Genomic DNA, 57,238 nt, shown 5'->3' with positions numbered 1-57,238 from the left:
CTGTGCCTGCTGGCCTATGCGGTCAGCCTGAGCACGACGTTCTCGGCAATGCTGGACTTCTTCGATCGACTGCTTGCGCCGACCGCACGGTTCGGGTTGGATCCCGGCCGGATCAGCCTGGCGCTGGCGCTGACCGTGCGGTTCATCCCGCAGATCCGGGATACCTATCAGCAGGTCCGCGAGGCACAACAGGCCCGCGGCCTGCAGAGCCGTCCGCTGGCAACCGTGGTGCCGCTGCTTGTCCGTACGCTGCAGTCGGCGGAACAGATCGCCGACGCGATCGACGCCCGCTGCTACGACAGCCGCGGCCGATGAACACTTCCCACCCACCGCCGGTGCCCCTACCGCACCCGGCCGACAATGCGAGGGACCCGACGATGTCGACCACTGACCTGCAGCCCGAGCGCGCCACGACGACCCGGAGCACGGTCCTGGTGGCCGTCTTCGCTGCCCTGATCGCGGCAATGGGCCTGGTGCCGCCGATCACCATCGGCGTGCTGCCGGTGCCGATCACGCTGCAGACCCTCGGCGTGATGCTCGCCGGTGCGATGCTCGGCTCGGTCCGCGGCATGCTCGCCGCGGTGATCGTCGTCGTGCTGTCCTTGGCCGGCCTGCCGGTGTTGGCCGGCGGCCGCGGCGGCCTCGGCGTGCTGGTCGGGCCCACCGGTGGCTACCTGATCGGCTGGATCCCCGGTGCCGGCCTGACCGGACTGCTGGTCCAGCGATGGGCGATCCGGATCGGCCGCCCCGCACTGCGCTTCACCGCCGTTCTTGCCGCGGCGATCATCGGCGGCATCGGTGCGATCTATCTGATCGGCGTGCCGTGGACCAGCGTCGTCACCGGCCTGCCGCTGACGACGTCGATCCTCGGGTCGCTGATCTTCGTACCCGGCGATCTGATCAAGGCAGTGCTGGCCGCCCTTGCCGCGGTCACCGTGCACCGCAGTTATCGCGGGCTGCTGCCGCAGGGCCGGCGCGCCGGTCGGCGCTGATCGCGCCGACCACTTCGGAGCGGCAGAATGGCCCGATGCGGGAGCTGACCGACACCGACGAGTTCGTCGAGCTGATCGACGGCGACCTGCTCTGTGCCCTTGTGGCGCAGGGCTTCACGGGCGCCAGCCGGGCCTGGGCGAGCGATGACGGACGAGCCATCGCCGCCTCCTGCCCGGACCTGGCCCGTCGGGACCGGTTGGCCGTCCACGGGTCGATCGCCGCTGCCGTCGGCCTGGTCGGTCTGGTCCTGGAGGAGGTCGGCCCGAGCTTTCGCCCGATCGGTGACCGGCGACTGATCCACAGCCTGGCCGACATGATCGAGTTGACATCCGGACAGAGCTTGCGGACCAGCAGCGAATTCGGCTGGATGGAGCGCCGAGAACCGCTGCCCGACAACACGACCGCCGCCCACTGGCTCCGGCAGTCGGAGGAGAACGAGATCGGCGACCTCCTCGCGCTCGCCGCACCGACCTCCGACGCCCAGCCCGGTGATCCCGGGGTCGACGGCTGGGCCGGGATCCGTGATGATCATGGTCGACTGGTCGCGGTCGCCGCCTTGGCCTGGTCCGCGCCGACGGTCGGATATCTGTGCGGCGTCGCCACCCACCCCGACGCCCGAGGACGCGGCCTTGCCCGTCAGGTCTGCACCCTGGTCGCCGGCGACGCGATCGTCACCCGCGGAGCGGTCGGCCTGATGGTGGACGACGACAACACCGCCGCGATCGGGCTCTACCGCAGCCTCGGCCTGAGCTACCGTCCGATCTCGGCCGCCTACGTTCACAACGGACTCTGACCCGCGGGCCCAGCAACGCGTCCACGCGACTCGTGGCGGCGGCTTCCATGTCGGACGGCCGAAGGAGGATCTGGCGGCCGCGATGAGCTTCCTGGTCAGCGTCGAGGACAAGGTGACCGAGACGGCGCGAGAAAAGTTCGAGTGGCTGCGCGATCAGGTCGAGCTCGAGCGGCTTCCGTCGATCCTCAACCTGCGACCATTGTGGCTGGAATGCCTCGGCTTCCGGATGTCGGTCAACGACGGCCGGACCCCGTTGTTGAACGAGGGCTGGATGCAGCCGGCCGGCCTCGAGTTCACCGAACGCCTGGCGGCGCAGGCACGCCGAAGCGTGTAACGACGCCGGATCGGACAGGGTGCGGGTGCAGCTGCGGGTCGGTGGCACCCCTAGTCGCGGGATTGCGGGAGCTTGACCGCACCCTTCTTGGTGACCGGGTTGGACGGTGGCGGGACCACGGGGCCGATGTCACCGTCCGGGGCCGTGTCCAGATCGACGATCACCGGGGCATGATCACTCGGGCCCTTTCCCTTGCGGGCTTGGCGATCCACCCAGGCTGCCCGGACCCGTTCACTGATCGGAGCGCCGGCCAGCACCAGATCGATCCGCATCCCGAGATCGCGATGGAACATCCCGGCCCGGTAGTCCCAGTAGCTGAAGACGCGTTCGGTGGGCCAGCGATCGCGGACCACATCGTGCAACCCGGTCGCCATCAGCGTGGCCAACGCCGCGCGCTCGGGCTCTGTCACGTGGGTCTGACCGATATAGGCGGCCGGGTCGTAGACGTCGGCGTCGGCGGGAGCGATGTTCATGTCGCCGCAGACCACCACCTCCGGCCCTTCGGCGGCGACCTGATCACGCAGCGCCGCCAGCCACGCCAACTTGTACCGATAGTGATCGGAATCGGGCTCGCGGCCGTTGGGCACGTACAACGAATGCACCCGGACCCCGTTGCAGGTGGCGGCCACTGCCCGCGCCTCGGGGTGCGGAAATCCGGGTGCACCGGGAATGCCGAGCTCGATGTCGGACAGCCCGACCTTGGAGAGCACCGCGACGCCGTTCCACTGCGCCTCGCCGTGCACCGCCGCCTGGTAGCCACGCTGCTCCAGCTCGGCCCCCAGCAGTCCGGTGAAGCCGAGATCGTCCAGTTTGAGTTCCTGCAGACACACCACGTCAGGCTGCCGCTGGTCCAACCAGGGCAGGAATCGCGGCATCCGTTGCTTGATCGAATTCACATTCCAGGTGGCGATCCTCACACCGTCACCGTACCGGCCTGCGGGAGGCCTGCATCGCTCGCGGTTAGAGTGCCACGACAAAGGTTCTGTGACAGACGTGTCGCGACGCTGACGATGGCGGGGAATGATGGCGGTGTGCAGATGAAGGCACGGCTGGTCGATGTGGCCAAAGAAGCGGGTGTCTCCCCCAAGACGGTCTCCAACTACCTCAACGGCTACCCGTTCATGTCGGAGAAGACGATCAGCAGGGTGCGTCGCGCGGTCGAGAAACTCGACTACACACCGAACCGGTCCGCCCAGACGTTGCGGACCGGCAAGATGGGCATCATCGGGCTCGCGGTTCCCAATCTCCGGGCGCCGTACTTCGCCGGACTGGCCGCCGAGATCACCGATGCCGCCGAGGAGCGCGGCTACACGCTGCTGATCGACCAGACCGGAGCCGATCTGGAACGCGAGCGGCGGGCCGTCCGCGGCGTCGGGCCACAGGCCCTCGACGGGCTGATCGTCTCCACCCTCAAACTGACCGCCGAGGACGTGGCCGCGGCTCAGGACGCGATGCCGGTGGTGGTGCTGGGCGAATGGGCGCGTCCGGCCGGAGTCCCCTACGTCGGGGTCGACAACGTCGCGGCCGCGATGGCGGCCACGGAGCATCTGCTGGCGATGGGCCGCCGCCGGATCGCGGCAATCGGCCGGATCGGTGACCAGCCGGCCGGCACCTGGGGTGTCCGGATCACCGGCTACCGGCAGGCCCTGTCGGCCGCAGGACTGGATGCCGACCCTCGGCTGGAACCGCAGATCCGGGACTTCCACTTCGACCAGGGTGCGGCGGCCATGCAGCAGTTGCTCGACCTGGACACACCGCCGGACGCGGTCTTCTGTTTCTCCGACATGTTGGCGATCGGAGCCTTGTCGGTGTTGCACCGGCGCGGCGTATCGGTTCCGGACGAGATGGCCGTGATCGGCTGGGACGACACGGTCGAGGCCCAGTACTGTTGGCCGCCGCTGACCAGCGTCCGAGCCGACACGACCGTGGTCGCCCGGACTGCCGTGGACTATCTGATCAAGCAGATCGATCGGTCACCGATAGAACGGACCGACTTCTACGTCGACTACCAGATCGTGCAGCGCCGCAGCACCCTCCCCAGCTGACGTCCACTGCTCGGAGCGCCCCTGTCGGTGCCGGCTGTCGTCCCCTACGATGCATTTCTACAACGTGGTAGATCCGCCGATCGGAGTTCTCTTTGACCGCCCCCACGCTCGCCCGCCCGCCTCGCCGCGGCACCCGCGGGCTCCGCATCCGGCGTACCGAATTCTGGGTGTATCTGTTCCTGCTGCCGACGATCGTGCTGTACGGACTGTTCACCGTGTACCCGATCATCGGCAGCTACTGGTACTCCTTCCTGGACTGGAACGGCTTCGATGCCGTCAAGGACTTCATCGGCCTGGCCAACTACGCCGAGGCGATCCACGATCCGCTGTTCTGGAACGCGTTCAAGGTGACGGTGCTGTTCACCGTCGTCGCGGTGCCGCTGAAGGTGATCGGCGCGTTCGCTCTGGCGATGGTCCTGAACTCGCCGCGGATGCCGTGGCGAGGGTTCTTCCGGACCGCCTTCTTCCTGCCGGTGGTGACCACCACCGCGATCGTCGGCATCGTGATGCAGTTCGTCTTCGACCCGGCCAGTGGTCCGGTCAACCTGGTGTTGATCAAGCTCGGCCTGGTTGACCAGGGGGTCAATTTCCTGGGCAGTTCGAAGACGGCACTGTGGACAGTGATCGCTGTCTTCACCTGGAAATGGCTCGGTCAAACCCTGATCTACTGGCTGGCCGCACTGCAGACCATTCCCCGTGAGTTGTACGAGGCGGCGGCGATCGACGGTGCGTCGTCGTCCAAGATCACCTGGCATGTCACGTTGCCGCTGCTGAAGCCGTTCACGATCATCATCACGCTGCTGACGATCGAGTCCACGTTGCACGTCTTCGACCTGATGCTGACGATGACCGGCGGCGGACCGTTCTACTCCACCCAAGTGTTGGAGATCTTCATCTACGAGCAGGCCTTCACCTCCACGGTCCCCCGGCTCGGCTATGCGTCCGCGGCGGCGGTGTTGTTCGGTCTGTTCGTCTTCCTGATCGGTCTGCTGCAGCTGATCGGCATCCGCGCCGCACAGAAGGCCCGCCAATGATGACCGCGATCCACGAGCGATCCGAACAGACACAGCGGGCGGCGCGCAAGAGCCGGTGGTTCCGCCGGATCCCGGTGTGGCTCGGGACCTTGGTGCTGCTGGGCCTCGCCGCGATCTGGATCTATCCGTTCCTGTGGATGCTGTCGGCAGCGTTGAAGGATCCGATCGAGGTGTTCAGCGCCGGGCTCGATCTGCTGCCCAAGGACTTCCGCTGGGACAACTTCCGCCGCGCCTGGGTCGACGCGCATTTCGGCCAGTATCTGCTGAACACCGTGCTGGTCACCATCGCGACGGTGATCATCGTCGTGGTACGGACCGCGATGGCCGGCTACGTACTGGCCCGCTACGCCTTCTACGGTCGCAAGGTGGTGCTCGCCATCCTGGTCGCGACCCTTTTCGTACCGGCCGGCTACACGATCATCCCGGTTGTCGATCTTGCTGCCCGACTGCATCTGCTGAACTCGATCGCCGGTATGGTGATCGCCCTGTCCGGCGGCGCGCACGTCGCCTCCATCCTGTTGTATCTGGGCTACTTCCACCGGCTACCGCGAGAGCTGGAGGAGGCCGCGATCATGGACGGCGCCGGCTTCCTGCGGACCTTCTTCTCGGTGATGCTGCCGCTGGCCGGACCGGTGACCGCGACCGTCACGCTGATGACCTTCATGGCCACCTGGAACGCCTTCTTCCTGCCGCTGGTCTTCACCTTCAGCCGACCGGATCTGCGGACCCTGTCGGTCGGCATGTTGGCCTTCGTCGGCGAGAACTCGACCGACTGGTCGGGGATGGCCGCAGCGGCGACCATCTCGCTGCTCCCGGTCGTCACCCTCTTCATCCTGTTGCAGCGCTATTTCGTCGAGGGAATCGCCGGAGCCGTGAAGTCATGATCATCAACGCTGCCCCGCACCCCTCACCAGGAGACCCGAGATGACCGGACCCACACCACACATCCTCGGCCGCCGTGCCCTGCTCGGCGGCGCCGCCGGGCTGGCAGCTGCCGGCCTGGTCGGCTGTTCCGACGGCGGGCCAACCGGACCGGGCACCCTCCCCGGCGGCGCCGGCAAGAACGGCGGCAAGGGTCAGAACGGCGGCAAGGGCGCGATCACCTGGTGGGATCACAACGTCAATCTGCAGAAGGCGAACGGCGCCGCCTACGACGCGTTCACCAAGGAGTCCGGCATCGGCGTTGACTACACCTACGTGCAGACCGCCAAGCTCGGGCAGACACTGCAGTTGGCCAAGCAGAGCAAGCAACTTCCCAACATCCACAGCACCGCCGGGCTCGAGCTGAGCATCCCCGCACTGATCGCCGACGGCTGGTTCCAGCCGATCGAATGGGAGCAGGACGTCCGGGACCGGTTCGGTGACGACGGGCTGGTCGACGGCCTGCATGTCTTCGACGACAAGATCTACAGCTTTCCGATCTTCGCCGACAAGCAGTATGTCGCCGCGCAGTGGTACAACAAGTCCTTCATCGACAAGGCCGGCATCGGACAGCCCCCGACCGACTACGACGAGTTCCGCGACGCCTGCCGCAAGGTGATGGCGGCCAACGAGGGCAGCTTCGGTTTCATCTTCGCGCTCGGCCACACCGGGCGGCTCAGCGAGCAGGTGAACGCAATGGCCCAGGCTGCAGGATTCGAGGGTCTGGACGGCACTTTGTTCCGCACCGGTGAGGTCGCCTACCACGACCAGGCCTACCTCGCGGTGATCGAATTCCTGCGATCGCTGCAGACCGACAAGCTGGTCTTTCCCGGTGCGTCCAGCCTGGATGATCAGACCGCCCGGGCCCGCTGGGCGGCCGGTGCCGCCGGCTATTACATGGACGGACCGTGGTGCTCGGGGACGGTGCAGACCGAGATGCCGCAGTTCCTGACATCGCTCGACGTCGGACCGATGCTGGTGCCCGACGCGTCCCACGAGCTGGTCGCCTACCGGGGCCGGCAGGGCGGCAACTACTACGTCAGCTCGGCCGCCGAGCAGGGTGACGCCTGCAGCCGGCTGCTGTCCTACCTGCCCGGCGAGAAGTACAACATCGCGATCGCCGACGCGATGGCGCAGCCGCCCTACGATCTGACCGCGATCGAGAAGTCCAAGGCGATCGAGCCGTGGCGACGGCTGATCGCGTCCTACCAGGACTGTGTCTTTATCGCTCCGCAGGCCACTCTGCAGAACGCCGACGTGCAGCAGGTCGCCCGTCATTCCAAGGACATCAAGCCCGGTCTCGGCGAGATCGTGCAGGGCGTCTTCTCCGGTGACGTCACCGATGTCCGGGGCGCGCTGAAGAAGCTCAGCGACGCGACCGCCGCGGACCGTGAGCAGGCGATCGCCAAGGCGAAGGCGGCCGGCGCCTCGGTCTCGGCGGATTCCTATGCGTTCGGCTCCTGGAAGCCGCGCACCGACTTCACCAGCTCGATGTATTCCCGCTGATCAATTCCCCATGTCAGGCCAGTGCCGCACCCAGCAGTGAGCCGGCGATCCGGGAATGCAGGTCTCGCTCGACGGTGGCGTGTCGATCGTCACCGGCGATCGAGCCGATCTCGTCGGGATCGGCGTCCCGGTCGAACATCTCGGTGAACTCCTGGCCCTGATGCTGGATGGAGACCAGCTTGTGGCGCCGGTCGGAGACGACGCTCATCCGCTCCCCCTCACTGAGCACGAACGGGTGTCCTCGATCGGGTGCGGTGAGTGCTACGCCGTCCACCTCGGGACGGTCTCCGCCCGCGGCACCGACGAAGGTCGGATAGAGATCGATCAGACTGACCAGGTCATCGCTGCGGGTGCCGGCGGCCCGGCCGCCGGGCCGGCGCATGATCAGCGGCACCTTGAGGACATCGTCGTAGAAGCAGTGCCCCTTGCCCCACATCCCATGATTGCCGAGCATCTCGCCGTGGTCCGGGGTGAAGATGATCATCACGTTGTCGCCGAACCTGTCGGCCAGGCTCTGCCGGATGGCGCCGATCTGATCATCGATCAATGCGACGTTGGCGAAGTAGTGCTGCCGCAATCGCCGCCAGTAGTCGTCGGTGTACCGATCGTTGCGACCGCTCTCGATCCATTGCGGCGGCGCCGCGTGCAGACTTCGGTAGTGGATCCGCTGCGGGTCCTCCAACTCACCGAAGGTCCGCGGCTCCCCCATCGCGTCCAGGTCTACCCGATCCAGATACTCCTGCGGCGGATCGAACGGGAAATGCGGGCCGCTGATCGAGATCCAGAAGAACTGCGGCGTCTGCTGGTCGGCTGCCGCGATCCGTTCGCAGGCCTTGCGGCCGACCCAGGCGTCGGGATGCCATTCGGCCGGCCCGGGAAAGGTGAAGACCTTGGCGGCTTCGGAATCCCAGACCGCATCCCGATAGGCCTGCAGATGGCCGGCCGCGTCGAGATCGGCTGCGTAGTCGTCGCGGAACCAGACCGACACCTGTTTGTCGTCCTGCAGGTCGAGGTCGTCGATGCCGAGGCTGAGGTAGTAGTCCCGGAAATCCTGGTACGGCTGCGTTTCGTCCGGTCGGGTCCGGCCGTAGGGCACCGGTGCGTAGTGGCATTTGCCGACATGGGTGACGTGGTAGCCCAACCCGCTCAACGTGTTGTAGAGGTTCGGATCGGACGGCGACAGCCGGACGTCGCGGAAGTTGCTGTAGGCCCGATGCCGGTGCGGATAGCAGCCCGTCATCATCGACGACCGGCTCGGCAGGCAGTACGGGCTGGCGGTGTAGGCCTGATCGAACACCGTCGATTCGGCAGCCAGCGCATCGAGGTGCGGTGTCGCCACGGCCCGCCCGCCGAAGCATCCGAGGGCGTCGGCCCGCAATTGATCCGTGGTGATCAATACCAGTGTCGGTCGATCCATGACACCCTTTCTACAACGATGTAGAGTCCGCTGTGAAGTGCCTCGTCAATGACTGGACAGGAGCCGCAGTGCCGCCCGCTTCCCAGACCCGTGCGCGACGCCCGAACGTCGTGTTGATCATGGCCGACGACATGGGTTTCTCCGATCTCGGCTGCTACGGATCGGAGATCCGCACCCCACATCTGGACCGACTCGCCGCCGACGGCGTCGCGATGTCGCAGTTCTACAACACCGCGCGGTGTTCGCCGGCCCGGGCCTCGCTGCTGACCGGACTGCACCCGCACCAGACCGGCATCGGCGTGCTCACCCACGACGACGGGCCACAGGGCTACCCGGGAACGATCAACCAGCGCTGCGTCACGATCGCTGAAATCCTGCGTGCGCAGGGCTACCGGACCGCGATGCGCGGCAAATGGCACCTCACCGGCAAGGTCCATGAGCCGCATGACGCCTGGCCGACCCGGCGCGGGTTCGACGACTTCTATGGCATCCTCGCCGGCGCCGGCAGCTACTACCAGCCCGTCACACTGACCCGTGGTGAAGAACCCGCAGAGATCGGCGAGGACTTCTACTTCACCAGCGTGCTCGGCGACGAGGCCGCCTCCTTCATCACCCAGCACGCGGCCCACGGCGACCGGGGAGCTGCCGGCGCCGTTGATCATGACGATCCGTTCTTCCTGTATCTGCCGTTCACCGCACCGCACTGGCCGCTGCATGCTCCGGAGGAGATCGTCGAGCACTACCGTGGCGCCTTCGACGACGGATGGGACGTCCTGCGTGAACGCCGCCGACAACGGCTGATCGACGCCGGCATCATCACCGACGCCTGGCCGCTGTCGGAGCGCGACGAGGAGGTGGTCGCCTGGGACGAGGTCGCTGATCAGGAATGGCAGACCCGCCGGATGGAGGTCTACGCCGCACAGGTGGAGTTACTCGATGCGGCCGTCGGGAGGGTTGTCGACGCGCTGACCGAGACCGGGCAACTGGACAACACCCTGATCATGTTCCTGTCCGACAACGGCGGCTGCGCCGAGGAGTTCGCCCCCGGCTGGGTCGACGAACTCCCGCACCCGCCGTTACACACCCCGTTGCGGACGGCGGACGGCGAGCGGGTCCGTCGGGGCAACGATCCGAGCGTCGAGCCGGGCGGGCCGGCCACCTTCGCCTCCTACGGCAAACCCTGGGCCAACCTGTCCAACACCCCGTTCCGGGAGTACAAGCACTGGGTGCACGAGGGTGGCATCGCGACGCCGTTCATCGCACACTGGCCGGCCGGTGGTCTGCGATCAGGCATCGACCACGACCCGCACCAGCTGCCCGACGTGCTGGCCACCGTCCTGGAAGCCACCGGTGTCGACTATCCCGCGGAGTATCCCGGCCGCGACCTGCTGCCGCCGGAGGGAACCTCGATGCTGGGTTCCTGGCGCGGGACGCCGACTCCGCAACGCCCGCTCTTCTTCGAGCACGAAGGCAATGCCGCCGTCCGCGCGGGTCGCTGGAAGCTGGTCCGCAAGCACGGTCTGGACTGGGAGCTCTACGATCTGGACCGGGACCGTACCGAGCTCGATGATCTTGCCGGACGGCATCCGGATCGGGTCGCGGTGATGGCCCGCTGTTGGCAGGACTGGGCCGACCGCTGCCAGGTGAAGCCTCGCGATCAGGTGCTGGCGGCGACCGGCGGCGACCGTCCGTTGCTGGTGGTCAAGGACTTCGTCTCGAGTCGGCGTCGATGACCGGTGCCGCGCCGGGACGTCCCAACGTGCTGGTGATCATGAGTGACGAGCAGTCCTGGAACACCATGGGCTGTACGCACAACCCCGCTGCCCGGACCCCGCATCTGGACTCGCTGGCCGGACGAGGTCGGGTGTTCGACGGGATGTACACCCCGTTTCCGTTGTGCTGTCCGTCCCGGACCAGCCTGATGACCGGGCTGATGCCGCGCCATCATCACGTCCTCGGCAACTGGCGCGGGATCCGTCCCGACCTCGCCGACCGCGGGCTCGGCCGTTGGTTCGCCGACGCCGGGTACCACACGTTCTACGTCGGCAAGTGGCATCTGCCGGGCAGCACTCCGGCACGAATGGGATTTGCTGCCCAGGCGGCGATCCCGGCCGTGTTGGACGGCAAGGATCGTGGGCGCTACATCCCCGCCTACCGGGACTACGCCCGGGCCAACGGCTTCCGGCTGCTGCCCGACCACATCGAGAACGTGACGGCCGAGGACGTCGCCGGGCTGCGGGATCCGGCCGGTCCGCATCGGACGACGGCGTCCATCCCGTTGGAGCACTACCTCGAGCCGTGGCAGACCCGACAGTTCGCCGACGTGCTCCACGGCTCCCCCACCGACCGGCCGTGGTTCGGCTACTGCTCGTTCAATGCGCCGCACTTCCCGATGGTGGTGCCGCGGCCGTACGACACGATCATCGACCGGTCGGCGATCGAGCTACCGGCCAGCTGGCAGCGGGGCTTCGACGATCTGCCCAAGGAGGTACGTCGCTCACATTTCGCCCGGCGTTTCGTCGATCTGGACGAGGACGGCTGGCGGGAGGTGATCGCCCACTATTACGGCATGATCAGCATGGTCGACGACCAGGTCGGGGTGATCGTCGAGCTGCTCCGACGGCGCGGCGAGTTGGAAAACACGATCATCGTCTTCACCTCCGACCACGGCGATATGATGGGCGCCCATCGGCTGATGGAGAAGGGACACCTGCTGCACTACGAGGAGTCGGTGCACATCCCGTTGATCATCACCCATCCTGATGGCCTGAGCGGTCGGGACTCCGCGCTGCATACCATGCCGGACCTCTCGCCGACCCTGCTCGATCTGGCCGGGATCGCTACCCCGGCTGGCATCGACGGCATCAGTTTCGCCGACGAAGGGTCCGGTCGGGACGCCGTGATCACCGAATCCGTGCTCTGGGACCGAAACTCCGAGGACGCCCACGGCGAGCATCGCGACCCGGCAGGATTCCGACTCGGCCCGGACACCATCAATCTCTCGATCCGGGACCATGATCATCGCTACATCTACCGCAGCGACGACGTCGACGAGCTCTACGACCACCGCAGCGATCCGGCCGAGCTGAACAACATCGCCGGGCAGTGCCCGGAGCTGGTCGCCATCGACCGGGAACGGCTCGCAGCGGAGGTCGGCGACGTCTTTCCTCAGGTGGCCGAGCAACTGCGCACAGCGTCCGGACACCCCCTCTCCCGGAAGGCACCGTCATGATCTTCGAGCAACGCCGCCACTCCTTGCCGATGTTGGCGTTGATCATCGTCCTGCTCGCCGTCGGAACGGCCGCCGTCGGCATGCCCCGGACGGCCAGTGCCGGCCCGACGGTGCCGCAGCCGGTGTACAACCCGACCAGCTTCGAGGCAGCCGATCCCGGCGTCGCGACCGACGGCGATCAGTTCAAGATCCTCAGCACCGGCGGTCTGGCCCGGACCGCGTCCGCTCCGACGCCGCAGGGCCGCTGGCGCACCGGTGGCAATGCCCTGACCCGGTGGCCGGCGTGGGCGTCCGGGACCGGCGCGGTCTGGGCGCCGGACCTCGTGCAGACCGAAGGCGCCTGGGTGCTCTACTACGCCCTGATCGCCCGAGACTTCGGTGGCCAGCGCTGCATCGGGACCGCGATCGCCGAGACGATCGACGGTCCGTTCACACCGGCGGACCGGCCGCTGATCTGTCCGGTACTCGACGGTGAGGATCCGGCAGCCGACCGCCCGGTCGCCGGCTCCGGTGTGATCGATCCGTCCCCCTTCGTCGACACCGACGGGACGCGCTATCTGCTCTACAAGACCCAGAAGGCCCCGGGCACCATCCGGATGGTGCAACTGTCCGAGGACGGTCGACACGTCGCGGGCTCGGCCAGCGCAGAGTTGATCAGACATGACGACAGCATCGAAAACCCGGTGCTGGTGAAGCGGGGCGATCAGTATCTGCTGTTCGCGTCAGCCAACTGGTACGACCAATGTCGCTATGCCACGGTCTGGCGCCGTTCCTCCGACCCGTGGTCCTTCGCCGACAAGGCCGAGCAGGTGCTGCTCGATCAGGCGAACACCGGACTGTGCGGGCCGGGCGGTGCCGACGTGACCGCCAGCAACGGATCGGGCGAGGACGCAGACGTCGACCGGTTGATCCTGCACGGCTGGGTCTGTGGCGGCGCCACCACGCCCTGTGCCGGTGCTGGTCAGGTCACCGATCCGACCAAACGGCGGGTCGTCTATGCCGCGGTCCTCACCTGGGGCGACGACGGCGCGACGCCGGCGGTCCCGCGATTCCTTCGCCCGCTCCGGACCTGAGCATTCGCGGTCGGCCCACCGATCACCGATCGAGCGGTTCGGGCAACGTCAGCGCCGAGTGCGCCGGCCTGATCGTCGAATGAGGCATGCTGGTGATGGTTCGGAGCCGGGCGTTGCGTTGCTCCAATGCCTGCTGGGTGGTTGGGAAGAGCGTTGCCTCACCGGTGTCGACCAGTGCCTGGTTCATGGCTACGAACTCTCTGGTACCGGTCTCGTAGCGGGCGAACGCGGCGGTGTGATCGGAGTTCGTCGCCAGCGCATGGGCGAGCATGTAGGCGCCGACCAAGGCCAGGCTGGAGCCTTGGCCGGTCAGGAACGAGGGAGCGAACGCCGCGTCGCCGACGAGGGACACCCGACCGTGCGACCAGTTCGGCATCCGGATCTGTCCGACGCTGTCGGCGAACAGGTCGTCGGCCTCGTTCATGGCCGTGATGATGCGAGGTACCTCCCAGCCCGCATCGGCGAAGATGCCCGCCGCCAGTTCTCGCTGTGCTGCCGGATCCTTCCACCTTCCCCGTGGCTGCTGCGGTTGATGGAAATTGAGGAAGGCGTGCACGGCGTCGCTGTGCCCGCCGGTGGCGTACAGGGCAGCGGCCCTGCCGGGCGTGTTCCACATCATCAGCTCGTGGGAGAGCTGAAGGATGTTCGGCATGGTGAACACGACGAAGCGGTAACCGAGATAGCGATCGAACCGCTCCTCCGGACCGAACACCGACGACCTGGTACGGGAGTGCATGCCGTCCGCGCCGACAACCAGATCGAAGATTCGACGGGAGCCGCTGCGAAACGTGATCCGGACCTCATCGTCAGACTGGTCGAGGGTGTCGATGGAGTCCTCGAAGAGGAATTCCACCTCGTCACGGACTGTCGAGTAGAGGGCATCGGTCAGGTCGCCGCGCCGCACTTCGAGATCTTGACCCGCCGCGCTGCCGGCCACGGCCGCGGGGTTGGCCACAACCACCTCGCTGCCATCGGCTTGCAGGAACGTGAACTGCCGTGAGGCGATGTCGACGTCCTGGAGTCGCGGCAGGATTCCCATCCGTCTGACCACCTCGATCGCAGTCCCGCGAACGTCGATCGGATAGCCGCCGGCGCGCGGCGCGTCGGCCTTCTCGACCACCGTGACCCTGAATCCGTACCGGTGTAGCCAGTAGGCCAGGGCAGGTCCGGCGATACTGGCGCCGGAGATCAGCACCGTACGGTTTGCGTTGTTCTGCACAGATGTCATGCCTGGGTTCCCTTCTTCATGTGACGAACTGCGAGCAGCGAGAGCACGGCGATCGCGCCGGCGATGGCGAATCCCGTGACGAAAGCCGATTCGGCCGGCACTCCCGAAGTCGGATCACCTCCGGCGGAGAGGATCGAGCCGGCGACCTGACCGCCGACGACGGCACCGACCAACCGGATCATCACCAACAGACTGGTGGCGATGCCGGTGTCCTTGGCCTCGACCGCGGTGGCGGTGTTGGCGAGCAGGGCCGTGGTGGCCAGCCCGCCGACGAAGGCAGCCAGGGCCCGCAGCACGGCAAGCTGCCAGACCGAGTCGTGCAGCAGCGCCAGAGCGACCAGGACGGCCGCGGTGGCGATCACGGCAACGGTCAGTACCGGGCGCGGCCCGAATCGTCGGACGGCCACGCCACCGACCGAGCCGGCCAGGACGCCGGCAATGGACGCGGGCAACATCAGCAGTCCGATCTCACTGGTCCCGAGCCCGAAGCCGTAGCCGGTTGCGGAGACTTCGAACATCTTGGGGACCAGTGTCTGCAGCATCGCCGAGATCGCGGCGACGCCGACAGTGAGCACAGCCGCACTCCAGATGGCCGGCGCGGCCAACATCCGCAGCTCGACCATGGGCGCGACCGCCCGACGTTCGACCACCACCCAAGCGACAGCGAGGCCGGCCACGATCAGCACGGAGGCACCGACGGCGAGCAGCGGAACGCCGCCGCCGATCAGCAACAGCAGGGCGAGCATCAGTGCCAGCAGGGTGGCACTCAACAGCGCTACTCCGAGCCAGTCGATCGGGGTGTCCTGCTCGCTCGGTGGATCGTTCGGCATCAGTCGGAGGACCACCGCCGTCGCGGCGACGATCACGATCGTGGGTGCGGCGAAGATCCAATGCCAGGAGAGGCCTTCGGCCAACGGCCCGGCGATCAGCGTGCCGATCACTCCTCCGGCGGTGAACAGCGCGCTGACCACCCCGATCGCCACCTGCGTCTGTCCCGGCGGGAAATTCTTGCGGACCAGGATGAATGACAGCGGCAAGGCTCCGACCATCGCGCCCTGCAGTGTTTGACCCGCCAACAGCACCGGCAGGTTCGGGGCCAAGCTGGAGACCACGCCACCGGCCGAGACCAGCGCCATCAGCACCAGCAGCACCCGTTTGCCGCCGTACCGATCACCGAGTTTGCCCGCAATCGGGGCGACGATCGCGCCGGTGATCAGCAGGGTGCTGACGATCAGCGCCGCGCCGGCCGAATCGACCCCCAGCTCTCGCTCCAGCAGCGGGCGGGCCGGGTCGACGACCGTTTGCAGGGTGCCGAGCGCGAGCGCCAGCAGGCCGAGCGCACCGATCGCGGGCCGTGCGATGCGAACGGGGGAAACCAGGGTCTCGGACATAGCGGCCTTCTCCATGATTTGGTCGCGATCAGCGCGCAAGCGTTGCGCAGCACGCATCGCTCACGCGACGCCGCGTCGGGGGATGAGGAGTGATCACTTCTACACTACACCGTGCAGTGTAGTCACTGATAGGCTCTGCCCATGCCCACCGAGAAGACCTTGCGTACGGGATCGGCTGAGAAGCGGTCGGCCATCCTTTCTGCCGCCCGTGGGATGTTCGTGGCCGACGGCTTCGACCGGTCGAGTGTCGATGCGATCGCGGCGCGGGCCGGGGTGTCGAAGCGGACGCTGTACGACTACTTCGGTGACAAGGAAACCCTGCTCCAGGCCGTGTTCGAGGGGGTCGGCCAGTCCTTACTCGGCACGATCCGCAGCACCCTCACCGACACCATGGACGATGTCACCGACGCTGCCGGCCTGGAGCCTGCACTGATCACGTTCTCGATGCGGATCGCCACGGACTGGCTCGACTCGGCGGAGTACTCCACGCTGCAGCGACTGGCCCGGACCGGGTCCGACCGGCTACCGCCCCCGGAGGACCGCCCTTTGACAGATGCGCCCGAGGAAGCTATCGCGGACCGTTTCGCCGCTCTCGACCGGGCCGGCCTGCTGGATGTGCCGGATCCACGTCTGGCTGCCGATCACTTCATCGCCCTGACGTTCCGGGTCACCATCGATCGACTCGGCTCAGCCAACGCCGCGGAGGACAGCCGCGTCCGGCCACTGATCGTGGAAGGCGTGCGGGCCTTCCTGCGCGCCTATCGGGCAGCCTGACCGGGCCGCTCGTGCACCGCGATCTGATCGACTGCCGCCTCGAAGAAGCACGCCGGCTGATGCCCTCGGCTCAGCGGGAGGACTTGAGTGCGGCGTAGAGTTCGTCGGCGATCTTGTCGCCGCCGTCGGCCCTCCAGTTCTTGACCGCCGGCGCCCACGCCGAGACCGGTTTTCGGCCCTGGACGATCTCACCGGTCAGGTCGCTGAGCTTGGTGGCAAGCTGCGGGCCCTTGCGGTTCTCGGTCTCGGAATACATCCCGTCGACCGGATTGGCCAGCGAATCGGGGCAGATCTGTTTCATCGCGTCGAAGCACGCTGCGGAACTTCCCTCGCGCCCGGGCAGGAAGATCGTCCAGGGTCCGTCCGCCTGGTAACCCAGACAGAGTTGGGTCTCGCTGAAGCCCTTGTCGGTCAGCACCGGATTGCCGTCGACCTCTTCGTAGTCCACACCCTTGATGCCGAATCTGTTGAACAGGTATTCACGGGTTCCGAAGGGTGCCGCCAGATAGTTCAAGTAGGAGAGCAGCGTTTCGACCCGGTCTTCGGCCTTCTTGTTGATCGCCGTCACCGAGAGCGCCGGAGCCCCCAGCCAGGTGTGACCCGGTCCCGAGCCGTCGTGCGCCGGCGGCGCCATCACCGCCAGCTCGCCCTGTTTGTCCATGCCCTGCAGGAATCCCGGCCACCCGCTGAAGGTGCCCGGCACCAACGGCCCGGTCCCGTTGCCGAACCGGGTCTTGCGATCCTGGTTCTGTCCGGTGAACGCATCGGGGTGGATGTAGCCCGATTTCCAGAGCTTCGCCAGCAGGGCCAAGGCATCCTCCTGCGCCGGATCCTCACGGCTGCTGATCAGCTTGCCGTCCTGTTCGGTCCAGCCGTTGGCGATGCCGAACATGTTCTGGACGAAGAGCTCCGGCACATCCGCCAGCGCGAAGCGATTCTTCCGTTTGTCGGTGAGCTCCTTGCAGAGCTCGACGAACTCGTCGGCACTCTGCACCTCCCCCGACAGTCCCTGCTCGTCGAGGATGTCCTGGCGGGCATACAACACCATCGTGCTGATCGCTCCGCGTGGGATCGGGATGCCGTAGATCTTGCCGTCGAAGATCGCCGAGTTCCAGGCGGTGTCGTCGAGGTTGGCCAGGAAGGGGTATTTCTTGATCTTGTCGCCGGCCAGGTGTGGGGTGAGGTCGACGGCCTTGGCTGCGAGCATCTGTGGCTTCTGCGGGATGCCGCCGATCATGAACAGGTCGCCGAGTTGGTCGCCGGCGACGGCGGTGGCGAACTTCTTGTTGTAGTCCACCGACGGGCTGAGGTCGACCTCCAGCGGTGATCCGATCCGTTTGTTGAGCTGCTGCCAGAACTTGTTCTGGGACAGCTTGGGTGGGATCGGGGTGTTGGTGTACGACGTCGCACGGATCGGTTGCCCGTCGCCGGGCGGAGCGTCGATCGCCTGGACCGGCTCGGCGGGGTATTTGTTGAAGGCGTCGGGGATGTTGTATTCGGCCCCGGACATGTCGGGTTTGACACCCTGGTAGGGGATGTAGGCCGGCCGGACCTTCGACTTCGCAGCCGCGTCGTTGGCCCCGGTGACCCCGCCGCGTCCTTCGTTGGAGCAACCGGCCAGGGCGCCGGACAGACCGACCGCCGCACCGGCAGCGAACAACGTCCTCCGCGATAGCGTCCGGGCACTGGGCTTCGTCATTGGTGTCCTATCTCGTGCTGGTACGGGGGTTGGGTCAGCCTTTGACGGCGCCGGTGAGGACGCCTTTGGCGAAGTGGCGTTGGATGAAGGGGTAGACGCAGAGGATGGGGATGATGGAGATCATCAGGATGGCCATTTGGATGGTGGTTTGGGGTGGGAGGGCTTCGTTGCCCAGGCCGAGGTCTTGGCCGCCGAGTTCGACTCCGTTGACGACGTAGGTGCGGAGGACGAGTTGGAGGGGCCATTTGCTGGCGTCGTTGATGTAGAGCAGGGCGTTGAAGAAGCTGTTCCAGTAGCCGACGCCGTAGAACAGGCCGATGACGGCGATCACGGCTTTGGACAACGGGATGCCGATGTGGCGGAACATTTTCCATTCCGAGGCGCCGTCGATCCGGGCCGAGTCGAGGATCTCGGCGGGCAGGCCGGTGAAGAAGGACCGGACCACGATCACGTTGAACGCGCTGACACAGGTCGGCACGATCACTGACCACAGACTGTCCAGCAGGCCGAATTGTTGGACCACCAGGTAGGTCGGGATCAGGCCGGGGTTGAACAACAGGCTGATCAGGACCAGCATCAACAACGCTTTGTTGCCGATGGTGCCGCGTCGGCTCAACGCCCAGCCCAGGGTGCAGGTCAACACCAGGGAGATGGCGGTGCCGACCGCGGTGATGAAGCCGGAGACCAGCAGGGCTTGGGTGACGGTGCCACCGGCGAAGATCGATTCGTAGGCGGTGAGGTCGATGCCGCCGGTGGGAAACATCACGAACCCGCCGGCCCGGTTGACCTCTTCGGGAGTGGCCAGGCTGGTCGAGATCACCCCGATGAACGGCAACACGACCAGGGCACAGATGATGGTCAGGAAGACGCCCTTGACCACGCGTTCGGGCCAGCCCGGGGTCGGCATCCCATCGATCACCGCCGGCCGTCTCCGCCTACGCTGGTCGGGCCGCGACGATCGGTCCGGCCGCGATGATCGTCCCGGCCGGGTCGATTGGTCCGGTCCGATGGTGGGTGTGGTGGTCATCCGCGGTAGATCCCTTCCTCGCCGAGCCGGTGGGCCAGTTTGTTGGCCGCCAGCACCAGGGCCAGACCGATCACGCCCTTGACCAGCCCGACCGCTGCCGACACACCCCAGGCCCCGCCCAGGATGCCGTTGTTGTAGACGTAGGTGTCCAACACCTCACTGGCATCGGTCCCGACCGCGGGCTGTTGCAGGATGATCTGTTCGAACCCGACCGACAACGAGTCACCCAACTTCAAGATCAGCAACAAGATGATGATCGGTTTCAACCCCGGCAACGTGACATGCACGATCTGCTGCCACCGCGACGACCCGTCCACCGCCGACGCCTCATACAACGACCGATCGATCTGGGACAACACCGCCAGGAACAAGATCGTGGCCCACCCGGTGTCCTTCCACATCACCTGCGAGGTCAACAACGCCCGGAACGCCTCGGCATTACCGATCACATGGACCGCGTCCAACCCGTGCCCACGTAGCCAGTTGTTGATCATCCCGGTCCCGCCCAACACCTGCTGGAAGATCGCTACCACGATCACCCAGGACATGAAATGCGGCAGATACAGGATCGACTGCACCAACTGCCGCACCTTGTTCGACAACAACGTGTGCAACACGATCGCGACCACGATCGGCGCCGGGAACACGATCACCGTCTGGATCACCGTCAAGACCAGAGTGTTCTTCACCGCGTTCACAAACTCCGGATCACCGTTCACGATGACACCGAAATTCTCCACACCGTTCCACAGGCTCTTACCGATCCCCAGATACGGCTGGAAATCCTGGAACGCGATCACATTCCCGTACAACGGGTAATACTGAAACGCCAAAATGATCAACATCCCCGGCACCGCCAACACCAACACCGGATAATCCCGCCACAACCGCGCCCCGAACGGCACCCGACGCCGCCCCGGCACGCTCGGCTGCGGCGCGGGCTCGGTGGTGTCGACATCAACGGGCGGCGTTGCCCTCTCCTGGATCGTCACTGTGCACCCATCACCGCTTGACCAGATCCAGGACGCCGATCATGATCTTGTTTCCGTCGGAGCGGACGTTGGCCATTGTCGTCACCAGTTGCCGGGGACCGGCGAGTTCGATCGATCCCCAGAATCCGTTCCCTGGTAGGAATGCCTCGGGATCACCGAACTCGCGGGCCTCGCGATCACCGAGCCGGATACGCTGCCGTGACGCCTGGTTGTAGGCCAGCACCGACTCACCCGACGGGAAGCGAGCCAGGTAGGGACCGGCCCCGAGGAAGAGATTGTCCTGGCGATCGGCCGGTCCGTTCTCGTCCATGGCCAGCTTGTCCGGCCAGTTCCGGCTGGTGTGGGCCAAGGAGATCATGTAGTTGCCATCGGCCAGATGGGATTCCATCGCCAATGCGATGTGGCCACCCGGTCGGATCTGCAGGGCGCTGGGCATCTGGTCGGTGAACATCTTGACACCTGCGTCGGTGGTGCGGGTGTATTGCTGGGCGACCCGATCGGCGGCGTACGGATAGTCGCGCACGTCCGGCGTCCAGGTCCGGCCGCGGTCGCGCGAGCGGATGATCGCCACCCCGGTCGATCCCTTGGTGTTCTCGACGGCAACCTTGGGGGCGCTGTGGGTGAAGTACACCTGCACCTCGCCGGTGTCGGTCTGGTGCACGAAGGGTTCCCAGTTCGCGCCGATGTAGATCTGCTGCTCGGGCCCCCAGCTGCGACCGTTGTCGGTGCTGCGGCGCAGCACCAGACCGTCGAGCTCCATGTGACTGCTGAAGCGCAGGTTGGCCCGGAACGAGCAGACCGCGAGGATGTCGCCGTTGTCCAGCACACATCCGTCCGCGGTGGCGAAGCACAGGTCGTCAGCACCATCCAGGATCTTGCGGGTCTCGAACAGCAGTTGCGGTTTCTCCCAGTGCCGAAGGTCCGAGCTGGTCGTCCAGTAGACGTTCCAGGAGTGCTGGGTGGTCTGATAGAAGAGGATGTACCGGCCGTCGGGCAGCTTCTTGATCCGCGGGTAATGCGCGGTCTGGGTATTCAGGAAGTCGGCGTCGAGTTCGACGTAGTTGCGGGAGTCCAGTTCGAGCGACGGTGTACGCCGAGCAGACGGTCCGACCGCGCGCGACGGAGCCGGTTTGCCGACCGCGAGAGCCCCACCGGCCGCTACCGCCGCCGAGCCGGCGAGCAGCCGACGACGCGCGATCCGGTGTTCGAGTGACGTCATTTCTGGCTCCCTTGTCAGAAGTGTTCGGGGTTCGGCAGTTAGGTTGGTACAGCGCTGTACTTGTTGTCAAGCACCCGCCGCAGGATGCCGTTGCGGCAACTGCTCCGGACCCCTCGGCGTTCGGATACGATCGGCCGCACATCGGACGCCAGGGAGGCCAGATGAGCACACCGCGGTTGACCGACGTCGCGGTCCGCGCGGGAGTGTCGATGAAGACGGTCTCGAACGTCGTCAACGGGACGGGGTCGGCGTCGGAGGCGACGCGCGCCCGGGTGCGGGCAGCCATCGAGGAACTCGGCTACCGGCCGAATGTCACTGCCCGCCGGCTGGCGACCGGGCAGACCGGGACCATCTCGGTGGCCGTCTCATCGGTCACCGTTGCCTATTTCGCCGAGCTCTCCAACCGTCTCGACCAGGCTGCCCGCAAGCAGAATCTCCGGGTGGTGATCGAGCAGACCCACGGTGCGCGCACCAACGAACTGGCGATCCTCCAAGAGCGCGAACGAGGTCTGGTCGACGGCGTCATCTTCCACCCGGTGTCCTTGACGCCAGAGGACCTCGCCGGTCAACGACCCGGATTTCCTCTGGTGCTGCTCGGTGAAGGACCGGCGCCGGCCACGGTCGATCACGTCATGATCGACAACGTCGCAGCCGCCACGGAGATCACCCGTCATCTGATCGAGCGCGGCTGCCGGCGGATCGCATTCCTCGGAGCGGAACGCTCGGGACTGACCCACACCACCGGCCAACGCTTCGACGGCTACCGCACGGCATTGCGTACCGCCGGGCTCCGACCGGACCCACGGCTGCGGCTGACCGTCGACCACTACTCCGCCGACAACGGCTTCCGCGTTGTCACCGCGGCGCTCGAGGCCGGTATCGGTTTCGACGCGATCGTCTGCCGCGACGACGCGCTGGCCGCCGGCGCGCTGCACGCCCTGCACACTCGAGGACTTGCGGTCCCGGCCGACGTCGCGGTCGCCGGCTGGGACAACTTGATCATCTCACGGCATCTGTGGCCGCCGCTGACCAGCGTCGAACCGGACAAGACGGCGATCGCGGAGACTGCACTCCGGCTGCTCCATGATCGGATCGGCGGCTACGAAGGTCCGGGTCGCCACGAGATCGTCGCCGCCCAACTCCTCGAACGGGACAGCACCGACCGCTGATCATCAGCGGTCGCAGCCGCCCTCCTTGTCCGGCCGGGAGGACGGGCGGGCGATGTCCTCGGTCCCCTTGTAGGCATAGGGATCCTCACCGGCGACCATGACGATGTCGCGGTAGTCGGCAATCGCCATGTGTTCACCCTGCTTCGGCGGATGCCACGGCAGCAGCGACTCCGCGCTCATGTAGTGATTGGCCAGCGCCCGACGGTAACCGTGCTGCCCGGAGTTCTGCAGCGAGCGGTGCAACAGGTAGCCGTTGAAGATCACCGCGGTGCCGGCCGGGATCTCCACCGGCACCGCATCGTCATCGGTGTAGGGGAAGTCGAAGGCCTCGGTGCTGCAGTCGAAGCGCGGATCGTCCTGCTCCCGCTCGGGATAGATCACACCGCGCCGGTGCGATCCGGGCAGCACCCACAGGCAACCGTTCTGCACCGTCGCGTCATCCAGCGCGATCCAGACCGCGGTCAGCGAACGATCCCGGGTCGGGATGAAGAACTCGTCCTGATGCCAGGCCTGCCCCGGCTTGCCCTCGGACTTGATGAACAGCATCGACTGCATCGCCTTGACGTTCGGTCCGATCACCCCGGTCAGCGCATCGACGATCCGCGGCGCCGCCAGAGCGTCGGCACAGGCTGCCGAGACCTTGTGCGGGTAGTGGATGCACAGATACTGCCGAAGTACCGCCTCGTCGTCGGACAGTGCACCGCGGACAGCCTCCTGACGCTGCAGGATCGCCTGCGCGTCGGGACCACGGAAGGTGATCTCACCAAGATCACCACGGCACAGCCGCAGCGCGTCGGCGTTCACCTCGTCGACCTGCTCGGGACTCAGGGCATCGGCCAGCAACGCGAACCCGTCGCGCTGGAAGGCCGCGACGAAATCGGCATCGGCGGAGTCGAACAGGCGGAGCCCTTCGGCGGCGGTGGTGGTCATGGCAGTCCCTTCGGGTCATCGGCAATACATGCCCAAAACTCGCAGATCTCCCCGCACCGAGCAATGGCAGATCCTGGCGCATTAATATCCATTCATGACATCGCTGTCGGTGAGACCGAGCAGTCAGGTGCTGCTGGCCGACTATCCACCGGGTGCCGTCTTCGGACCCCGCGTGCTGCACAGCTGGGAGTTCGTCTGGTTGTTGGAAGGTTCGGCGACCTGGGACTGGCAGCGGGCGGGTGGCAGCGACCAGATGGTGCTCCGTCCGGGGATGCTCGCGCTGGCGACGGTCGGGATGCGGGATCGGCTGCGTTGGGACCCCGACCGGGCCTCCCGACATGCCTATGTGCACTTCGACCTCGACCTCGCCGGCGACGGCGACGCGTCCGGCTGGATGGCCGGGACTGGCTGGCCGGCGGTTCGGGACTTCGCCGAGGTGCCGCTGCTGGCGAGTCTGTGCGACTACCTGATCGAGCTCGCTGAACGCGACGACCCGGCCGCCATCGAGCGCGCCGTCGAGGTGCTGACGCTGCTGCTGAAGGTCTTCCTGGACGGGCCGGTCCGCGGCGCCGAGTCCGACCTGGGCCGACACCTGAGTGCCGCTGTTGATCATGTCCGGCGGGTGTGGCTGGACGGCGTACGGATCGTGACCGTCGATGATCTGTCGACCGCCACCGGGCTGTCGGCCGGCCATCTGCACCGGTTGTTCCGTGATCGATACGGCTGTGGACCGGCGCGAGCATTGGAACTGATCCGGCTGGCCCGGGCCGCGGTCGCACTCCAGCGCAGCAATCAGTCACTGGCCGAGATCGCCACCGGTTCGGGCTACACCAACGCCTACCACTTCTCCCGGCGGTTCACCGGGGTCTACGGCTTGCGACCCGGCGCCTTTCGCAAGCAGGGTGAGGAGATCGACCCGTACCAGCCGGTGCGCGACGCGGGACTGCTGCCGATCGCGCATCGACTGGCGGGGCCGATCCGGTGACGATCAGACCGTGATCCGGTCGGTCCAGCGTTGGTCGGGATCGGGGCGCGGCACCGAATCCAACAGCAGCTGGGTGTAGGGATGGGACGGCTCGTGCATCACCGTCGCGACCGGACCGCGTTCGACGATCTCACCCTTGGTGATCACCATCACGTCGCCGCCCAGGTAGTAGACCGTCGACAGGTCGTGGGTGATGAACAGCGTGGTCATCTGATACTGCTGCTTGAAGTCCAGCAGGATGTCCAGGAACAACTTGCGAACCTGGGCATCCAGCATCGACACCGGCTCGTCGGCGATGATGAACGCCGGTCGCAGCATGTGCACCCTGGCCAACATCACCCGCTGTCGCTGCCCTCCGGACAACTGGTGCGGATAGCGTCCCAGCACTCTGCCGGGATCCAGCCGGACCGCCGACAGCGACTCCTCGAAGAGTTCGTCGGCCGCCGCCCGGGTCTTGGCCAGCCCGAACGCCTTGGCCGCCTTCCACAGCACCCGGTCGACCCGGTAGATCGGATTGAAGATCGCGTACGGGTCCTGGAAGACCGGCTGCACATTGCGCCGGTACTCGTCACGCTCGGTGCGGGACAACGAGAAGATGTCCCTTCCGTTGAAGGTGATCCGTCCGCCGGTCGGCTTCTGCAAGCCCAGGATGTTGCGGGCGATCGTGCTCTTCCCGCTGCCGCTCTGGCCGACCAGGCTGACCACCCGCGGCGGATCCGAGGTCAGCGAGAAGCTCGCATCGTCCACCGCGGTCATGAAGCCGTCGGCTGTCCCCCGGGCATGGAATCGCTGCTCCACATGTTCCAACTCGATCCGCTGTTCGGTTCCGGCTCGACTGGTCTCGGTCATGATGCCTCCTTGCCGATGCTCGGGATCGAGTCGATCAGGCTCCGGGTGTACTCGTGCTGCGGATCCTTGAAGATCTGCCGGACGTCACCGACCTCGACCAGCTTGCCCTCATACATCACCGCGACCCGATCGACCAGCTGGGCATGAACGCCCATGTCGTGGGAGATCACGATCAAGGTCACCCCGAAGTCGCGACGAAGATCGGCCAGACTCTGCAGGATCACCCGCTGAATGGTGACGTCCAGTGCGGTCGTCGGTTCATCGGCCACGATCACATCGGGTTCGAGGGCGATGCAGATCGCCATCAGGATGCGTTGCTTCATGCCGCCGGACAACTCGTGCGGATACATCCGCGCCACCCGCGGTTCGAGCCCGACCTGTTCCAGCAGTCGCGGCACCAGCTGGTCGATCTCCGACCGCCGGGCCGGTGCGTGCTCGATGATCACGTCGGCGAACTGGTCCTTGATCCGCATCACCGGATTCAGCGAGTTCATCGAGCCCTGCGGCAGATAGGACAGATTGCTCCACCGCAACGTCCGCAGCTGTTGGCCCTGGACCTTCAACAGGTCGACCGGCGCCTTGTCCTTCGGACGGAAGGTGATGCTGCCGCCGAGCACCCGGCCCGGCGGCTTCAACAGCCGCAGCAACGCCACCGCCATCGTGCTCTTGCCGCTACCGGACTCGCCGGCGATGCCGAGGATCTCCCCTCGACGCACCGCCAGGTCGGCCTTGTCGACGGCGGTCACCATCCCCTCACTGGTCGCGTATCCGACCTCGAGACCGGACAGTTCCAAGACGTTGTCGTCCGTTTCACTCACCGGTGACTCCCCTCAGCCGCGGGTTGTAGACCTCTTCCAACCCGATGTTGATCATGTTCAGCGATGCGAACAGCAGCGTCAGCAGGCCGATCGGCACCACGAACATCGGCCAGGCGCCCAAGGTCAGGGCACCGGTGGTGATCGCGGCGTAGATGATGTGACCGAGGTCGATCACGCCACCCGGGCCGAGTCCGATCACCTCCAGCCCGACCAGGCCGAAGATCGCTCCGAGCGCCGATGAGGCGAAGCCGACACCGATGAACGGCGCCAGGTTGGGCAGCAGTTCGGTGACGATGATCTCCATGTCCCGTGCCTTGCTGACCTTGGCCAGCTCGACGTAGGGCCGGGTCCGCAGACTGAGCACCTGGGACCGGATGATCTTGGCCGCGAACGGCCAACTGAAGATCGACAGCATCAGGCCGACCTGGAACAGCGTCACCTCACGGGCATAGGCACTGAACGCGATCAGCAGCGGGAAGGTCGGGATCACCAGCAGGATGCCGGTGAAGGTCGACAGCACGGCGTCGACCCAGCCGCCCTTGTAACCGGCGACGAACGCGACGATCACGCCGGCGACGGTGGATACGACACCGGCGACCGCACCGATCCGCAACGAGACCGACATCGCGCCGAACGTCATCGCGAGCACGTCCCGGCCGAGCTGATCGGTGCCGAGCGGATGTGCTCCGGACGGGACCTGCCACTTCGGATAGGCGGCGACGGCGACCGGATCGGACCCGCCGCCGATCACCGCATTGATCAACGGGCTGAGCAGGGCCAGGATCACCAACACCACCAGGATGATCAGGCCGCCGGCCAGCTTCGGACTGCTACGGACCGTACGGACCGGCGCGGCCAGCACGCGGGTCACGCTTGTTGAGATTGCCATGGATCCTCCTCAGCGCCAGTACTTGACGCGTGGGTCGAGCAACGGCAGCAGCAGATCGAGCACCAGGTTGACCGTCAACACCGAGACAATGGCCATGTCGGTGACCCCGAGGATGGTGTTGAAGTCCAGCTGGGTGATCGCGGTCACCAGAGTGCTGCCGAGTCCGGGATAGTTGAACAACTGTTCGACCAGCACGTTGCCGTTGAAGATGAAGCCGAGTGAGATCCCGAAGCCGGTCACCTGCGGCAGGTAGATGTTGCGCAGCGCGTAGCGGCTCAGGATCCGGCCGGGCTTCAATCCCTTGGCCTCGGCGTAGGTCAAGTAGTCCTCACCGAGCACCGGGATCATCAGCATCCGGGTGGACAGCAGCCAGTTGAAGATGCCGATGATCACGATCGACAACGCCGGCAGAAATCCGTGCTGCAGCAGACTGAGCAGGAACGATGGCGAGAACCCGATCGGGATGTTGGAGTCGTAGGCCGATCTCGCGGGTAACAGCCCCAGCGTGTAGGCGAAGACGTAGACCAGGATCAGGGCCACGAAGTAGAACGGAACGTGGCCCAGGATGATCGCCAGGTTGGTGGAGATCTCGGCACCCAGCTTGCCGCGCCGCCAACCGGCGAGCGCACCCGCTGCGAGACCGAGCACCCAGGCGATCACCGCGGAGATCCCGAGCAGTCCGATCGTCCAGGGCAGCGACTGCATGATCACGTCTTGCGCCGGGGTCGGATAGTTGATCAAGGACGGACCGAGATCGTGCTCGAAGATCAACTTCTTCATGTGGTGCAGATACTGGGTGAAGACGTTGCCCTCGAGGCCGAACTCCTTGCGGTAGCGGGCAATCACCTCCGCGCTGGCCTGCTGGTTGTAGACGTAGTTCTGCTGCAGGGTCTGGATGAACGTCTGGATCGGGTCGCCCGGGATCATCCGGAAGAAGAAGAACGCGATCGTCAGCGCTCCCCACAACTCGATCAGGTAGAGGCCGAACCGGCGCAGCGCGTAGGCCGCCAACGGATGGCGTGCCAGCACCGACCGGATCGAGACGATCGGACCCGACGGGGGTTCTGTCGGCCGCTCGTCCCGATCCTGCTGGGACGAGGCGGTCGACGTGGTCACCGTCACGAGGGTGCCTTCTGACCGGTCGGCTCGAGCTTGCCGATCACGAACATGAAGTGGCCCCACCAGTTCAGCGGCACCTGATAGAGGTTGTCGTCGGTCGGCCAGCCCTTCCAGAACGTGGTGTTGAAGTACTGCGGGTAGCCGGTCTGGATGATCGGGATCACCGGCAGCCGCTTGTAGTACTGCTCCAGCGCCTGCTCCAGCAGCGGCTTGGCCTCCGGACTGGTCGGGTCGAGATTGGACAGCTGCTTGGACAGCTTGTCCAGCACCGGGTCCTTGAGACGGGTCTTGTTCTTGTCCACGGCGTTCTTGCCGATCGGCACCGCCCGGTCGCTCTCCATGTTGCGGTAGAGCTGCTCGGGATCCCAGGACACGTCGCAGACCCAGTTGACGGCGACGTCGTACTCACCGCGCTGGAACTTTTCGTCGTGCACCGAGCCGCTGAGACTCCGCATGGTCGCCGAGATGCCGTGCTTGACCAGCTCGTCCTTGACCAACTTGCCCATCACGTACTCGGGGCCGTCGACCGCGACGGGGGTGATCATCTCGATCGTCGCCGGCTTGCCCTTGTACATCCGCTTGCCGTTGGCACCCTTGGGTGCGATCTCGTCGAGCAACCGGACGGCATCCTCGGGACTGTAGGTGAGCTTGTACTTCTCCGCCAGCGCGGGGACGCTCCACTTGTCGTTGGTCTTGAAGTTCGCCCACGGGTACTGCGCCGCGGGTACCTTCACCGGCCACACGTTGTTGCCGATCTTGGGTCGGTCGATCAGATAGCTGATCACCCAGTGCATCTTCGGCTCGGAGATGATCCCTCGTTCGGGAGCGTTGTTCAGCCAGAACGCGCGCGGGCACGGATCGTTGAACTTGGTGGTGACCAGCGCCGGATAGCCCTTGGACCGCAGCTGCTTGGCGTGCTCCTCGTCGATCGAGCCGGCGTCGAACTGCACCTGTTCGAAGGCCAGTGCCGCCGAGTCGGCCTGCTTGGCCGTGCTCTGGTAGACGACGTACTTCGGCTTGGGATCCAGTTTGCCCTTGTTCCAATAGTCCGGGTTCTTCTCCCAGACGAACATCTTCTGGCTCTGGATCGCCTTCTTCAGCGTGTACGGCCCGGTCCGCACCGGCGGGTTGTCCCGGAACTTGGTCGGATCCTGACCCTCCCAGACGTGCTTGGGCCGGATGTCGAAGCCGCTCAGGATGACCGCGATGAAGCCGTAGTGGAACCGCGGGTTGGGCTTGGTCAGATCGATGACTGCGGTGTGCTCGTCGGGCGTCTCCACCTTCTTGACGAACTCGGTCAGGTCACCGCCGCCGCCCAGCAGGTCCTTGCGCTTGCGCAGCAGATCCACGGTGAACTTGAAGTCCTCCGACGTCAGCGGCTTGCCGTCGTTCCACTTCGCCGCCGGGTTGAAGTTGAATGTGAGGGCGGTGTAGTCGTCGTTGTACTTGTAGTCGGTACACAGCCACGGGATCAGCTCGCCGGTCGCCAGGTTCAGGTAGAACATGTACTCCTTGACGAACATGTCGAACCCGGAGGCGCCGGGTGCCCCGTTGGGCACCATACTGTTCCAGTTGTTGAAGACGGTGAAGTCGGCCTGTGCGACGACCAGCGTCTCCTCCCGCGGTGTCGGGATGTTGGCCTTGCCGATCTTGACCTCGGCGGTCTGCTTCGGCTTGCCGGCGCCCTGCTTCTGATCGGTGTAGGAACCTCCACCGCCGGTACAGGCGCTCAGGACGCCGCCCGCTGTCAGGGCCGAGCCGGCCGCGAGCAGACCGCGTCTGCTCAGTTGATACTTCAAGATGTCCTGGACATCTTCAAAACGAGGGCGTGATTCAGTCACGGCGATCCCCTTCCCAGCGCTGTCGTGCTTCGTTGTCGCGACCCCAGAGGGACTGTGGGATTAATCAACCGGTTGAACTTGATCCCGTCAAGTCCCCATCTCGATGTCGCGGGAACGTTTCCGCAGCGTTATCGGATTGCCGGGCGGGTACCGCACCCCGATCCCAAGTGGCTCTTGTGTGCCGTCCGAACGGTGCCGGGCGCAGGACGATCAGCCCGGCGCAACCCTTCCCGCCTCGAAGGTCGGCAACAGGTCGGCGAACTCCTCCAGGAACCGGTCGATCATCGCGATCTCCTGGGCGTCCAGCCGATGCGCCGGCTGCCGGCAGACCGGACTGGCCAGGATGCCTCGGCGGTAGGAGATCAACTTCTCCGCAGCGTTGATGGTCTCGGTGTGCAACATCCAGTACGACGTGTACGGCAGCAGTCGAGCGTGCAACGCGTCCCCACCGGCGGTGTCGCCGCGGGCGAACCGGTCCCAGATCTCGACATAGATCTCGGTGAACGAACAGCCGGGTTGGGTGCCGACCGCACCGCGGCGGACGGCGTCGGGCAACTGCACGCCCGCATACCCCTCCAGTCCGGCGAGGGGTGGTCGCTGCGCCGCCAAATCCTCGATGAAGGGCCCGGGCGGGCTGCACTCGACCTTGACCAGGGCCAGATTGGCATGCTCCCGGGCGATCTCGGCCAACGACGCGGCGGACAGCGTGGTGCCGGTCTCCCCCGGCGCGTACTGCACGACGACCGGAGTCGTCGGGACCGCCGCCAGCACGGCACGGATGTGGGTCTCGATGGCGTCCAGTGACGGATCCAGCAGGTACGGCGGCAGCAGGTTGATCGCGTCCGCACCGTCGGCGACGGCCTGCTGGGCTCGCTCGACGGCGAGCTTGGTGGCGTGATCCTGGACCGCGATGATCACCGCGACGCCGCGGACCCGATGGACCCGTTCGATCAGCAGGTCACTGAGCCGGCGTCGCTCGGCTTCGGCGAGCTTGTAGAACTCGCCGGCGAAGCCGGGAAACATCACGCTGCTGACGCCGGTACCGAGGACGTAGTCGACCACCCGCTCGAAGCTGGCCAGGTCGACCTCGCCGTCGTCGGTGAAGGGTGTCTGCAGCACCGGAGACACACCGCGCAACAGCGACGTGACCTCGCGCTGGTCGAGAGTCACCTCGATCGTCCGGTCTCGGTCGGGTCGGGCGGTGGCGGTCACGTCGGGTTCCCTTCGTTGATCAAGATGTCGGCGTCCTGCAGGCCCAGCAGACCGGCCAGGGTCGCGCCGAAGACCTGGTCCCGTTCGGCTTCGGTGATCGGCCAGTCCAGGATCCGTTGTACTTCACCGGCAGCCGTGGTGTAGGGCAGATCGGTGGCGAAGACGAGTCGGCCGGGGCCGATCTCCGGGTCGGTCGCGAAATCGGCAAGTACGGTGTCCCACGGTGCGTAACTGGTGTCTCCGTACAGGTTGGCGGCGTCACGCAACGCCGGCGCCGCGTCGATCCAGAAGTCCGTCGCTCCGCTGCGGCCCATGATCACCGCCAGCTCGGGATGCCGTCGGGCGAGCAGTGCGGTCGGCAGCGGCAGATGCCCCGGCGGAGAGCCGGTGCGGACGTAGACCGGCCAGGACGCCTCCGCGGCGAAGATCAACAACGGTTCGATCATCCCGTCCAGCAGGTCGAAACCCTGCAGCGACGAGTCGACGCACAGGGCCCGGGCGCCGTTGTCCCGGGCCCGCGCGAGCTCGTCGACTGCCGCACGACCTGCCCACGGCGTCGCCACCGCGTACGGGATCAGTCGGCCGCCGGAGCGTTTCGCCGCTGCGGCAACGGCGTCGTTGCCTTCCCTGTTGTGGAAGGCGATCTGTGCCTCGCTGGGAGCGATCATGGCCCGGTCGATCCGATGGCTGTCCATCACGGTCAGCAGCTGTTCGACGGTCAGCGCGGTCTCGCGCTGGGCCCCGATCCGGACATGGGCATCGATCCTCATGCCTGTCCCCTCGGGTCCTGCAGGCCGAGGGCGCCGAGTGCATCGGCGTGCACGATGCCGTCGATCACCTCGTCGGGGATCCGCGGCATCGCGGTGCCGGCGATGATGTCGTTGGCCCGGTGCAGACCGTCGATCGCCTCCTGGGTGGTGGCGATCGGGAAGTCCGAACCGAGCAGCAACTTGCCGGCCGCACCCCATTCGAGGGCGAACAGCAGCGACTCGTACATTACCCACGGGCGCAGGTAGATCGAGGACACGTCGGCATAGACGTGCGGATGTTTGCGGATGGTCACCACGGTCTCCCGGGCGAACGGGTGACCCATGTGCGCCATCACGATCCGCAACTCCGGGCAGGCGATCGCGATCTCGTCGGTGACCAGCGGATGGGTGTAGCGCAACGGGGCATGTCGGATCGGCGAGGCACCCTGGTGGAACAGGATCGGCAGCCCTTCGGCCTCGCAGTAGCGATAGAACGCCATCGCGTCATCGCTCAGCGGCTCGAATTCCTGATAGTTGGCACCGAGCTTGACACCGACCAGCCCGGCGGCGCGGGCCCGTTCCACCTCCTCCCAGAGACCGGGGCGGGAAGGATTGACCGACATGAACCCGATCCGTGACCGGGGCCTGGCCGCAACGTAGGCAGCAGTCGCCGTATTGGTGTCCTCGGGGCGATAGTCCAGGCCGGTGGAGGCGAGTGGATTGTCGGCGGCGATGTTGAAGACGATCGCGACGTCGGCGGCATCGGCGGCGCGATCGAAGTCCTCCCAACTGTTGGTCGTGATCACCGGCCGGTCGTTGCGCCAGGACGGGTACGACGTCAGCTCGTCGTCCGGGACCGGCTGCACGTGGGTCGGGGTGTGGCAGTGCACATCGACGATCATGATCAGCTCATCCTCTCCAGGAGTCGACGTGGGTTGTCGATCAACATCGCCTGCCGCTGATCGTCGGTGATCCCCCAGCCGTCGATCTCGCGGATCCGCGCGACGGCATAGTCCTGACTGGCCTTGTCCGACAACCCGGCATCGGTGCCGAACAGCACCTTGCCCGCCGGCGCCTCGGCGGCGATCCGGCGAGCGGCGTACGGCGGTGTGCCGCAGATGCAGATGTAGAGATTGTCGGTGTCCTGGGTGAAGGCCAACGCTTCCCGCCACAGATCGTGCAGTCCCGCGTGACCCAGCACCACCGGCACGTCGGGGTGCCGGCGTGCCAGGGCGGCGATCTGACCGGCTGTCGAATACGGCGGCGTCCCGTCGTGGCAGAGCAGTACGCCGTGATGCTCCGCGACGATCTCCATCAGCGGGTCCAGGGCCAACTCATGCATGCTGAAGCCCTGCAGCCACGGGTGCAGCTTCAGGCCACGGAGCCCGAGGTCGGCAAAACTCCGTCGGGTCTGTTGCACCGCTTCCGGTCGGCGCGGGTTGTAGGAGCCGAATCCGATCAACCGGTCGGGATAGGCCGCGACGAAAGCGGCCAGTTCCTCGTTCGCCTCCGGAGTGGAGTTGAACAGTCCGTCGTGGCTGAGCACCACCGCACGCTCGATACCGGCTCCGTCCATGAAGTCGACGAATTCGTCGGCGCCGAAGCTTGCGCCACCGAGCCAGGTGGCGGTCCGCCAGGCCGGTGTATGGGTATGGAAGTCGATCATGGTCAGGGCGTGCCCTCCTCGGCTGTGATGTCGGCTGCGGCGGTGCCGACGATCCGATCACTGAGCTTGATCACGATCTGCTCCAACAGTCGCCGGCCGGTCGCGTCGTCGGCCAGTTCCGGCCGGTCGGTGTAGCCGTTGACCGCGGTCCAGGCCGCTGCACTGTGCAGATCGACATCGGATGGCGCCTCGATCGGCACGGGCTCGGCACGCTGCTTCCGGTCACGGACCAGGTCCGGCCGCACCGCAAGCACCAGCGAGGTCTCGAACCAGCCGGCGTGCCCGGGCACCGGTCCGGGCGCGTCGGGGACGGCCTCGACCAGTCGCCAGTAGTCCAGGACCGCAATGCTGACGTCGCCGCCGGCGGCCGCGGCACCGGCTGCGGCGTGGCAGACGCCGATGTTGCCTCCGTGCCCGTTGATGATCATCAACCGCCGGCCTCCGGCTGCGACGATGCTGTCGATCAGATCGGTCAGCACAGTGATCATGGTCGTCGGACGCAGCGACAGCGTGCCGCCGAACCGGCGATGATGATCGGAGGCTCCGACCGGAAGCGGCGGCGCGATCACCAGCTGCCTGGTGCTGCGCCGGACGGCACGTTCGGCGGCCGATTCGGTCACCGCCTCCGACAGCAGGATGTCGGTGCCGGTCGGCAGATGCGGTCCGTGCTGCTCGGTGGCGCCGACCGCCAGCAGCACCAGTGCCTCGGGCAACACCTCGGTCAACTCGGCGCGGGTGGCCCGGTTCCAGTGCAGGACGGTCATGATCGCTCCTTCGCCGCGGTCGCGATCGCCGCACTCCAGCGCAGCGCTGCGCGCCCGGCAGCCAGGTCGGGCTCGGCCCGGCCGCCGCAGATCAGATCGGCGAACCGCTCGAGTTGCAGATCGAAGCAGCGGCTGCTCCGGTCACCGGCGAAGGTGATCGGTTCGCTTCCGGCACGCGTCGTCAGCGAGATCGCGAAGGTCTGCCCGTCCAGCACCGCTGTGCCGCGGTCCCCCGTCAGCGTCAGCTCCACCCGCGGCAGGCCGTCGGTCAACCACCCGAACTCGACCAGGGCGAGATGCTCACCGAATCCGAGTCTGGCGCCGATCAGGTTGTCGGCGGGCAGGTCCTGGCGGGTCCGCAATGACCAGGCGTCGCGCACCGTCGGCTCGGCGTCCAGCAGGTAGGCCAGCCAGTCCAGGACATGCGCACCCTCGTGGATCACCGGCGGGCCGGCGGCCAACGTCCGCTCGATCAGGTCGGCGTGGCCGGCATCGTCGGTCCTGACCTCGTCGTAGATGTGGGCCCGCACCAGCAACGGGCCGCCGAGCTCACCGTCGGTGATCATCTCGCGGAGCCGGCGGATCGCCGGATCGTGCCGGTAGGTCAGCCCGACCTGGATCCGGCCCATCTCGTCGGCCGACAACCGGTCGTAGCTTCCGGCCGCCGTCGGATCGGTGGCGATCGGCTTCTCGGCCAGCACGAAGCGTCCGGCCCGGGCGGCCGCGACTACCAAACCCGGGGTCACCCAGGGCGGCGTCGCGAGCACGACGCCGCGAATGCTGTCCTCGCCGAGCAGCTCCTCGAGCGTCTGCCGCCGGGCAACCCGGTCCGGAAGAGCAACAGCAGCGCGCCGTACGGGATCGGGTTCGGCAACGGCGACCAGCCGCAACCGCTTCGAACGCAGCAGAGCCTGGAGATGGGCGCCGGCACCGATCGCACCGAGACCGACGAGGCCTACTTCGTCCATGAACGACCAATCCACGTCAAGATCAAAGAGAGGTTATTCGGTATATCGAAAACAATTCCCTCGTTTCGAATACATTAGCCCGAGCCGTCGGTCTCCGGCAAGGAGCCTGCCGCCGGAGATCGCTCAGGACGGCGGTCGACCGAGCTGGGCCGAGATGTGATCGGCCACCGCACTCAATCCGTCGGCCACCTCACCGATCACAGCACTGCGCAGCTCGCGGGTGAATCCGGTCACGCCGACCGCGCCGGCAACATGATCATCGGAGTCGAAGAAGGCGACGGCGACACAAGACACCTCGGCCATCTCTTCCTCGCGCTCGAAGGCGTACCCCTTCCGCCGCACTGTCGCGAGCTGCTTGCGGAAGGCGTCCTCGCCGGGCAACGCACCCGGACCGCTGCCGACAGCGAGCCGCTGCAGCAGAGGACGCAACTCTTCATCGTCGAGGTAGGCACTGATGGCCTTGCCGAGCGCTGTCAGATTGAACGGCGCGACTTTGCCCGGATAGGTGTCGAACTGGATGAAGCCGGGCGGCGCCGCCTTCGCCACATAGACCACCGACGATCCGTTCAGGACGCCGATGTGCACCGGCATCCCGACCCGATGGGCGAGATCGCGCAGCTCACTCTGCGCGACCGAGGCAAGATCAACTTTGCGCAGCAGCCGGGACGCCAGGTCGTACAGTCCCATCGTCGCCCGCCAGAAATGACTACGGCCGACGATCCGCCGGCTCGCATACCCGCGCTGCTCCAGCGTGTGCACGATCGCCGAGCAGGTCGCCAGCGGGATCCCGGTCGCCTTCGCCAACGCGGTCAGCGTCAGACCTTCGTCGGTTGTCACCAACGTCTCGAGCACGGTCAGCGTTCGCGCAACGGACTGCGACGGCACCTTGTCACCGGACATAGCCGCAGGATACGGGACACCGGACCGCCCGCCGGCCGGCTCGACGACCCGGCGCTCAGGCACGAGATCCCAGTGCCGCAGCCAGATCGGCTCGCAGGGCGACCCCGAGGCCGGGAGCGTCACCGATCCGGGCGCGAAGCCCGGTGAGATCAAGGCCTCCTCCGAACACTTCGCGCTGGTCGAGCACATCCTGTTGGTAGTAATGCGCGCCGATGATGTCGGACGGGATGTCGGTCCGCAGCCCGGGCGCGGCAACGGCGACCTGGGTCTGCGCCGCTGCGCCGACGCCGAGCTCACCGTTGGAACCGATGATCACCCCGATCCCGGCCGCTGCCGCAAGCGTGGCCATCTGCAGGGCCCGGCCGGGGCCGCCGCTCTTGCCGATGTAGAGGCTGATCACGTCCGCGGCACCCGCCGCAATCACGGCCATCAGGTCCGCGGTGCCGAAGACGCTCTCGTCGGCAATGATCGGCAGCCCGAGCGAGCGCATCGCCGCCATCCCGGCGAGGTCGGTCGGCTGCACCGGCTGTTCCAGGAATGCCGGATCGTACTCGGCCATCCGCTGCACCGCGCGCCGTGCCGTGTCCCGGTCGTAGCCACCATTGGCGTCGAGTCCGATGAAGGCGTCCGGACCGGCCAGGTCGCGGGCCTGCCGCAATCGGTCGACGTCGCCGTCGAGGTCCATTCCGATCTTGATCTTGAAGGCCTCGAAGCCCGCGTCCCGGGCTCGCCGATAGCCGGTCTCGAGCCGGTCTCCGTTACCACTGAGTGAGCATTTGACCCTGATCTCGTCTCGCAGTGGGCCGCCGAGAGCGACAGCCAACGGAACGCCGAGTCCGCGCGCGTAGGCGTCCCACAGCGCGGTGGCGATGCCGGCCTTGGTGAACGGGTTGCCGGCCAAGACCCGATCCATCCGCTCCTCCAATGCCACCACCGGCACCAGCGGCGCACCGATCAGCGCCGGCCGCAGCGCAGCGTCGATCACCCGCTCGGCGGTGAAGGAGTCCTCGCCGCTCCAGGTCAGGGTCGCACTGACCTCGCCGATCCCCTCGACGCCGTCCGAGGTGACGATCCGAATCAGCAGGAAGTTCGACACGTCATGCGTGCCGCGCGCCCCCGAGACCACCAGCTCGGGGCGGACGGTGGGATTGATCTTGACGGTGTTGATCTCCGCGATCGTCGCGCGACGGAGTCCGCCCGCAGTGCCGGTGACCGACGACATCTGGTTCCCTTCGCTGGGCCCGAAGCTTCATCTTTCGTTATGTCGAAGCGTTGTACGCCCACACCGTACCCAGAGTCGAGAGACCCTTGACACCCTCGACTGCTCAAATCTAATATTCGAATACCTGGATGTAGTTTCGAAATACAGAAGGATGGCTTCGATGACGTCGCCAACATCCGTTCCTGCGTTCTCCCGTCGTAGCTTCCTTGCCGGCTCGGCCGCCGGCGCCGGACTGCTCGGTCTGTCACTCACCGGCTGCTCACCCAAGTCGGGCGGCACCACCAGTTCAGACCTGACCTTCTGGAAGCCGCCCGTCGGCGAGCTGAAATGGGACACCGCGTTCTACAAGAAGCTGCTGAAGAAGTCGGTCGGCGACAAGGGCAAGTCCGAGTTGCTGGTCATCCCGTGGGAGAACGCCGAGACCAAGTACACCGCCGCGTTCGCGTCCAAGAAGCCACCGGACGTGACGTATCAGATCGTGCCGTGGATGAACAAGTTCCGTGGCACGAATGCGCTGCTCGACCTGCGGGAACTGCTGCCCGACGTGATCAAGAACGTCAACGGCGTCGCACCGGAGACGGTACGTTCGGTCGCCGCCGGGCCGAAGGGTGAGGTGTACGGCATACCGTTCGGGGTGGGGCATTTCGTGCTCGCCTTGAACGAGGACGTCTGGGACGCCGCCGGCCAGCCGGACCTGCCGACGACGTATGAGGAGATGATCCCGTTCGCCAAGGCCCTGACGATCGACAAGTCCGGCAAGAAGCTCGGCGAGTCCGGCTTCGACGCCAAGAACGTCGCCAGCTACGGCTACCAGGTGACCAAGGATTCCAACTATCTGTGGAACTACCTGTGGAACTACGGCGCGGACCTGCTGAACAAGGACAACACCGATATCGGCTTCGACAACGCCGAGGGCCGCGCCGGGCTGTCAGTGCTGAAGAAGATCGTCGACTCCGGTGCCGTCGTGCCGCTGACCAAGTACAGCGACGACAGCAAGTGGGCCGAGTTGATCTTCAAGGGCAATGTGGCGATGGCCTGGATTCCGAGTGTCAGTGACGATTTCGCCAAACGCTACCCGAAGGCCCGGCTCAAGGTGTTGGACATCCCCAAAGGCCCGGCCGGACAGTTCACCGTCGGCGGCGCAGGCTTCTGGTCGATCGCTACCAAGAGCGACAACACTGACGGTGCGGCCAAGCTGATCACCGATCTGACCTCGGAGGCCAACTCCAAGGCCGCGCTCACCGCGATCATGACCTATCCGGTCAAGGACCAGGGTCCGGAGTTCTTCGACGGGATCACCAACAAGCTGCAGCGGGACGTGATGATCGCCGGCATGCAACAGACCAAGTACGCCCGACTGGACAAGATGGCGCCGTTCAATCCCGGCGATGTTCTGCTCGCCAAGATCATGGACTACCTGATCGGCCGTGCCGACCTGGACAAGATGATCAAGGACAGCTCGGACCAGGTCAAGACGATGGCCGCGGCGGCCAAGTGAACGGGCCGGCACCCGAGTGACCGCGCTGACCACCCCCGAGCGGACGGCCCCCGCGATGCCCGCCGGCGTCCGTGGCAGGCCTGCGCGGCGACGTCGCGAGGCGATCGATGTCGTCACCGGACTGACCTTCCTGGCACCGAAGCTGATCTTCTTCGGGCTGTTCGTCGCCGTCCCGTTCATCTACACGTTCGTCCTGGTCTTCCAGCGCGGCGACGTGTTGATGGGCTTCCATTGGGTCGGGCTGGACAACATCGTCGCCGTCGCGTCGGACACGCTGTTCCGTCAGACCTTGCTGAACACCTTCTTCTTCATGGTCGTCTACCTGCCGCTCAGCCTGATCGTGCCCCTCGGTGTCGGGCGATTGTTCGCCAGCACGCTGCGTGGTGTCCGGATCTATCGAGCCTTGATCTACATGCCGTCGCTGCTGTCGATCGTCGCAGTCGGTCTGATCTGGCGGCTGATGCTCGACCCCGATTCCGGACCGATCAACATCGCACTGCGGGCCCTGGGCATCGACACCTTCAACCCGTTCGCCGACGGCACCACGGCGATGATCGCGATCGCACTGATCACCGTCTGGGGCGGCCTGGGCTTCGGCGGCATCATCTACATGGCGGGGCTGAATGACATCCCCGGCGAGCTGCTGGAGTCGGCGAGGATCGACGGCGCCGGAGCCTGGCGGATCTTCTGGCACGTCCAACTACCACTGCTGCGTCCACTGATCCAGTTTCTGGCGATCATCAACACGATCGGCGCCGTCCAGGTCTTCGACATCATCTTCGTTCTCACCAAGGGTGGTCCGGGGACCTCCACCTCGACGGCAATGTGGTACATCTACACGATCGCGTTCAACGGCGGCTCGGTCGGCTACGCAGCGGCGATGAGCGTCGTCCTGTTGCTGATCACCGCGACCCTGTCGGTGATCTACATCCGGCTGACCAGGACATCGGACCGATGAGCACCGAGATCGGCGTCCCCGACGGCTTCGACGTGACGGCGACGGTTCGCGCACGACGGCCGCGCCTGGGCCGACTGCGCTGGTGGCAGCAGGGAATCCTGCAACTGATCGCGATCATCGTGATGTTGGTCTGCGTGGTGCCGATCGCGTTGATCATCATCGCCTCGTTCCACGACGTCCGCACCTTCTCCGACCTGACCTTCGGGATCCGCGGCTGGACGGTGCGGGCCTACCGCGACCTGTTCGCGCTCGGCACCGTGCCGCAGTGGTTGTTCAACACCCTGTTCGTCTGCGTCGTCTCCACGGCGTTGGTGCTGATCGTGGACATGCTGGCGGCGTACGCCTTCTCCAAGATCGACTTCCGTGGCCGGACCGGCCTCTTCCTGGTGCTGTTGAGCACCATGATGCTGCCCTTCTCGGTCACGCTGGTGCCGACCTACCTGCTGGCCAACAGCCTCGGGCTGATCGACACCTATGCCGGCCTGATCCTGCCCGGGTTGTCCGGCCCGATCGGGGTCTTCCTGCTCCGCCAGTTCATGCGAGGTATCCCCGACGAGATCCTGGAGGCGGCCCGGATCGACGGGACCAGCCACCCGACGATCTTCCTGCGGATCGTCACCCCACTGTGCCTGCAGCCGATGGCGATCCTGGCAATCCTCACCTTCGTCGCCAACTGGAACGGCTTCATCTGGCCGCTGCTGGTGATCCAATCCGACAGCCTGAAGACCCTCACCGTCGGACTCGCGACGACCAACACCGAGTTCGTCGACAGCATCAGTAACCTGACCGCAGCCACCGTGCTCAGCGTGGTGCCGATGGCGCTGCTGTTCTTCGCCTTCCAACGCTACTTCCTCTCCGGCCTGACCACCGGGGCGATGAAGGGATGATCACACCGATGAACGACGCCACCCGGCCACAGCGCTACCGGGTCGACGACCTGACCGGACTGCTGCCCCACGGCGGGATGCGGTCGGCCCTGCCCGGCGGCAACACCGTGGGTGGCTGGATCAGGGAGTCCACCGCCCGTGCCGACGGCTACCGACACGTCGACACACCGGCCACGATCGCCATGCTGCAGGAGATCGGCGCCAATCACTACTTCTTCGGCATCTGGGACTCCCCGACCGACTGGGACGATCTGCGACTGGAGTTCGCGCCGGCCGCCCAACAGGCCGGCATCCAGGTGCTGCCCTACATCGTGCCGCCGACCGAGACCTTCGACTGGGGTCGGGCGTCACGCCCGTACCTGTTGGATTTCGAGGCCTGGGCCCGCGAGTTCGCGACCCTGTCGCTGAGCTATCCGGCGCTCACCGGATGGGCGATCGACGACTTCGACGTCGGCGACAACGCGACCGTGTTCACCGCCGACTACCTGAGCCGGATCAGACAGGCGCAGCAGGCGATCAACCCACAGCTGGCCTTCTTCACCTGCGCCTACTACGAGTCGGCCACGTCGCCGGAGTTCCTGAGCCGGTACGCGCCCTTCATCGACGGCATCATCTATCCGTTCCTGGACGGTCCCAACGTCAACACCCTGGTCGCCGACTCGGCACCCGCCGACATCGCTGCGGTCACCTCCGCTGCCGCCGATCATGACCTCGCGGTGATCTTCCTGGTCTACGCCGGACGCTTCCTGGACGGCGTTTCCGCGCCGCATCAGGATTACGTCGGCACCGCCGTCCGCTACGCCCTGGAGGCGACGGCACGCGGAGAGATCCTCGGCGTCGTCGCGTACGGTCTCCAGGTCGACGGCGCGCCGACCATCGCCAATGAACGCCGTTCGATGTACGGCGACGGCCGCGGCAGCATCGCCTCCTCCCATCGTCCGATGCCGGCCGGCACCTGGGCCGAGCTGTCCTGCCGAGTCGAGGTCGACCCCAGCTCCGCCCGGCACGAACTGTCCTTCTGGTGGTCCAAGATCATCGAGCTCTGGCGCACCCCGGATCGCGGAGACTTCGTGCTGCAGGTGCTGCTCGACGGTGCCCTGGTCTGGCGCGCCGATCTGCACGACGCGACCTGGCTCGGACTGTGGGCGCAAGGCCACTCCGAACAGGGGCAGTTCGACGTGTCCGCGGCGCTGCTCGGCAAGTCCGGCGCCACGCTGTCCTTCCGGGTCACCGCGCTGCGGGACGTCAAGGACTCCAGCTTCGACCTCGGTCTGGACAACCTCGAAGCGATCGGTCTGACCATCCCGGATCCCGGGTTCGAGGATCGGACCGCCTGGCGCACTGCGTCCTCCGGCGGACCGATCGTCGCCCGGGTCGACGTCTTCGACGACGACCGACCGGCCCGGATCCTGGACGCCGTCACCGCCGAATACACCAAGCCCAACGACGTCTAGGCCCCTGGCCCCCTCACAAGGTCCCTGGCCCCTCACAAGATCCCTGAGCTTGTCGAAGGGTCATCTCCCGATCCTTCGGCAGGCTCAGGACCCTTCGGCGACGCGGTGTGCTCGGCTGTTGCGGCGACGGACCGAGCGAGGCGGGGCGGTGTCCAGGTGGGCGCTGAGCCGGCCGAGCAGGGTCTCGAGGTCATCGAGGTCGTCTGAGCCGAGTTGGTCGAAGATCAGATGCCGGAGCAGGCGCCGGTGATGTGGTGCCAGCTCGGCCACCCGCTCCCGGCCGGCATCGGTCAGCGTCACCTCTCGGGCTCGCTCGTCGGCGGCCGAGGTCCGGCGACGGACCAGACCGAGCTTCTCGAGCTTGTCCACCCGATGAGTCATCCCGCTGCGCGAGGCGGCTTGACCGTCGGCCAGATCGGTCATCGTCATCGTCCCCGCGTCTGCGCTGTTCAACCGGTTCAGGATCAGGAACTCTGCAATGGTGACACCGGCGATGTCGCGGAGCTGTTCGTCCAGCAGATCGCCCGCCGTGCCGACGACGCGGATCAGCTGATGCCAAACGGCCAGTTCCCGGGGCGTGACTTCGCGACCCAATTTCGCACGATCGGGAATAGCCATCCCCTCATCCTAGTTGTTGCGGTATCGAAGCAATTCGTCGTCAACCAGGAGGTACCCATGAAGGCCATCCAGTTCGACAGCTATGGCAACCCGGACGTACTGCAGGTCACCGAGGTCGACACACCACGGCCGGCCGCCGGCGAGATCGTGATCGACGTCGCCGCCGCCGGCGTGAATCCTATCGACTGGAAGATCCGGCGCGGCCTGATGGCCGAGCAGATCCCGCTGCAGTTCCCGGCCGGACTCGGCTTCGACGCTGCCGGGACCGTGACCGCGATCGGCGAGGGCGTGACCGACCTCGCGGTCGGCGACCAGGTGTACGGGACCGGCCGTTCCACCTATGCCGAGCAGGCAGTGCTGTCGGCCTGGGCGCCGATTCCGTCCGGCATCTCGGTCGAGTCCGCGGCGGGCTGGGGATCTGCAGTCGAGACCGCGGTCCGGATTCTTGATCAACTCGGCATCGGGTCCGGCCAGACCGTGCTGGTGAGCGGGGCCGCCGGCGGAGTGGGTACCGCGACCGTTCGACTCGCCGTTGCCCGTGGCGCGACCGTGATCGGAACCGCGGGCCCGGCCAATCAGGACTATCTGACCGACCTCGGGGCCATCCCGGTCGTCTACGGGGACGGCCTGGTCGACCGGGTCGCCGCGGTCGCTCCGAACGGCGTCGACGCCGCGCTCGACATCTCCGGTGCCGGCGTCCTGCCGGAGCTGATCAAGCTCACCGGCGATCCGGCGAAGGTGTTGTCGATCGCCGACTTCACCGCACCCGGACTCGGGGCCCAGGTGTCCAGCTCGAGCTCGGATGCACCGGCGGCCTTCGCCGAGGCTGCCCGCACACCCGACTTCGACATCCCGGTGGATCGGCGCTACCCGCTGGCCGAGGCGGCCGCGGCCCAGGAATACAGCGAAGCCGGCCACGTCCGGGGCAAGATCATCCTCACCGTCGAGTAATCGCCCCCCGAGTCGACTCGCCCGACCCGGCACCTTCGGCCGCAGCCACCCTCGGCTGCGGCCGAAGATGCTTCCGGTCGACACATCGGGCGGCCTTGACTAAATAACACTCTTGGTTTTAATTTTGATCCCCCATCAGTCGACAAAGGGGTTCAACGATGAAGAACGGTGCCAAGGCAGCCCTGGTGGCCGCGACGGCCGGATTGGTCGCACTGCTACCCGCCTGCGCCGGCATCACCGGCGGCGGGACACGATCCGACGGCGCGGCAGCCGGCGGCGGGGCCACCTCCACAGCAGATCCGAAGGCCAAGGTCACGATCACCGTCGGAGACAAGCCGACACCGGACAAGAAGGCCGACCTGAAGAACTTCACCAAACGCGTCGCCGAGTTCGAGAAGGCCAACCCCAACATCACCGTCAAGTCCACGCCGGAGTTCTGGCAGGCGCAGACCTGGCAGGCGAGGCTGGCCTCGGGGACCCTGCCCACGGTGATGAACGTCTCTCTGACCGAGAGCCGGACGCTGATCGAGAATCACCAACTCCCCGACATCACGCCGTACCTGAAGCAGACCGGGATGTACGACGAGTTGAACAAGGAGGCGTTGAAGAACGTCCAGGATGATCAAGGTCGGGTCTACACCGTCCCGATCGGACTGTTCTCGGTCGGCATCGCCTACAACCGGAAGCTCTTCGCCGCCGCCGGCCTCGACCCGGACAAGCCGCCGACCACCTGGGACGAGGTCCGCCAGGACGCCAAGGCGATCAGCGACAAGACCGGTAAGGCCGGCTATGCCCAGCTGACCACCAACAACACCGGCGGCTGGATGCTCACCACGATGGCCTACAGCCGGGGCGGCACCGCCGAGAACGCCGACGGCACCAAGACCACCATCAACGACGCCCCGGCCCGGGAATCCCTGCAACTGCTGCACGACATGCGCTGGACCGACAAGTCGATGGGCAGCCAGTTCCTCTACGACCAGGATCAGATCCGTCAGGACTTCGCCGCCGGCAAGATCGGGATGATGCTGCAGGCCCCGGACGTCTACGACCAGGCCACCCACCTGTACGGCATGAAGCCGGCGGACTTCGGTGAGGGCGCCCTCCCCCAAGCCGGCGGGCAGCACGGCACCCTGACCGGTGGCTCGATCAAATTCATCAACGTCAAGTCCTCCCCCGAGCAACTGCTGGCAGCGGTGAAGTGGATCCGCTTCATGGATCTGGAGCAGTACTTCGACCAGCAGACCGCCGTCGAGAACGCCAAGGCTTCCGCCGCTTCGGGAAATGCCGTCGGCACGCCGTCGCTGCCGCCGGTCAGCCAGCAGGCCTACGACAACTACCTCGGCTGGATCAAAGACGAGATCAACGTGCCCCGGGAGAATTTCCGTGGCTACACCGAGTCGAAGCTGCCGTTGATTCCTGAGCCTCGGACCAAGGCCCAGCAGGTCTATCAGCAGTTGGACCCGGTGGTTCAGCAGGTGCTGACCAAGCAGGACGCCGACATCGACAAGCTGCTGGCCGATGCGGCGAAGAAGATCGATCCGCAGCTGACCCGATGACGACCGAAACACCGGCGGCAGTCCGACCGACCGGCTCCGCCGCATCCGGCGACGGCTCCGGACTGCCCACCCGACGGCGGCGTGGATTCAGCATCGCACGGTGGTATCACCGCGGCGGGCTGGGTGCGGTCGTCTTCGCCGTACCGATCGTGTTGATCTTCCTCTACTTCACCTGGGGACCGATCGTCCGCGGTCTGGTGCTCAGCTTCCAGAAGACCAATCTGGTCGCTCTGCCGCAGTGGGTGGGGTTGTCCAACTTCAGCTATGTGCTGGCCGATCCGGAGCTGCCCCGGGCAGCCCTGAACACGGCGTGGTTCGCCTTGCTGGCCTTGGTCTTCGGCTTCCCGGTGCCGATCCTGTTGGCGATCTTCATCAACGAGTTGCGCGGCTACAAGTGGTTGTACAACGTGCTGGCCTACCTGCCGGCCGTGGTGCCGCCGGTGGCCGCGATCCTGTTGTGGAAGTTCTTCTACGATCCGTCCGGCAACGGCATCTTCAACTCGATCCTCGGCTGGTTCGGGCTGGGCCCCTATCCGTGGTTGAACTCCGAGACGATGGCGATGCCGTCGATCGTGCTGGAGGCGACCTGGGCCGGTGCCGGCTCGACCGCGATCATCTATCTGGCAGCGTTGGCCACCGTCCGGTCCGAGCTGTACGAGTCGGCCGAGATGGACGGCGCCGGGATCTGGTCCCGGATCTGGCACATCACCCTGCCACAACTGCGCGGCATCATCCTGATCATGATGTTGCTGCAGCTGATCGGCACCTTCCAGCTGTTCACCGAGCCGTACCTGTTCACCGGTGGCGGACCGAACAACGCGACCCAGACGGTGATGCTGAAGATCTACAACTACGCCTTCGTCAATGGTGACTACGGCGCAGCCACCGCGCTCAGTGTGGTGCTGGCGCTGTTCCTCTGTCTGCTCTCGATCGTCTACCAGTTCGCCACCCGGAAGTGGGGTACGTCATGACCACGCTGCGAACCGAGCCGACGGCTTCCCGTGCCCTCCCTCGTCGGAGGCGGCCGACGGAGACGGCAGAACGGACGGTGATCTCGGCCGCTGACCGGAATCGGCCGTCGGTCCGGGTGATCTTGACCGTGATCCAGGTGTTGATCTTGATCGCGTTGCTGATCGCCGGGCTCGGTCCGCTGCTGTGGTCCTTCAAGTCGTCGGTGTCGACCAGTCAGGACATCATCGGCTCGCCGTTGCGGCTGTGGCCGCACGGTGTCCAGTGGGGCAATCTGCCACGGGCCTGGAACGACGTCGAGATCGGCTCCTACCTCGGCAACACCGCCGTGCTGGCGATCGGCAGCGTGATCGCGACGCTCTTCGTCTGCACCACCGGGGCCTACGTGCTCAGCGTGCTCCGCCCACGGTGGGGCAAGGTGCTGTCGGCCGCGGTGTTGGCGACCCTGTTCATGCCCGGCGTGGTGTCGCTGGTCCCGCTGTACATGACCGTGCTCGACCTGCCGGTGCTGCACATCAGCCTGCAGAACACGTTCTGGGCGGTCTGGCTTCCACAGTCGGCTAATGCGTTCAATGTGGTGGTGATCAAGAGATTCTTCGACTCGATCCCCCGTGAGCTGATCGAAGCTGCCAAGATCGACGGCGCGAGCACGCTACGGATCTTCAGCTCCCTGATCCTGCCGCTGTCCCGACCGATCCTCGGCGTCGTCGCGCTGCTGACCGTTGTCGCGTCCTGGAAGGACTACCTGTGGCCGATGCTGGTGCTCACCGACCCGCAACTGCAGCCGATCTCGGTCGCTTTGCCGGCGATCGCCAAGAACGCTCCGCTCAATCTGCAGATGAGCGCACTGTTCCTGACCCTGCTGATCCCGGTGGTGCTGTTCGTGATCTTCCAGAAGCAGTTCCTGCGCGGTGTCGGGATGGCGGGCGGCATCAAGGAATGAGGACAACAAGATCACAGCCGAACCGATGACCGACGACTCACCTCTGTCCGGCCGACGGATCCTGGTCACCGGCGGCTCCGGCCGGATCGGTCAGCAGACCTGCCGGCTGCTGACCGACTGCGGTGCCCGGGTGACCTCACTGTCCGACCGTGAGCTGCCCGGCCTGGCGGCCGACCGGATCCTGGTCGGCGACACCACCTCCGAGGCCGACGTGGCCCGCGCGTTGACCGATGTCGAGTTGGTCGTGCATCTCGCCGCGCTGGCTCATCGTGACCTCGGGACGCCGTACCAGGTCTACTCCACCAACGTGGTCTCCACTTTCAATGTGCTCGCACAGGCCGGCGCCCTCGGTCTGCCCCGGGCGGTCGTCGCCGGCAGCATCAACGCCTACGGGCTGCCGCAGAACATCCACCCGTTGACACCGGCCTACTTCCCTTTGGACACGGCGATCCCGCATGATCTCGGCGACTGGTACTCGCTGTCGAAGTACAACGACGAACGGGCCTCGGAGATGGCCTGGCGGCACTGGGGCATCGACATCGTCACCCTCCGGTTCCCGCACGTCAACGCCCCCGAGGCGCTGCAGCGCCAGGCCGATCACAACCGGGCCGAACCCGGTCTGGCGATGCGGGAGGGCTGGTCCTACCTGGACACCCGGGACGCGGCCCGGGCGATCATGCTCGCCCTGATCGCGTCGACGACCGGTGCGCATGCGTTCTTCCTCGCCGCAGACCGGACGAACGCCCCCTATCCGACCGAGGACCTGCTGCGCCGGTTTGCACCGCAGGCAGCTCGGTGCCGACGGTTCGTCGGACGCGAGGTGCCGATCGACCTGACCCCGGCCCGGCAGCTGATCGGCTTCCGGGCCGAGCACGAGCTCGACCTCCCGACGCTGCCCCTTCCCGACCCACGCTGATCCTGGTGTCGGCGTTGCTGTGATCATGGAACCCGACCCACCGATTCGATCATGAAGACGATCCGAGGAGAATCCCCCGATGGCTGCCGATCCCTTCCGCAACCCCTGGCCCGCCCGCGAGCCGATCACGATCACCGGTGTCCGGGCGATCGTGACCGCGCCGGAAGGTATCCCGTTGGTGGTGGTCCGGATCGACACCGACGATCCCGAGCTCTACGGCCTGGGCTGCGCCACCTTCACCCAACGCTGGCAGGCGGTCCGGACCTTCATCGACGAACACCTGCCGCCGTTGCTGGTCGGCCGCTACCCCGGTGATATCGGCGACCTGACCCGGCTGCTGAACTTCGCCGGCTACTGGCGCGGCGGACCGGTCACCAACAACGCGATCTCTGGAGTTGATCAAGCACTCTGGGACATCGCCGGCAAGCGGGCCGGGCTGCCCGTCCACGAACTGCTCGGCGGCAAGGTCCGGGCCGCCGTCGACACCTACCTGCACGCCTCCGGCCGGACGATCGAGGAGACGATCAGCTCGGCCAAGTCCCTGATCGACCAGGGCCAACGCCACGTCCGGTTGCAGGTGTCGACGCCCGGCACCGGCGGTTACGGTGCTCCGCAGGTGTCGGGCGAATACCCGTCGGCGCCGTACCCGGACGGGTGGAGTGCGCGGGACTATCTGCGGCGAACCCCGGAGCTGTTCGCCGCCGCCCGGGCCGAGCTACCCGACAACATCGAACTGCTGCACGACGTGCATTCCCGGCTCACCCCCAACGACGCCCTCTGGCTGGTCCGCGCGCTGGAGCCGTACCGGCTGTTCTTTCTCGAAGACATCCTTGCCCCGGAGCTGTGGGACCGGCTGCCCGAGATCCGCGCCGCGGCCGGCACGCCGGTCGCCGTCGGTGAGCTGACCACCTCGCTGACCGATGCCGTTCGGCTGATCCGCGACGGCGGGGTGGACTTCATCCGCTGCCACATCTCCGACATCGGCGGCCTGACGCCGGCCCGCAAGCTGGCCGACTTGGCCGAACTGTGCGGCGTTCGGACCGCCTGGCACGGTCCGGGTGACACGTCGCCGATCGGTGCCGCGGCCAATGTCGCCCTGGACATCAGCTCGCCGGCCTTCGGGATCCAGGAAGGGCACGTCTACAACGAGGCGACCCACCAGGTGTTTCCCGGCACCCTCGACATCACAGACGGTTGGCTGCATCCGAACGAGGCACCCGGTTGGGGTATCACGATCGACGAGGAAGCCGCTGCCGCGTACCTTCCCGGTCGTTCCGGGCATGACGCGTGGGCTGCCGGTGTCCGTCGACCGGACGGTGCGCTCGAGGCGCCGTGAAGCACCACCGGTGTCGGCGAAGTGAGCCTCCGCCGCCGGTGCCGATGGCATGATGCTGCCACCGATCCGAAGGTCGGCCCGGTCGTACCGCCCCGCCGCACCGGCGGACGGTCGCAACGGCCGACCCCGACCTGACCCCAGGGGACTCCATGACGCAGGCCGACACGCCGGAATCGGCTGCCGGCGACACCTCCGACCAGCTGCCGGACCCGAGCGTGCGCGCCGGTTGGAATCAGTACGACCTCGGGTCGTTCAACGAATCGACCATCGTCGAGGCGATCCGGCAGGCCGGTGTGATCAGCCGTACCGAGATCGCCCGTCAGACCGGGCTGACCCAACAGTCGGTGTCGCGGATCCTCCGGCTCCTGATCCAGCGAGGACTGGTGACCGAGCAGGGCACCGAACGTTCCAATCGGCTGGGCAAGCCGCGCACGCCGGTCCGGCTGCGGTCCACCGCCGCCCACGCCGCCGGGGTGTTGGTCGATCCGGAGCTGGTGACCGTCGTGCTGGCCGATCTGGAGGGCGACGTGACGCGGCACGCGAGCCGCGAACTGCCGAGTGATTGCGGCCCGGATGATCTTGTCGGCGCAATCGCCGACCTGGTGACCGAGATTCGCCGTGCCTCGACATTGGAGAACTTCCTCGGTGTCGGGCTGGCCGTCCCCGGTCCGATCACGCAGGACGGTGGTTTCGGCAACCTCCCGCTGCAACCGCGTTGGCGCAACCTGCCGCTCAGGGCGCAACTGGCTGCGGAGCTGGGCTGTCCGGTCGTGGTGGAGAAGGACGGGACGGCAGCAGCGATCGGCGAACGGTGGATCGGTCGCAGTTCGCTGCACGACAACATGGCCTATCTCTACATCGGGACCGGAGTCGGCTCCGGTCTCATCATTCAGGGCGAGGCTCACCGGGGTGTCAGTGCCAACGCCGGCGAATTCGGTCAGCTCTGTGCGGTCGCCATCGGCGAGCTCGACGAGAACGGCCGACCACGCCTGGTACGGGAATGCAATCCGGCACTGGCCCTGCCGGCGATCGCCGCCGAGCACGGCTACCGCGGCCCCGACAACTATCACGATCTGTGCGCCGCCGTCGGGTCCGGTGACACCGCCGCAGTCGAGGCAGCACAGCAGATCGCCGGCGTGATCGCCCGCGGCGCGACGGCGTTGGTCGACCTGCTCGATCTGCCGTTGGTCGTGATCGGTGGCCCGCTCTACGAACCGGAACTTCGCCCGACCATTCGGGGCGCGGTCGAGCATGCCGTCAACAGCTGGCCGACCGCTCATGATGCCCGCCAGGTCCGGGTCACCGATTCCCGGCTCGGGAGCAACGCGGCGGCGATCGGCGCGGCGTCGACGATCTTCCATCTCGCCTTCACCGCCCGACCCGCGGGCCGGGGGCGGTCCTGACCCCGTACGGGTCGCAGCGGGAACAGCGACTAGGCTCCGATGGTTGAACACTGGCGGAGGTGAACGGCCATGGAGGTCGAAGAGGTCAAGCTGCCCGGCGTCGGGCTGCGTCGCGACTTCGCCTGCCTGAACGGCAAGCGGGTCGGGGTGTTGTCGAAGAAATCCGGCGAGCGGCAATTGATCGTCTACGACGACGAGGACCCTGATTCGGTCAAGGTCAGCGTCGAGATGGATGCCGAGGAGGCCAGTGTGCTGGCCGAGTTGCTCGGCGCACCGCGAGTGATCGAACGGCTCAGCCGACTGCGGGAGCAGATCGAGGGGCTGGCGACGGCCGGGATCACGATCGGTCCCGAATCACCGTTCGTCGAACGGACCTTGGGTGATGCGGAGATCCGCACCCGGACCGGGGTTTCGATCGTTGCTGTCGTACGCCGCGACGGGGTCGAGCTGTCGCCCCGCCCGGACTACGGTTTCCACGCCGGGGACAAGGTCATCGTCGTCGGCACCGACGACGGGGTGAAAGCCGCCGACGCGATTCTGAATCCGAGCTGACGCGTGCACCTGGACAACCTCGCCCGGCTCTTCCTGGAGCTGGGTGCTGTGCTGTTCGCGCTCGGCTTGTTGGCCCGGCTGGCCAGTCGATTCGGACTCTCCCCGATTCCGCTCTACCTGATCGCCGGGCTGGCCTTCGGCTACGGAGGTCTGCTGCCGATCTCGGCGCCGGAGGGTTTCTTCTCCACCGGCGCCCAGATCGGCGTGATCCTGCTGCTGTTGATGATCGGGCTGGAGTACAGCGCCGACGATCTGCTGTCCAATCTGCGCACCCAGGCGCCGTCCGGGCTGGTCGACCTGCTGCTGAACGGACTCCCCGGCGCGCTGTTCGCCGTCCTGATGGGCTGGGGTGTCACCGAGGCTGTGGCGATGTTCGGCATCACCGCGGTCAGCTCGTCCGGGATCATCTCCAAGGTGCTGACCGATCTCGGCCGACTCGGCAACCGCGAGACCCCGGCGGTACTGGGCGTGCTGGTGCTGGAAGATCTCGCGATGGCGGTCTATCTGCCGATCCTGACCGCGTTGGCGGCATCGGCCGGTGGCCTGTCCGCCCTGACCTCGGTATTGGTCGCCCTGGCGGTGTTGGGTGCGGTGCTGTTCATCGCGGTCCGATTCGGTCCGGTGGTGACCAAGCTGGTGGTTTCCCGTTCCAACGAAGTGCTGTTGCTGCGGTTGGTCGGGTTGGCGCTGCTGGTCGCCGGCGCCGCGGAGGCTGTCCACGTGTCCGCCGCGGTCGGAGCCTTCCTGCTCGGGATCGCACTGTCCTCCGACGTGGCCGAACGGATCCACCGGATCCTGGAGCCACTGCGGGACATCTTCGCCGCGACCTTCTTCGTCTTCTTCGGCCTGTCCACCGATCCGCGGCAGCTGCCGGCTGTGTTACTGCCGGCCGTGGCGTTGGCGGTGGTCGGGGTAGCGACCAAGCTCGGGACCGGCTGGGTCGCCGGGAGACGTGCCGGCGTCGGTGTGCCCGGTCGCATCCGGGCCGGCGCCGATCTGGTGCCCCGCGGCGAGTTCTCGATCATCATCGCCGGCCTGGTCGGGTCCGCAGTGGTGCCGGAACTGGCTCCCTTCACCGCTGCGTACGTGTTGATCCTCGCCGTCGTCGGACCACTCGCACCACGATTGGCCGAACCGGTGATCAGGAAGTACGTGAAGGCACGGCGGCGAGCGGCCGAGGTCAGCCGAGCGGCCTGAGCCGACGGCGGGTCCGGGAATTGTGGACGAGTGTCCGAACTTCGCGCAGTACGCCAACGGTCACGCAGCGAAAAGTGGACGAGTGTCCGAACTTCGCGCGGTGTGCCGATCGGCGGGACCGGCAGAAGTGGTACCGATGTCCTGAGACTTCATGGGCGGGCCGCCGTCAGGAGCTCGCGCATCGGCGGCGACCCGGGTCCTTGATCCTCGACGGTGCGGACCTCGACGATCCGGCCGCCGTCCATGAGCGCGATCCGGTCGGCGTGCCGCAGCTGATCGCTCAGATCATGGCCGATCGCGAGCACGCTCGCTCCGCTGTCCCGGCGATAGCGGTCGACGGTCCGGTAGATCACCTCGGCCAGCGCGGGATCGAGACCGGTGCCGATCTCGTCGCAGATCAGCAGGTCCGGCCGCGCCAGCAGGGCACGCGCCAACGCTGCTCGGCGGAGCTGGCCACCGGAAAGCTGCCCCGGTCGCCGTCGGATCTCGGCCGGGCTCAGGGCGAGCTCGGTGAGCACCGCGGCGGCCTCGGACCGCGCCTCGACAACGGGCAAACGTCGCAGCCGGACCGCCGTCGCCGCAACCTGATCGAGGATGGTCCGGCGCGGATCGAAGGAGGCGTCCGCTTCCTGCCAGACGTACTGGATCTGAGCGATCCGCCGTCGACTCCGGCGGCTCAACGGCCGCAACGGCGTACCGTCCCAGGCGACGACGCCGCTGGTCGGGCGGGTCAGTCCGGCGAGCACCCGGCCGAGCGTCGACTTCCCCGCGCCGGATCGGCCGACCAGTGCCAGCTGCTCCCCCTCGGCGATCGACATCGTCAGGTCGGACAGCACGGTGCTGCCGCCGAATCGGACGCTCAGATCGCTGACCTGCAACCGATCCCTCGAAGCGCGGCACGGTGCGAGCACGCGGTCATCCCGATCGGCTCCAACGACCGCGATCGACTCGGTACGACTGACCCGGCCGTCTCGTACGGACAGCGTGTGATCGGCGAGCCGCTGCACCACGTACCGATCGTGGCTGACCACCAAGATCGACTGGCCGGCATCCCGAAGGCCACAGAGCACGTTTATCAGCTCCGCCCTACTGACCGCGTCCAGCCCGGCTGTCGGTTCGTCCAGCACCAGCAGGTCGGGGTCGACGGCCAGCACCTGAGCCAGCGCGAGTCGGGTCCGTTGACCACCGGAGAACTCGTGCGGGAACCGATCCAACAAGCCGTCGGCCGCTTCGAACGCCGCGCGGGCCAGCACCGCCTTGACGTCGGCGCGTCGCAATCGCCTCTCGGTGCGCCGGGATCGTCTCCTCGTGCGCCCGGGACGCAGTGCCACCAGTTCGGTCAGTGCCGGGCCGATCCGGCGGGCCGGATTCAGTGTCTGGGCGGCATCTTGGGGCAGATAGCCCACTCTGACCGGCTGCCCGTCTCGCTGCTGGAGCCGACCGACCACCCGCCGGCCGGGCATCTCGACCCCGGCGACCGCCTTGGCCAGCGTCGATTTCCCGGCACCGGACGGTCCGAAGACGACGACGGCCCGGCCTGGCTGCAGCACAAGATCGACATCCCGCAGCAACCACCGCTCCCCGACCGAGACCCCGAGTCCGGTGGCGGACAGCAGGGCCGCCGCGACGTCATCCTGCGCGATGTTGATCACCGGATCACCGAACGCACCGGATCGTCCACGGCCCGCAACGCCTCCCGGATCGCCAACCGCCGCGGATCGGCGAGCAGCTCGTCGGACAGCAGATTGACGCCGAGCACCAGCAGGACGATCAGGCCGGCCGGCAGATAGACCGACCACGGCGCCGCGGACAAGCCGTCCTTGTTGGCCGCGACCGCAACTGCCCAGTCGGTTGACGTGGTGTCGAAACCCAGGCCGAGGAAGTTCGCCGAGGCGAGCACGTAGGTCGCGGCGGCGAATCGGACACCGACGTCGGCAGCGACGGGCCGGGCGATCTCGATCAATGCATAGCCTCCGTAGCGGCGGACCGGACCCGCACCCTGCATCCGCAACGCTTCCATCACCGGCCCCCGGACGACACCCCGTGCGGCCATCCGGACGAAGCGGGCGATCGGCGCCACCAGGGTGCCGCCGACGGCCACCGCGACCAGCACCGTCGACCCGTCCGTGCGCAACGCGGCGACCATCACCAGCAGCAGAGCCGGCAGGCAGAGCAGCACGTCCAGCGGACGCATGATCACGTCCTCCAGCCAGGCTCGGTTGCTCGCCGCCGCGAGCAGCCCGAGCAGACCGCCCACCAGATAGCCGGCCAGCACCGTCGCTCCGGTCACCAGGACCAGCGACTGGCCACCCAGCAGCGCCGCGGCGAGCACATCGCGCCCCAACCGGTCGGTGCCGAACGGTGACCAGGTCGATGGACCGAACGGTGACTGACTGGTCTGCGGTGCCTGCCCGGCCAGCAACGGACCGAGCACCGCCACCAGCACCGGGATCGCAACCATCACGCCGTACGCCACCGGGCGCAACCGAACGCCGACCCTCATCCGACGAGCTCCCCTGCCGGCACCAAGCGGCGGCCGATCAGATCAACCACCGTATTGATCATGATGGACACCGATCCGATGATCAACATCACTGCCATCAGGACCGGCTGATCACGGGTGGAGATCGCGTCCATCGTCGTGGTGGCGATCCCCGGCAGCACGAAGATCGCCTCCACCACGAGGACACCGCCGAGCAGGCCGCTGCCGGTCCGCGCCAGATCCTGGATCGCCGGTCCGAGGGCGTTCGGGGCGACGTGCCGAACCAGCAGTGACCACCGCGTCACACCGAGCCGGGCCGCCTGGCGGATGTAGGGACGGTCCATCACGTCGATCACCCCGGCCCGCACCAGGCGTACGACCGGGGCCGCCGTCCGCGCGGTGATGATCAGCAACGGCAGCACCAGGTAGATCGGCCGAGTGATCAGCCCGGCAAGATCGACACCGATCGCCGTCGCCGGGACGAGTCCGGCACCGACGGCGAGCCAGGACACCAGCAGGACGGCCAGCACGAACTCGGGGATGGCATCGAGCAGCACCGCCACCGTGGTGATCAGCCGGTCCGGCAAGCCGCCGGGCCGCAACCCGCCGAGGAAGCCCAGGAGGCCGCCGATCGGTACCAGCAGCACCGTCGCCAGGAACGCCAGCAGCGCAGACTCTGCCAACGGGAGGCCGATCACCTGACTGACCGGAATTCCTTGCGCATAAGAGATTCCGAGGTCGCCATGCAGGAGACGACCGAGCCAGCTGGCGAAGCGCAACACCGGCGAGACGTCCAGCCCGAGCAGCCGGCGCGTCGTCTCCCGTTGGACCGATGTCGTCAGATCACTGCTCTGGACGTCCGCGGCATCGCCGGGCAACAACACCGACAGTCCGAAGATCAGCATCAGCAGCACCAGCACCTGCAGCACCGCGATCACGGCCCGCCGCAGTACCCAACGGTGCACCGACCTGTTCGACGGGATCGTCACGGGGCAATGATCATCGTGGCGCCACCTTGTCGAAACGAGCCCAGTCGAGCGCATTGGGAACGGCGGCGGGGATGTTGCGATACCCCTTCCGGGCCGCGGTCAACCAGGGTGTGGTGGCCCAGAAGATGTAGCCGCCACGGTCGTGGAGGATCTCGTGCAACCGGTGGTAGGACCGGGCCCGTTCGGTGTCGGACGAGGTCTGCTGCGCGTGCTGATAGATCCGATCGAACTCCGGGTCCTTCCACCGGGTGACGTTCTTCGGTGCATCGCTGAGCAGTCGGGACCCGAAGTGGTACGGGATCGCCAACGGGCCGGACTGTCCCATCACCATCGCCCCCTTGGTCAGCACCTCGGTGTAGTAGGTGTCCTTCGAGCCGACCTTCACCTCGACGGTCACCCCGACCTTGGCAGCCTGAGCAGCGAACAGTCGAGCAGCCTCGACGAACCCACCGGCCACCGGCGCGACGAACAGATCGAACCGAAGCCCCCGCATCCCGGCGCGACGCAGCAACCCGCGGGCTCGGTCCGGGTCGTGTTGGTGCATCGGCAGGTCGTCGGCGTAGTAGCGGTAGCCGCGGCCGAAGACGTCGTTCGACAGCTCACCCTGTCCCTGCAGAGCGACCTTGATCAACTCCTCGCGGTCCACCAGGTGCATCATCGCGCGGCGGACGTCGGGATGGTCGAAGGGCGCTCGGTCGGTCTTCATCGCGAAGTAGACGATGCCGCTGTTGGCAGTCGCGGCTACCTCAAGATCATCGCGGCGGCGC

General features: G+C 66.6%; 54 protein-coding genes (2 of these 54 cut by a window edge). 27 read left to right on the top strand and 27 right to left on the bottom strand.

The window, feature by feature from the left end; translation table 11 throughout:
• The 4 genes from BLU38_RS24685 to BLU38_RS24670 all read left to right on the top strand — a co-directional run.
• Positions 1-315, top strand: partial view of an energy-coupling factor transporter transmembrane component T family protein gene (locus BLU38_RS24685; RefSeq protein ID WP_172836214.1) — the 3' portion only. 276 nt of this gene lie to the left of the window's left edge; 315 of the gene's 591 nt are visible here — the last part of the coding sequence; its start codon lies off the left edge, out of view; its stop codon occupies positions 313-315.
• A gap of 62 nt (positions 316-377) precedes the next feature.
• A complete protein-coding gene (locus BLU38_RS24680; RefSeq protein WP_091528481.1) occupies positions 378-992 on the top strand; it encodes a biotin transporter BioY in 615 nt (204 codons plus the stop codon).
• Positions 993-1,027: 35 nt separating this feature from the next.
• Positions 1,028-1,786, top strand: a complete 759-nt coding sequence (locus BLU38_RS24675) for a GNAT family N-acetyltransferase (protein WP_091528479.1) — start codon at positions 1,028-1,030, stop codon at positions 1,784-1,786.
• Between the two features lie 82 nt (positions 1,787-1,868).
• Positions 1,869-2,120, top strand: a complete 252-nt coding sequence (locus tag BLU38_RS24670; RefSeq protein ID WP_091528476.1) for a hypothetical protein — start codon at positions 1,869-1,871, stop codon at positions 2,118-2,120.
• A 50-nt stretch (positions 2,121-2,170) separates the two neighbouring features.
• Here BLU38_RS24670 and BLU38_RS24665 read toward each other — a convergent pair whose 3' ends face one another.
• A complete protein-coding gene (locus BLU38_RS24665; protein WP_231920024.1) occupies positions 2,171-3,037 on the bottom strand; it encodes an exodeoxyribonuclease III in 867 nt (288 codons plus the stop codon).
• 120 nt (positions 3,038-3,157) lie between these two features.
• On the opposite strand from BLU38_RS24665, the gene BLU38_RS24660 reads away from it, so the two are divergent.
• The 4 genes from BLU38_RS24660 to BLU38_RS24645 all read left to right on the top strand — a co-directional run bounded on the left by BLU38_RS24660 (position 3,158) and on the right by BLU38_RS24645 (position 7,626).
• Positions 3,158-4,165: a LacI family DNA-binding transcriptional regulator gene (locus tag BLU38_RS24660; protein WP_231920437.1), complete on the top strand. Its 1,008-nt coding sequence runs from the start codon at positions 3,158-3,160 to the stop codon at positions 4,163-4,165.
• Between the two features lie 92 nt (positions 4,166-4,257).
• Positions 4,258-5,199: a carbohydrate ABC transporter permease gene (locus tag BLU38_RS24655; RefSeq protein ID WP_197679850.1), complete on the top strand. Its 942-nt coding sequence runs from the start codon at positions 4,258-4,260 to the stop codon at positions 5,197-5,199.
• The gene (locus BLU38_RS24650) at positions 5,196-6,083 is read left to right on the top strand and encodes a carbohydrate ABC transporter permease (RefSeq protein WP_231920023.1); all 888 of its coding nucleotides are present in this window, start codon (positions 5,196-5,198) and stop codon (positions 6,081-6,083) included. Before BLU38_RS24655 ends, BLU38_RS24650 begins: the two co-directional genes overlap by 4 nt.
• Before the next feature lie 40 nt (positions 6,084-6,123).
• Positions 6,124-7,626, top strand: a complete 1,503-nt coding sequence (locus BLU38_RS24645; RefSeq protein WP_091528465.1) for an ABC transporter substrate-binding protein — start codon at positions 6,124-6,126, stop codon at positions 7,624-7,626.
• 13 nt (positions 7,627-7,639) lie between these two features.
• Here the strand turns inward: BLU38_RS24645 and BLU38_RS24640 are convergent, their stop codons facing one another.
• Positions 7,640-9,043 (bottom strand): sulfatase-like hydrolase/transferase, encoded by a 1,404-nt coding sequence (locus tag BLU38_RS24640; RefSeq protein ID WP_091528463.1) that lies wholly within the window; start codon positions 9,041-9,043, stop codon positions 7,640-7,642.
• A 68-nt stretch (positions 9,044-9,111) separates the two neighbouring features.
• Here BLU38_RS24640 and BLU38_RS24635 point away from each other — a divergent pair, with 68 nt between their 5' ends.
• From BLU38_RS24635 to BLU38_RS24625, 3 genes are read left to right on the top strand one after another with little or no spacing between them, the layout of a single operon-like run.
• On the top strand, positions 9,112-10,776 hold the full coding sequence (locus BLU38_RS24635; RefSeq protein ID WP_197679849.1) for an arylsulfatase: 1,665 nt from the start codon (positions 9,112-9,114) through the stop codon (positions 10,774-10,776).
• Positions 10,773-12,275: a sulfatase family protein gene (locus tag BLU38_RS24630; RefSeq protein WP_091528457.1), complete on the top strand. Its 1,503-nt coding sequence runs from the start codon at positions 10,773-10,775 to the stop codon at positions 12,273-12,275. The genes BLU38_RS24635 and BLU38_RS24630 overlap by 4 nt, the downstream gene beginning before the upstream one ends.
• A complete protein-coding gene (locus BLU38_RS24625; RefSeq protein ID WP_091528454.1) occupies positions 12,272-13,348 on the top strand; it encodes a glycoside hydrolase family 43 protein in 1,077 nt (358 codons plus the stop codon). Before BLU38_RS24630 ends, BLU38_RS24625 begins: the two co-directional genes overlap by 4 nt.
• A gap of 22 nt (positions 13,349-13,370) precedes the next feature.
• On the opposite strand, the gene BLU38_RS24620 is transcribed toward BLU38_RS24625, so the two are convergent.
• Positions 13,371-14,576, bottom strand: a complete 1,206-nt coding sequence (locus BLU38_RS24620; RefSeq protein ID WP_091528451.1) for an FAD-dependent monooxygenase — start codon at positions 14,574-14,576, stop codon at positions 13,371-13,373.
• Positions 14,573-15,967 carry an MFS transporter gene (locus BLU38_RS24615; RefSeq protein ID WP_091528448.1) on the bottom strand — a complete coding sequence of 465 codons (1,395 nt, stop codon included), beginning with the start codon at positions 15,965-15,967 and terminating at the stop codon, positions 14,573-14,575. Before BLU38_RS24615 ends, BLU38_RS24620 begins: the two co-directional genes overlap by 4 nt.
• A gap of 141 nt (positions 15,968-16,108) precedes the next feature.
• On the opposite strand from BLU38_RS24615, the gene BLU38_RS24610 reads away from it, so the two are divergent.
• Positions 16,109-16,741, top strand: coding sequence for a TetR/AcrR family transcriptional regulator (locus BLU38_RS24610; RefSeq protein WP_091528445.1), 633 nt, complete (start codon positions 16,109-16,111; stop codon positions 16,739-16,741).
• Between the two features lie 70 nt (positions 16,742-16,811).
• Here the strand turns inward: BLU38_RS24610 and BLU38_RS24605 are convergent, their stop codons facing one another.
• From BLU38_RS24605 to BLU38_RS24590, 4 genes are all read right to left on the bottom strand, one after another.
• A complete protein-coding gene (locus BLU38_RS24605) occupies positions 16,812-18,440 on the bottom strand; it encodes a type 2 periplasmic-binding domain-containing protein (protein ID WP_091528443.1) in 1,629 nt (542 codons plus the stop codon).
• Positions 18,441-18,474: 34 nt separating this feature from the next.
• A complete protein-coding gene (locus tag BLU38_RS24600; protein ID WP_231920022.1) occupies positions 18,475-19,359 on the bottom strand; it encodes a carbohydrate ABC transporter permease in 885 nt (294 codons plus the stop codon).
• 104 nt (positions 19,360-19,463) lie between these two features.
• On the bottom strand, positions 19,464-20,459 hold the full coding sequence (locus tag BLU38_RS24595; protein ID WP_231920021.1) for an ABC transporter permease: 996 nt from the start codon (positions 20,457-20,459) through the stop codon (positions 19,464-19,466).
• A gap of 10 nt (positions 20,460-20,469) precedes the next feature.
• Complete coding sequence (locus BLU38_RS24590) at positions 20,470-21,678, bottom strand: exo-alpha-sialidase (protein ID WP_091528440.1); 1,209 nt, start codon at positions 21,676-21,678, stop codon at positions 20,470-20,472.
• A gap of 161 nt (positions 21,679-21,839) precedes the next feature.
• On the opposite strand from BLU38_RS24590, the gene BLU38_RS24585 reads away from it, so the two are divergent.
• Entirely contained in the window at positions 21,840-22,847 is a 1,008-nt protein-coding gene (locus tag BLU38_RS24585; protein WP_091528437.1) for a LacI family DNA-binding transcriptional regulator, read from the top strand.
• Positions 22,848-22,850: 3 nt separating this feature from the next.
• Here the strand turns inward: BLU38_RS24585 and BLU38_RS24580 are convergent, their stop codons facing one another.
• Positions 22,851-23,777: a phytanoyl-CoA dioxygenase family protein gene (locus tag BLU38_RS24580; RefSeq protein ID WP_091528435.1), complete on the bottom strand. Its 927-nt coding sequence runs from the start codon at positions 23,775-23,777 to the stop codon at positions 22,851-22,853.
• A 94-nt stretch (positions 23,778-23,871) separates the two neighbouring features.
• Between BLU38_RS24580 and BLU38_RS24575 the strand changes: the two genes are divergently transcribed.
• Positions 23,872-24,762, top strand: coding sequence for a helix-turn-helix domain-containing protein (locus tag BLU38_RS24575; protein WP_091528433.1), 891 nt, complete (start codon positions 23,872-23,874; stop codon positions 24,760-24,762).
• Between the two features lie 3 nt (positions 24,763-24,765).
• Here BLU38_RS24575 and BLU38_RS24570 read toward each other — a convergent pair whose 3' ends face one another.
• The 13 genes from BLU38_RS24570 to BLU38_RS24510 form a co-directional block, all read right to left on the bottom strand.
• The gene (locus BLU38_RS24570) at positions 24,766-25,611 is read right to left on the bottom strand and encodes an ABC transporter ATP-binding protein (protein WP_091528430.1); all 846 of its coding nucleotides are present in this window, start codon (positions 25,609-25,611) and stop codon (positions 24,766-24,768) included.
• Positions 25,608-26,429, bottom strand: coding sequence for an ABC transporter ATP-binding protein (locus tag BLU38_RS24565; RefSeq protein ID WP_231920020.1), 822 nt, complete (start codon positions 26,427-26,429; stop codon positions 25,608-25,610). The genes BLU38_RS24570 and BLU38_RS24565 overlap by 4 nt, the downstream gene beginning before the upstream one ends.
• The gene (locus BLU38_RS24560; RefSeq protein WP_091528427.1) at positions 26,422-27,318 is read right to left on the bottom strand and encodes an ABC transporter permease; all 897 of its coding nucleotides are present in this window, start codon (positions 27,316-27,318) and stop codon (positions 26,422-26,424) included. The genes BLU38_RS24565 and BLU38_RS24560 overlap by 8 nt, the downstream gene beginning before the upstream one ends.
• 9 nt (positions 27,319-27,327) lie before the next feature.
• Complete coding sequence (locus tag BLU38_RS24555; protein WP_231920019.1) at positions 27,328-28,434, bottom strand: ABC transporter permease; 1,107 nt, start codon at positions 28,432-28,434, stop codon at positions 27,328-27,330.
• Positions 28,435-28,436: 2 nt separating this feature from the next.
• Positions 28,437-30,278 carry an ABC transporter substrate-binding protein gene (locus BLU38_RS24550; RefSeq protein WP_091528425.1) on the bottom strand — a complete coding sequence of 614 codons (1,842 nt, stop codon included), beginning with the start codon at positions 30,276-30,278 and terminating at the stop codon, positions 28,437-28,439.
• A gap of 210 nt (positions 30,279-30,488) precedes the next feature.
• Positions 30,489-31,490, bottom strand: coding sequence for a dihydrodipicolinate synthase family protein (locus BLU38_RS24545; RefSeq protein ID WP_197679848.1), 1,002 nt, complete (start codon positions 31,488-31,490; stop codon positions 30,489-30,491).
• The gene (locus BLU38_RS24540; RefSeq protein WP_091528423.1) at positions 31,487-32,260 is read right to left on the bottom strand and encodes an amidohydrolase family protein; all 774 of its coding nucleotides are present in this window, start codon (positions 32,258-32,260) and stop codon (positions 31,487-31,489) included. The genes BLU38_RS24545 and BLU38_RS24540 overlap by 4 nt, the downstream gene beginning before the upstream one ends.
• Positions 32,257-33,141, bottom strand: a complete 885-nt coding sequence (locus BLU38_RS24535) for an amidohydrolase family protein (protein WP_091528421.1) — start codon at positions 33,139-33,141, stop codon at positions 32,257-32,259. The genes BLU38_RS24540 and BLU38_RS24535 overlap by 4 nt, the downstream gene beginning before the upstream one ends.
• A gap of 2 nt (positions 33,142-33,143) precedes the next feature.
• On the bottom strand, positions 33,144-33,905 hold the full coding sequence (locus BLU38_RS24530) for an amidohydrolase family protein (RefSeq protein ID WP_091528418.1): 762 nt from the start codon (positions 33,903-33,905) through the stop codon (positions 33,144-33,146).
• A 2-nt stretch (positions 33,906-33,907) separates the two neighbouring features.
• On the bottom strand, positions 33,908-34,669 hold the full coding sequence (locus tag BLU38_RS24525) for a creatininase family protein (protein ID WP_091528415.1): 762 nt from the start codon (positions 34,667-34,669) through the stop codon (positions 33,908-33,910).
• Positions 34,666-35,637, bottom strand: a complete 972-nt coding sequence (locus BLU38_RS24520; RefSeq protein ID WP_091533080.1) for a Gfo/Idh/MocA family protein — start codon at positions 35,635-35,637, stop codon at positions 34,666-34,668. Before BLU38_RS24520 ends, BLU38_RS24525 begins: the two co-directional genes overlap by 4 nt.
• Positions 35,638-35,760: 123 nt before the next feature.
• Positions 35,761-36,537, bottom strand: a complete 777-nt coding sequence (locus BLU38_RS24515) for an IclR family transcriptional regulator (protein ID WP_091528413.1) — start codon at positions 36,535-36,537, stop codon at positions 35,761-35,763.
• A gap of 55 nt (positions 36,538-36,592) precedes the next feature.
• Positions 36,593-37,759, bottom strand: coding sequence for a mandelate racemase/muconate lactonizing enzyme family protein (locus BLU38_RS24510; protein WP_091528411.1), 1,167 nt, complete (start codon positions 37,757-37,759; stop codon positions 36,593-36,595).
• Between the two features lie 160 nt (positions 37,760-37,919).
• Between BLU38_RS24510 and BLU38_RS24505 the strand changes: the two genes are divergently transcribed.
• From BLU38_RS24505 to BLU38_RS24490, 4 genes are read left to right on the top strand one after another with little or no spacing between them, the layout of a single operon-like run.
• On the top strand, positions 37,920-39,257 hold the full coding sequence (locus tag BLU38_RS24505; protein ID WP_172836212.1) for an ABC transporter substrate-binding protein: 1,338 nt from the start codon (positions 37,920-37,922) through the stop codon (positions 39,255-39,257).
• A 16-nt stretch (positions 39,258-39,273) separates the two neighbouring features.
• Complete coding sequence (locus tag BLU38_RS24500) at positions 39,274-40,215, top strand: carbohydrate ABC transporter permease (RefSeq protein WP_091528405.1); 942 nt, start codon at positions 39,274-39,276, stop codon at positions 40,213-40,215.
• Positions 40,212-41,102 carry a carbohydrate ABC transporter permease gene (locus BLU38_RS24495; protein ID WP_091528402.1) on the top strand — a complete coding sequence of 297 codons (891 nt, stop codon included), beginning with the start codon at positions 40,212-40,214 and terminating at the stop codon, positions 41,100-41,102. The genes BLU38_RS24500 and BLU38_RS24495 overlap by 4 nt, the downstream gene beginning before the upstream one ends.
• Before the next feature lie 8 nt (positions 41,103-41,110).
• Positions 41,111-42,556: a hypothetical protein gene (locus BLU38_RS24490; RefSeq protein WP_157683689.1), complete on the top strand. Its 1,446-nt coding sequence runs from the start codon at positions 41,111-41,113 to the stop codon at positions 42,554-42,556.
• Positions 42,557-42,640: 84 nt separating this feature from the next.
• Here BLU38_RS24490 and BLU38_RS24485 read toward each other — a convergent pair whose 3' ends face one another.
• The gene (locus BLU38_RS24485; RefSeq protein ID WP_091528396.1) at positions 42,641-43,174 is read right to left on the bottom strand and encodes a MarR family winged helix-turn-helix transcriptional regulator; all 534 of its coding nucleotides are present in this window, start codon (positions 43,172-43,174) and stop codon (positions 42,641-42,643) included.
• Between the two features lie 57 nt (positions 43,175-43,231).
• Here BLU38_RS24485 and BLU38_RS24480 point away from each other — a divergent pair, with 57 nt between their 5' ends.
• The 9 genes from BLU38_RS24480 (at position 43,232) to BLU38_RS24440 (ending at position 53,000) form a co-directional block, all read left to right on the top strand.
• Positions 43,232-44,125 carry an NADP-dependent oxidoreductase gene (locus BLU38_RS24480; protein WP_091528394.1) on the top strand — a complete coding sequence of 298 codons (894 nt, stop codon included), beginning with the start codon at positions 43,232-43,234 and terminating at the stop codon, positions 44,123-44,125.
• Positions 44,126-44,283: 158 nt separating this feature from the next.
• Positions 44,284-45,684, top strand: coding sequence for an extracellular solute-binding protein (locus BLU38_RS24475; protein ID WP_091528392.1), 1,401 nt, complete (start codon positions 44,284-44,286; stop codon positions 45,682-45,684).
• Positions 45,681-46,655: a carbohydrate ABC transporter permease gene (locus BLU38_RS24470; protein WP_091528390.1), complete on the top strand. Its 975-nt coding sequence runs from the start codon at positions 45,681-45,683 to the stop codon at positions 46,653-46,655. Before BLU38_RS24475 ends, BLU38_RS24470 begins: the two co-directional genes overlap by 4 nt.
• A 77-nt stretch (positions 46,656-46,732) precedes the next feature.
• Positions 46,733-47,596 carry a carbohydrate ABC transporter permease gene (locus BLU38_RS24465; RefSeq protein ID WP_231920018.1) on the top strand — a complete coding sequence of 288 codons (864 nt, stop codon included), beginning with the start codon at positions 46,733-46,735 and terminating at the stop codon, positions 47,594-47,596.
• 25 nt (positions 47,597-47,621) lie between these two features.
• A complete protein-coding gene (locus BLU38_RS24460) occupies positions 47,622-48,512 on the top strand; it encodes an NAD-dependent epimerase/dehydratase family protein (protein ID WP_091528384.1) in 891 nt (296 codons plus the stop codon).
• Between the two features lie 79 nt (positions 48,513-48,591).
• Positions 48,592-49,848 (top strand): enolase C-terminal domain-like protein, encoded by a 1,257-nt coding sequence (locus BLU38_RS24455; protein ID WP_091528381.1) that lies wholly within the window; start codon positions 48,592-48,594, stop codon positions 49,846-49,848.
• 149 nt (positions 49,849-49,997) lie between these two features.
• The gene (locus tag BLU38_RS24450; protein WP_091528378.1) at positions 49,998-51,251 is read left to right on the top strand and encodes an ROK family transcriptional regulator; all 1,254 of its coding nucleotides are present in this window, start codon (positions 49,998-50,000) and stop codon (positions 51,249-51,251) included.
• A 69-nt stretch (positions 51,252-51,320) separates the two neighbouring features.
• Complete coding sequence (locus BLU38_RS24445) at positions 51,321-51,803, top strand: cation:proton antiporter regulatory subunit (protein WP_091528375.1); 483 nt, start codon at positions 51,321-51,323, stop codon at positions 51,801-51,803.
• Between the two features lie 3 nt (positions 51,804-51,806).
• Positions 51,807-53,000, top strand: coding sequence for a cation:proton antiporter (locus tag BLU38_RS24440; RefSeq protein WP_231920017.1), 1,194 nt, complete (start codon positions 51,807-51,809; stop codon positions 52,998-53,000).
• A 149-nt stretch (positions 53,001-53,149) separates the two neighbouring features.
• Here the strand turns inward: BLU38_RS24440 and BLU38_RS24435 are convergent, their stop codons facing one another.
• The 4 genes in view from BLU38_RS24435 to BLU38_RS24420 are tightly spaced (at most 10 nt apart) and all read right to left on the bottom strand, a layout consistent with a single transcriptional unit that may run on beyond the window.
• Entirely contained in the window at positions 53,150-54,652 is a 1,503-nt protein-coding gene (locus BLU38_RS24435) for an ABC transporter ATP-binding protein (RefSeq protein ID WP_091528373.1), read from the bottom strand.
• Positions 54,649-55,503, bottom strand: a complete 855-nt coding sequence (locus BLU38_RS24430) for an ABC transporter permease subunit (protein WP_091528371.1) — start codon at positions 55,501-55,503, stop codon at positions 54,649-54,651. Before BLU38_RS24430 ends, BLU38_RS24435 begins: the two co-directional genes overlap by 4 nt.
• The gene (locus BLU38_RS24425; protein WP_197679847.1) at positions 55,500-56,471 is read right to left on the bottom strand and encodes an ABC transporter permease; all 972 of its coding nucleotides are present in this window, start codon (positions 56,469-56,471) and stop codon (positions 55,500-55,502) included. The genes BLU38_RS24430 and BLU38_RS24425 overlap by 4 nt, the downstream gene beginning before the upstream one ends.
• A 10-nt stretch (positions 56,472-56,481) precedes the next feature.
• A protein-coding gene (locus tag BLU38_RS24420) for an ABC transporter substrate-binding protein (RefSeq protein WP_197679846.1) crosses the window boundary here: on the bottom strand, positions 56,482-57,238 show its 3' portion. 818 nt of this gene lie beyond the right edge of the window; the window shows 757 of its 1,575 coding nt (coding positions 819-1,575); its start codon lies beyond the right edge, outside the window; it ends in the stop codon at positions 56,482-56,484.

It is taken from the genome of Microlunatus soli (assembly GCF_900105385.1).
In the GTDB taxonomy this organism is placed as follows: Bacteria; Actinomycetota; Actinomycetes; order Propionibacteriales; family Propionibacteriaceae; genus Microlunatus; species Microlunatus soli.
This window is presented reverse-complemented; position numbering and strand designations above follow the sequence as displayed.

Bases quoted from the DNA above. Each gene is read 5' to 3' on its own strand.
- BLU38_RS24445 (WP_091528375.1), top strand. From the start codon at position 51,321: ATGGAGGTCGAAGAGGTCAAGCTGCCCGGCGTCGGGCTGCGTCGCGAC.
- BLU38_RS24460 (WP_091528384.1), top strand. From the start codon at position 47,622: ATGACCGACGACTCACCTCTGTCCGGCCGACGGATCCTGGTCACCGGC.
- BLU38_RS24605 (WP_091528443.1), bottom strand. From the start codon at position 18,440: ATGACGAAGCCCAGTGCCCGGACGCTATCGCGGAGGACGTTGTTCGCT.
- BLU38_RS24505 (WP_172836212.1), top strand. From the start codon at position 37,920: ATGACGTCGCCAACATCCGTTCCTGCGTTCTCCCGTCGTAGCTTCCTT.
- BLU38_RS24615 (WP_091528448.1), bottom strand. From the start codon at position 15,967: ATGTCCGAGACCCTGGTTTCCCCCGTTCGCATCGCACGGCCCGCGATC.
- BLU38_RS24480 (WP_091528394.1), top strand. From the start codon at position 43,232: ATGAAGGCCATCCAGTTCGACAGCTATGGCAACCCGGACGTACTGCAG.
- BLU38_RS24540 (WP_091528423.1), bottom strand. From the start codon at position 32,260: ATGAGGATCGATGCCCATGTCCGGATCGGGGCCCAGCGCGAGACCGCG.
- BLU38_RS24660 (WP_231920437.1), top strand. From the start codon at position 3,158: ATGAAGGCACGGCTGGTCGATGTGGCCAAAGAAGCGGGTGTCTCCCCC.
- BLU38_RS24475 (WP_091528392.1), top strand. From the start codon at position 44,284: ATGAAGAACGGTGCCAAGGCAGCCCTGGTGGCCGCGACGGCCGGATTG.
- BLU38_RS24485 (WP_091528396.1), bottom strand. From the start codon at position 43,174: ATGGCTATTCCCGATCGTGCGAAATTGGGTCGCGAAGTCACGCCCCGG.
- BLU38_RS24590 (WP_091528440.1), bottom strand. From the start codon at position 21,678: ATGACGTCACTCGAACACCGGATCGCGCGTCGTCGGCTGCTCGCCGGC.
- BLU38_RS24645 (WP_091528465.1), top strand. From the start codon at position 6,124: ATGACCGGACCCACACCACACATCCTCGGCCGCCGTGCCCTGCTCGGC.
- BLU38_RS24650 (WP_231920023.1), top strand. From the start codon at position 5,196: ATGATGACCGCGATCCACGAGCGATCCGAACAGACACAGCGGGCGGCG.
- BLU38_RS24670 (WP_091528476.1), top strand. From the start codon at position 1,869: ATGAGCTTCCTGGTCAGCGTCGAGGACAAGGTGACCGAGACGGCGCGA.
- BLU38_RS24450 (WP_091528378.1), top strand. From the start codon at position 49,998: ATGACGCAGGCCGACACGCCGGAATCGGCTGCCGGCGACACCTCCGAC.
- BLU38_RS24525 (WP_091528415.1), bottom strand. From the start codon at position 34,669: ATGACCGTCCTGCACTGGAACCGGGCCACCCGCGCCGAGTTGACCGAG.
- BLU38_RS24490 (WP_157683689.1), top strand. From the start codon at position 41,111: ATGAACGACGCCACCCGGCCACAGCGCTACCGGGTCGACGACCTGACC.
- BLU38_RS24575 (WP_091528433.1), top strand. From the start codon at position 23,872: ATGACATCGCTGTCGGTGAGACCGAGCAGTCAGGTGCTGCTGGCCGAC.
- BLU38_RS24570 (WP_091528430.1), bottom strand. From the start codon at position 25,611: ATGACCGAGACCAGTCGAGCCGGAACCGAACAGCGGATCGAGTTGGAA.
- BLU38_RS24470 (WP_091528390.1), top strand. From the start codon at position 45,681: ATGACGACCGAAACACCGGCGGCAGTCCGACCGACCGGCTCCGCCGCA.
- BLU38_RS24585 (WP_091528437.1), top strand. From the start codon at position 21,840: ATGAGCACACCGCGGTTGACCGACGTCGCGGTCCGCGCGGGAGTGTCG.
- BLU38_RS24640 (WP_091528463.1), bottom strand. From the start codon at position 9,043: ATGGATCGACCGACACTGGTATTGATCACCACGGATCAATTGCGGGCC.
- BLU38_RS24535 (WP_091528421.1), bottom strand. From the start codon at position 33,141: ATGATCGTCGATGTGCACTGCCACACCCCGACCCACGTGCAGCCGGTC.
- BLU38_RS24455 (WP_091528381.1), top strand. From the start codon at position 48,592: ATGGCTGCCGATCCCTTCCGCAACCCCTGGCCCGCCCGCGAGCCGATC.
- BLU38_RS24675 (WP_091528479.1), top strand. From the start codon at position 1,028: ATGCGGGAGCTGACCGACACCGACGAGTTCGTCGAGCTGATCGACGGC.
- BLU38_RS24515 (WP_091528413.1), bottom strand. From the start codon at position 36,537: ATGTCCGGTGACAAGGTGCCGTCGCAGTCCGTTGCGCGAACGCTGACC.
- BLU38_RS24580 (WP_091528435.1), bottom strand. From the start codon at position 23,777: ATGACCACCACCGCCGCCGAAGGGCTCCGCCTGTTCGACTCCGCCGAT.
- BLU38_RS24610 (WP_091528445.1), top strand. From the start codon at position 16,109: ATGCCCACCGAGAAGACCTTGCGTACGGGATCGGCTGAGAAGCGGTCG.
- BLU38_RS24625 (WP_091528454.1), top strand. From the start codon at position 12,272: ATGATCTTCGAGCAACGCCGCCACTCCTTGCCGATGTTGGCGTTGATC.
- BLU38_RS24560 (WP_091528427.1), bottom strand. From the start codon at position 27,318: ATGGCAATCTCAACAAGCGTGACCCGCGTGCTGGCCGCGCCGGTCCGT.
- BLU38_RS24520 (WP_091533080.1), bottom strand. From the start codon at position 35,637: ATGGACGAAGTAGGCCTCGTCGGTCTCGGTGCGATCGGTGCCGGCGCC.
- BLU38_RS24680 (WP_091528481.1), top strand. From the start codon at position 378: ATGTCGACCACTGACCTGCAGCCCGAGCGCGCCACGACGACCCGGAGC.
- BLU38_RS24630 (WP_091528457.1), top strand. From the start codon at position 10,773: ATGACCGGTGCCGCGCCGGGACGTCCCAACGTGCTGGTGATCATGAGT.
- BLU38_RS24620 (WP_091528451.1), bottom strand. From the start codon at position 14,576: ATGACATCTGTGCAGAACAACGCAAACCGTACGGTGCTGATCTCCGGC.
- BLU38_RS24510 (WP_091528411.1), bottom strand. From the start codon at position 37,759: ATGTCGTCGGTCACCGGCACTGCGGGCGGACTCCGTCGCGCGACGATC.
- BLU38_RS24495 (WP_091528402.1), top strand. From the start codon at position 40,212: ATGAGCACCGAGATCGGCGTCCCCGACGGCTTCGACGTGACGGCGACG.
- BLU38_RS24430 (WP_091528371.1), bottom strand. From the start codon at position 55,503: ATGAGGGTCGGCGTTCGGTTGCGCCCGGTGGCGTACGGCGTGATGGTT.
- BLU38_RS24530 (WP_091528418.1), bottom strand. From the start codon at position 33,905: ATGATCGACTTCCATACCCATACACCGGCCTGGCGGACCGCCACCTGG.